Annotated in this window: 51 protein-coding genes (1 of these 51 only partly in view); 23 read left to right on the top strand and 28 right to left on the bottom strand. The window is 71.7% G+C overall.

Annotation, left to right across the window (positions count from 1 at the left end):
- The 3 genes from KUF83_RS36530 to KUF83_RS36520 all read right to left on the bottom strand — a co-directional run.
- Positions 1–1294, bottom strand: partial view of a HAMP domain-containing sensor histidine kinase gene (locus tag KUF83_RS36530; RefSeq protein ID WP_217459355.1) — the 5' portion only. It extends 158 nt beyond the left edge of the window; the window shows 1294 of its 1452 coding nt (coding positions 1–1294); its start codon is at positions 1292–1294; its stop codon lies off the left edge, out of view.
- Positions 1291–1983 carry a response regulator transcription factor gene (locus tag KUF83_RS36525; protein ID WP_308403303.1) on the bottom strand — a complete coding sequence of 231 codons (693 nt, stop codon included), beginning with the start codon at positions 1981–1983 and terminating at the stop codon, positions 1291–1293. Before KUF83_RS36525 ends, KUF83_RS36530 begins: the two co-directional genes overlap by 4 nt.
- Before the next feature lie 427 nt (positions 1984–2410).
- Positions 2411–2785 carry a cupin domain-containing protein gene (locus KUF83_RS36520; protein WP_217459420.1) on the bottom strand — a complete coding sequence of 125 codons (375 nt, stop codon included), beginning with the start codon at positions 2783–2785 and terminating at the stop codon, positions 2411–2413.
- Positions 2786–2877: 92 nt separating this feature from the next.
- On the opposite strand from KUF83_RS36520, the gene KUF83_RS36515 reads away from it, so the two are divergent.
- Together KUF83_RS36515 and KUF83_RS36510 are read left to right on the top strand one after the other, a co-directional pair.
- On the top strand, positions 2878–3324 hold the full coding sequence (locus tag KUF83_RS36515) for a MarR family winged helix-turn-helix transcriptional regulator (protein ID WP_217459353.1): 447 nt from the start codon (positions 2878–2880) through the stop codon (positions 3322–3324).
- Between the two features lie 170 nt (positions 3325–3494).
- Complete coding sequence (locus KUF83_RS36510; protein ID WP_217459352.1) at positions 3495–4370, top strand: triacylglycerol lipase; 876 nt, start codon at positions 3495–3497, stop codon at positions 4368–4370.
- Between the two features lie 127 nt (positions 4371–4497).
- Here KUF83_RS36510 and KUF83_RS36505 read toward each other — a convergent pair whose 3' ends face one another.
- Positions 4498–5535: a lytic polysaccharide monooxygenase gene (locus KUF83_RS36505; RefSeq protein WP_217459351.1), complete on the bottom strand. Its 1038-nt coding sequence runs from the start codon at positions 5533–5535 to the stop codon at positions 4498–4500.
- A gap of 168 nt (positions 5536–5703) precedes the next feature.
- Here KUF83_RS36505 and KUF83_RS36500 point away from each other — a divergent pair, with 168 nt between their 5' ends.
- A complete protein-coding gene (locus KUF83_RS36500; RefSeq protein WP_217459350.1) occupies positions 5704–6177 on the top strand; it encodes an N-acetyltransferase in 474 nt (157 codons plus the stop codon).
- Between the two features lie 94 nt (positions 6178–6271).
- Here the strand turns inward: KUF83_RS36500 and KUF83_RS42705 are convergent, their stop codons facing one another.
- Positions 6272–6406 (bottom strand): hypothetical protein, encoded by a 135-nt coding sequence (locus tag KUF83_RS42705; protein ID WP_269248334.1) that lies wholly within the window; start codon positions 6404–6406, stop codon positions 6272–6274.
- Between the two features lie 207 nt (positions 6407–6613).
- Here KUF83_RS42705 and KUF83_RS36495 point away from each other — a divergent pair, with 207 nt between their 5' ends.
- Entirely contained in the window at positions 6614–7228 is a 615-nt protein-coding gene (locus KUF83_RS36495; protein WP_217459349.1) for a bifunctional 2-polyprenyl-6-hydroxyphenol methylase/3-demethylubiquinol 3-O-methyltransferase UbiG, read from the top strand.
- 76 nt (positions 7229–7304) lie between these two features.
- Here the strand turns inward: KUF83_RS36495 and KUF83_RS36490 are convergent, their stop codons facing one another.
- Positions 7305–7823 (bottom strand): DUF402 domain-containing protein, encoded by a 519-nt coding sequence (locus KUF83_RS36490; RefSeq protein WP_217459348.1) that lies wholly within the window; start codon positions 7821–7823, stop codon positions 7305–7307.
- The gene (locus KUF83_RS36485; protein ID WP_217459347.1) at positions 7804–8724 is read right to left on the bottom strand and encodes a GNAT family N-acetyltransferase; all 921 of its coding nucleotides are present in this window, start codon (positions 8722–8724) and stop codon (positions 7804–7806) included. Before KUF83_RS36485 ends, KUF83_RS36490 begins: the two co-directional genes overlap by 20 nt.
- Before the next feature lie 71 nt (positions 8725–8795).
- Here KUF83_RS36485 and KUF83_RS36480 point away from each other — a divergent pair, with 71 nt between their 5' ends.
- On the top strand, positions 8796–9170 hold the full coding sequence (locus tag KUF83_RS36480) for a GntR family transcriptional regulator (protein WP_217459346.1): 375 nt from the start codon (positions 8796–8798) through the stop codon (positions 9168–9170).
- 97 nt (positions 9171–9267) lie between these two features.
- On the opposite strand, the gene KUF83_RS36475 is transcribed toward KUF83_RS36480, so the two are convergent.
- Positions 9268–10362 (bottom strand): DUF5925 domain-containing protein, encoded by a 1095-nt coding sequence (locus KUF83_RS36475; protein WP_217459345.1) that lies wholly within the window; start codon positions 10360–10362, stop codon positions 9268–9270.
- A gap of 166 nt (positions 10363–10528) precedes the next feature.
- Between KUF83_RS36475 and KUF83_RS36470 the strand changes: the two genes are divergently transcribed.
- Positions 10529–11950: a xylan 1,4-beta-xylosidase gene (locus tag KUF83_RS36470; protein WP_217459344.1), complete on the top strand. Its 1422-nt coding sequence runs from the start codon at positions 10529–10531 to the stop codon at positions 11948–11950.
- 126 nt (positions 11951–12076) lie between these two features.
- On the opposite strand, the gene KUF83_RS36465 is transcribed toward KUF83_RS36470, so the two are convergent.
- From KUF83_RS36465 to KUF83_RS36435, 7 genes are all read right to left on the bottom strand, one after another.
- Positions 12077–16012, bottom strand: a complete 3936-nt coding sequence (locus tag KUF83_RS36465) for a lipopolysaccharide biosynthesis protein (protein WP_217459343.1) — start codon at positions 16010–16012, stop codon at positions 12077–12079.
- Positions 16005–16814: a polysaccharide deacetylase family protein gene (locus KUF83_RS36460; RefSeq protein ID WP_217459342.1), complete on the bottom strand. Its 810-nt coding sequence runs from the start codon at positions 16812–16814 to the stop codon at positions 16005–16007. The genes KUF83_RS36465 and KUF83_RS36460 overlap by 8 nt, the downstream gene beginning before the upstream one ends.
- 3 nt (positions 16815–16817) lie before the next feature.
- Positions 16818–17807, bottom strand: coding sequence for a glycosyltransferase family 2 protein (locus tag KUF83_RS36455; RefSeq protein WP_217459341.1), 990 nt, complete (start codon positions 17805–17807; stop codon positions 16818–16820).
- On the bottom strand, positions 17804–18622 hold the full coding sequence (locus tag KUF83_RS36450; RefSeq protein WP_217459340.1) for a glycosyltransferase family 2 protein: 819 nt from the start codon (positions 18620–18622) through the stop codon (positions 17804–17806). The genes KUF83_RS36455 and KUF83_RS36450 overlap by 4 nt, the downstream gene beginning before the upstream one ends.
- A 340-nt stretch (positions 18623–18962) precedes the next feature.
- On the bottom strand, positions 18963–20084 hold the full coding sequence (locus KUF83_RS36445; RefSeq protein WP_217459339.1) for a GNAT family N-acetyltransferase: 1122 nt from the start codon (positions 20082–20084) through the stop codon (positions 18963–18965).
- Position 20085: 1 nt separating this feature from the next.
- Positions 20086–20412, bottom strand: coding sequence for a hypothetical protein (locus tag KUF83_RS42295; protein ID WP_308403301.1), 327 nt, complete (start codon positions 20410–20412; stop codon positions 20086–20088).
- A gap of 294 nt (positions 20413–20706) precedes the next feature.
- On the bottom strand, positions 20707–21915 hold the full coding sequence (locus tag KUF83_RS36435; RefSeq protein WP_217459337.1) for a S8 family peptidase: 1209 nt from the start codon (positions 21913–21915) through the stop codon (positions 20707–20709).
- A 315-nt stretch (positions 21916–22230) separates the two neighbouring features.
- Between KUF83_RS36435 and KUF83_RS36430 the strand changes: the two genes are divergently transcribed.
- Positions 22231–23040 carry an SGNH/GDSL hydrolase family protein gene (locus KUF83_RS36430; RefSeq protein WP_217459336.1) on the top strand — a complete coding sequence of 270 codons (810 nt, stop codon included), beginning with the start codon at positions 22231–22233 and terminating at the stop codon, positions 23038–23040.
- On the opposite strand, the gene KUF83_RS36425 is transcribed toward KUF83_RS36430, so the two are convergent.
- From KUF83_RS36425 to KUF83_RS36410, 4 genes are all read right to left on the bottom strand, one after another.
- Positions 23024–24703: a serine/threonine-protein kinase gene (locus KUF83_RS36425; protein ID WP_217459335.1), complete on the bottom strand. Its 1680-nt coding sequence runs from the start codon at positions 24701–24703 to the stop codon at positions 23024–23026. The two genes, KUF83_RS36430 and KUF83_RS36425, sit on opposite strands and share 17 nt — an antisense overlap.
- Before the next feature lie 44 nt (positions 24704–24747).
- Positions 24748–26514 (bottom strand): sulfite exporter TauE/SafE family protein, encoded by a 1767-nt coding sequence (locus KUF83_RS36420; protein WP_217459334.1) that lies wholly within the window; start codon positions 26512–26514, stop codon positions 24748–24750.
- A complete protein-coding gene (locus tag KUF83_RS36415; protein WP_217459333.1) occupies positions 26511–27986 on the bottom strand; it encodes a lipopolysaccharide assembly protein LapB in 1476 nt (491 codons plus the stop codon). Before KUF83_RS36415 ends, KUF83_RS36420 begins: the two co-directional genes overlap by 4 nt.
- A 122-nt stretch (positions 27987–28108) precedes the next feature.
- Positions 28109–29650: a DUF4331 domain-containing protein gene (locus KUF83_RS36410; protein WP_217459332.1), complete on the bottom strand. Its 1542-nt coding sequence runs from the start codon at positions 29648–29650 to the stop codon at positions 28109–28111.
- Between the two features lie 257 nt (positions 29651–29907).
- Between KUF83_RS36410 and KUF83_RS36405 the strand changes: the two genes are divergently transcribed.
- From KUF83_RS36405 to KUF83_RS36395, 3 genes are all read left to right on the top strand, one after another.
- A complete protein-coding gene (locus KUF83_RS36405; RefSeq protein WP_217459331.1) occupies positions 29908–30450 on the top strand; it encodes a sigma-70 family RNA polymerase sigma factor in 543 nt (180 codons plus the stop codon).
- Positions 30450–31253 (top strand): anti-sigma factor domain-containing protein, encoded by an 804-nt coding sequence (locus KUF83_RS36400; RefSeq protein ID WP_217459419.1) that lies wholly within the window; start codon positions 30450–30452, stop codon positions 31251–31253. Before KUF83_RS36405 ends, KUF83_RS36400 begins: the two co-directional genes overlap by 1 nt.
- A 115-nt stretch (positions 31254–31368) precedes the next feature.
- Positions 31369–31638: a hypothetical protein gene (locus KUF83_RS36395; protein WP_200399247.1), complete on the top strand. Its 270-nt coding sequence runs from the start codon at positions 31369–31371 to the stop codon at positions 31636–31638.
- A 56-nt stretch (positions 31639–31694) separates the two neighbouring features.
- Here KUF83_RS36395 and KUF83_RS36390 read toward each other — a convergent pair whose 3' ends face one another.
- From KUF83_RS36390 to KUF83_RS36380, 3 genes are read right to left on the bottom strand one after another with little or no spacing between them, the layout of a single operon-like run.
- Positions 31695–32903, bottom strand: coding sequence for a CaiB/BaiF CoA transferase family protein (locus tag KUF83_RS36390; RefSeq protein ID WP_374106234.1), 1209 nt, complete (start codon positions 32901–32903; stop codon positions 31695–31697).
- Positions 32904–32949: 46 nt separating this feature from the next.
- Complete coding sequence (locus tag KUF83_RS36385; RefSeq protein WP_217459329.1) at positions 32950–33732, bottom strand: ABC transporter permease; 783 nt, start codon at positions 33730–33732, stop codon at positions 32950–32952.
- On the bottom strand, positions 33729–34697 hold the full coding sequence (locus tag KUF83_RS36380) for an ATP-binding cassette domain-containing protein (RefSeq protein ID WP_217459328.1): 969 nt from the start codon (positions 34695–34697) through the stop codon (positions 33729–33731). Before KUF83_RS36380 ends, KUF83_RS36385 begins: the two co-directional genes overlap by 4 nt.
- Before the next feature lie 84 nt (positions 34698–34781).
- Here KUF83_RS36380 and KUF83_RS36375 point away from each other — a divergent pair, with 84 nt between their 5' ends.
- Positions 34782–35495 carry a TetR/AcrR family transcriptional regulator C-terminal domain-containing protein gene (locus KUF83_RS36375; RefSeq protein ID WP_217459327.1) on the top strand — a complete coding sequence of 238 codons (714 nt, stop codon included), beginning with the start codon at positions 34782–34784 and terminating at the stop codon, positions 35493–35495.
- A 338-nt stretch (positions 35496–35833) separates the two neighbouring features.
- Here KUF83_RS36375 and KUF83_RS36370 read toward each other — a convergent pair whose 3' ends face one another.
- From KUF83_RS36370 to hmgA, 3 genes are all read right to left on the bottom strand, one after another.
- Positions 35834–37033, bottom strand: a complete 1200-nt coding sequence (locus KUF83_RS36370; RefSeq protein WP_217459326.1) for a type ISP restriction/modification enzyme — start codon at positions 37031–37033, stop codon at positions 35834–35836.
- 50 nt (positions 37034–37083) lie between these two features.
- Positions 37084–37833 (bottom strand): GntR family transcriptional regulator, encoded by a 750-nt coding sequence (locus tag KUF83_RS36365; protein ID WP_217459325.1) that lies wholly within the window; start codon positions 37831–37833, stop codon positions 37084–37086.
- A gap of 63 nt (positions 37834–37896) precedes the next feature.
- A complete protein-coding gene (gene hmgA, locus KUF83_RS36360; RefSeq protein ID WP_217459324.1) occupies positions 37897–39273 on the bottom strand; it encodes a homogentisate 1,2-dioxygenase in 1377 nt (458 codons plus the stop codon).
- Positions 39274–39446: 173 nt separating this feature from the next.
- On the opposite strand from hmgA, the gene KUF83_RS36355 reads away from it, so the two are divergent.
- The 9 genes from KUF83_RS36355 to KUF83_RS36315 all read left to right on the top strand — a co-directional run bounded on the left by KUF83_RS36355 (position 39447) and on the right by KUF83_RS36315 (position 50909).
- Entirely contained in the window at positions 39447–40229 is a 783-nt protein-coding gene (locus tag KUF83_RS36355) for a nuclear transport factor 2 family protein (RefSeq protein ID WP_308403300.1), read from the top strand.
- Positions 40226–40846: a TetR/AcrR family transcriptional regulator gene (locus tag KUF83_RS36350; protein ID WP_217459323.1), complete on the top strand. Its 621-nt coding sequence runs from the start codon at positions 40226–40228 to the stop codon at positions 40844–40846. Before KUF83_RS36355 ends, KUF83_RS36350 begins: the two co-directional genes overlap by 4 nt.
- A gap of 186 nt (positions 40847–41032) precedes the next feature.
- Positions 41033–43288 (top strand): molybdopterin oxidoreductase family protein, encoded by a 2256-nt coding sequence (locus KUF83_RS36345; protein WP_217459322.1) that lies wholly within the window; start codon positions 41033–41035, stop codon positions 43286–43288.
- Between the two features lie 122 nt (positions 43289–43410).
- The gene (locus tag KUF83_RS36340; RefSeq protein WP_217459321.1) at positions 43411–44889 is read left to right on the top strand and encodes a CitMHS family transporter; all 1479 of its coding nucleotides are present in this window, start codon (positions 43411–43413) and stop codon (positions 44887–44889) included.
- A 97-nt stretch (positions 44890–44986) separates the two neighbouring features.
- A complete protein-coding gene (locus KUF83_RS36335) occupies positions 44987–46222 on the top strand; it encodes an MFS transporter (RefSeq protein ID WP_217459418.1) in 1236 nt (411 codons plus the stop codon).
- Between the two features lie 201 nt (positions 46223–46423).
- Positions 46424–47770: an ABC transporter ATP-binding protein gene (locus KUF83_RS36330; RefSeq protein ID WP_217459320.1), complete on the top strand. Its 1347-nt coding sequence runs from the start codon at positions 46424–46426 to the stop codon at positions 47768–47770.
- 20 nt (positions 47771–47790) lie between these two features.
- Entirely contained in the window at positions 47791–48252 is a 462-nt protein-coding gene (locus tag KUF83_RS36325; RefSeq protein ID WP_217459319.1) for a DUF3574 domain-containing protein, read from the top strand.
- Positions 48253–48400: 148 nt separating this feature from the next.
- Complete coding sequence (locus KUF83_RS36320) at positions 48401–49789, top strand: aldehyde dehydrogenase family protein (protein ID WP_217459318.1); 1389 nt, start codon at positions 48401–48403, stop codon at positions 49787–49789.
- 13 nt (positions 49790–49802) lie between these two features.
- Positions 49803–50909, top strand: a complete 1107-nt coding sequence (locus KUF83_RS36315) for a Zn-dependent alcohol dehydrogenase (RefSeq protein ID WP_217459317.1) — start codon at positions 49803–49805, stop codon at positions 50907–50909.
- 7 nt (positions 50910–50916) lie between these two features.
- On the opposite strand, the gene KUF83_RS36310 is transcribed toward KUF83_RS36315, so the two are convergent.
- From KUF83_RS36310 to KUF83_RS36300, 3 genes are all read right to left on the bottom strand, one after another.
- A complete protein-coding gene (locus KUF83_RS36310; protein WP_217459417.1) occupies positions 50917–51915 on the bottom strand; it encodes a DMT family transporter in 999 nt (332 codons plus the stop codon).
- A gap of 142 nt (positions 51916–52057) precedes the next feature.
- A complete protein-coding gene (locus KUF83_RS36305; RefSeq protein ID WP_217459316.1) occupies positions 52058–52792 on the bottom strand; it encodes a helix-turn-helix transcriptional regulator in 735 nt (244 codons plus the stop codon).
- Between the two features lie 280 nt (positions 52793–53072).
- The gene (locus tag KUF83_RS36300; RefSeq protein ID WP_217459315.1) at positions 53073–53708 is read right to left on the bottom strand and encodes a TetR/AcrR family transcriptional regulator; all 636 of its coding nucleotides are present in this window, start codon (positions 53706–53708) and stop codon (positions 53073–53075) included.
- A gap of 103 nt (positions 53709–53811) precedes the next feature.
- Here KUF83_RS36300 and KUF83_RS36295 point away from each other — a divergent pair, with 103 nt between their 5' ends.
- The 3 genes from KUF83_RS36295 to KUF83_RS36285 all read left to right on the top strand — a co-directional run bounded on the left by KUF83_RS36295 (position 53812) and on the right by KUF83_RS36285 (position 56057).
- Complete coding sequence (locus KUF83_RS36295) at positions 53812–54963, top strand: acyl-CoA dehydrogenase family protein (RefSeq protein ID WP_217459314.1); 1152 nt, start codon at positions 53812–53814, stop codon at positions 54961–54963.
- 60 nt (positions 54964–55023) lie between these two features.
- Positions 55024–55311, top strand: coding sequence for a YiaA/YiaB family inner membrane protein (locus tag KUF83_RS36290; RefSeq protein WP_217459313.1), 288 nt, complete (start codon positions 55024–55026; stop codon positions 55309–55311).
- Between the two features lie 119 nt (positions 55312–55430).
- The gene (locus tag KUF83_RS36285; protein ID WP_217459312.1) at positions 55431–56057 is read left to right on the top strand and encodes a TetR/AcrR family transcriptional regulator; all 627 of its coding nucleotides are present in this window, start codon (positions 55431–55433) and stop codon (positions 56055–56057) included.
- Positions 56058–56100: the final 43 nt, after the last annotated feature.

Below are 56100 nucleotides of genomic sequence, written 5' to 3'. Positions count from 1 at the left end.
GCCCCAGACCGGATCCCGGCAACGCCCGGGCGCTGTCGGCACGGTAGAACCGGTCGAACACCCGCGGTACGTCGGCGGCATCGATGCCCGGCCCGCCGTCGTCGACCTCGAGCACCGCCGACGCGCCCTCGGCACGGAGCCGGACCTGGACCGGCTGGTCCGCGGGGGACCACTTGCCGGCGTTGTCGATGAGGTTGAGCACCGCCCGCTGGAGCGCAGCGGGACGCCCGCTCACCCATATCGAGGTCACGTCGAGCGCGACCTCGATGTCGGGCATGCGGGAACGCGCCCGGATCGCGGCGGCCTCCACCACGTCGGCGAGGTCGAGCAGCTCGGTGCTCTCGTCGCTGACGTCACCGCGCGCCAGGTCGGTCAGCTCGGCGGCAAGGGTGCTCAACTCGGCCACCTGGGCGCCGAGATCGTTGAGCAGCCGGGTCCGGCTCTCCGCCGGCAGCGCGCTGTCCAGGGTGCCGCGCCGATCGAGCCGGATCAGCAGCTCGACGTTGAGGCGCACGCTGGTGAGCGGGGTCTTGAGCTCGTGGGCGGCGTCCTCGGCGAGCAGCCGCTGGGCCCGCCGGGAGTCCCGGAGCGCGGCCAGCATGTCGTTGATCGACTGGATCAGCCGCCGGATCTCACCACCGCCCTCGTCCGGGATGTCGGCGTCGAGATCCCGGGTGTGCGCGACACGTACCGCGGCGGCGGTCAGCCGGTCGATCGGTGCCAGTCCGGTCCGCGCCACGGTCCGCCCGACAAGGGCGCCCCCGACCACGCAGAACAGCCCGATCAGCAGCATGCCGAACCCGAACCTGTTGATCGGGCTGTCGTCGGCGAGCTGGGCCACCTGGACCGCGCCGTCGCCCGCCCGCAGCGTGTGGATGACGTAGCCGTCCTCGTCGCTGTCGTTCGACTCCATCAGGTCGGCCGACGCGCCCTGCGCCACGCGCCCGGCGTCCTCGCTGACCGGGGGCAGGGCGGGTTGGCCGGCCGGCGTCCGGACCGAGCCGTCGGGCAGGATGACCCGCACCAGCCGACCGGATCCGGGATACGGCGGTAGCTGGACCTGCGCCAGACCGGCGCGCTCCGCGTTCGTCGCCAGGACACGGGAGTCGGCGCGCAGCTGACTCTCGGCGGTCTTCTGCAGCTCCCAGCCCATCAGCTCGCTGGCCACCTGGAAGGCCACGAACACGCTGACCACGATGGCAGTCGCCGCGATCACCGTCAGCCTGGTCCGCAGGGATCGCCGGCGCCACCATCGGGTCAGCCGGCGCGGTTCCCGGCCTGCGCGTCTGCTCACGGAGGAGTCTCCCGCAACGTGTATCCCAGGCCGCGCAGCGTGTAGATCAATCGCGGCTCCCCCTCGGCCTCCATCTTGCGGCGCAGGTAACTCACGTACACCTGGAGGTTGTTGGCGGTGGAGCTCATGCCGAAGCCCCAGATCGCCTCGAACAGCGCGTCACGGGTCACGACCCGGGTCGCGTTGCCCATGAGGACCTGCAGGAGGGAGAACTCGGTCCGGGTCAGGTGCAGCGACCGCCCGCCCCGCCACGCCTCGAACCTGTCGGGATCGAGCCGGACGTCGGCGAACGACAGGATCTGCGACTCCTCGTCGGTCGGCGTGTGCCGGCGCAGCAGGGCCCGCACCCGGGCCAGTAGCTCCTCGGTGGCGAACGGCTTGGGCAGGTAGTCGTCGGCGCCCGCGTCCAGCCCCGCGACCCGGTCGGAGACCTGGTCGCGGGCGGTCAGCATCAGCACCGGCAGATCCCGACCCGCGGCCCGCAACCGCCGGCAGGTCTCCAATCCGCCGAGACGGGGCATCATCACGTCGAGGAGCAGCAGATCCAGCGTGTCACCGCCGGCCCCACCGACCCCGTCGAGCACGGCGAAACCGTTGGCGACGGTGCTGGTGTCGTAACCCTCGACCTGGAGCACCCGCTCCAGCGACTCACGGATGGACACGTCATCATCCGCGATCATGATCCGCACGCCGGCCCGCCCCCCTCCAGTCGATGTTTTTCCGCTCATTGTCTCCGAACAACCTGAGGCCGGCATTAGAGCGTCGCCGCTGTGGTGCCCGCGGACCGTGCTCCCGCGGATGCCTGAGATCGTGTTCCACGTGGTGAGTCGGACGAGGCGCTTGTCGCAGCAGAGGGCGGCGGCAAGTCCGAGAAATGCCAGGTGGTTGCGGGCCGGCGCTCGTAGCGGGGACTGAGTCCGCGGCACGCGGGAGCTGGCGCAGCTGTGGTCGACGACGAGAACGCGTTGCTCAAACCGATCAGCGGTGTGCCGGAGTTGAGCGGCGGTGCCTGTCGGACTGCGAACAGGAAGATCGCCCGCTCGGCCGGTGCTACGGGGTGCGCCGGCGGCGTGACCGTTCCGCTCCCCGGACCCCTGTGGTGCGCCCCGCTTCAGGTCAGTTGGCCCACGGCGGGGTGATGACGGTGCCGTCGGCCAGTTCCGCCTGGAGGCCGATCGACGTGGTGACCCAGGAGACCGCTGTCTCCTGCGTCGGGTTCTCCACGGTGAGGGTCGCGCCGGGGTTGACGATCACGGTGTCGCCCGCGGAGATCCGCTCGGTGCGGCCGTCGAGCGTCATCAGCAGTTCCCCGGAGAGGAGATGGAAGATCTCCTCCCGGTTGACGGTGTGCGCGGGCGCCTTGGTGCCGGCGGGGATCTCGCCCCGCCAGGCGCACAGTTCCTTGCTCCCGCTGAGGGGAGTGGCGTACGAGACGAAACGGGCTCCGTGGATCTCGTGGACCACGGCTTCGGACGAGCGGACGACGGGCACGGCTGCCTCCCGGCAATTGGTCAAGTTGCTTGTCTATATGTATCGATGGTCAAGCAACTTGACCGATCCGTCAAGGGTGTTTCAATGCATGCGTGCAGAACTCCGAGGCCATGGCCCTGTCCGCCGCCCTGCTCGCCACCGCCGGTGAGCTCACGCAGCGCATCCATGACGGCGTCGTCGCCCGTGGATTCGAGGGGCTGCGGCCCGCGCACGGGTTCGCCTTCGCCCGGATCGCGTCCGGCGGAGCGACGGCCACCGAACTGGCCGCCCACCTGGGCGTGACCAAGCAGGCAGCGAGTCAACTTGTCGACGAGGTGGTCCGCAAGGGGTACGCGGAGCGGCGACCGCACCCCGACGACGCACGGGCCCGGCTCGTCGTACTGACCGAGCGGGGCCGGGAGTGCACGCGGGCGGCGGAGGAGGCGGCCGCCGAGGCGGTACGGCCCTGGGTCGAACTGCTTGGCGAGGGTGAAGTCCGGGCGTTGCGTGACCTTTTGCTGCGCATTGCGCCCTACGGTCCCATCAGGCCCGCCTGGTGACGGTTCAACGGCACGTGTCAGCACTCCCGGTTATCACTGGAAGTTTTTACTGACGCGTAACTTCACACTTTTACTACTCACTCGTAACTTGAAAAAAGAACAGCATCCTCGTGATCCGGATCACAGGGCGTACGCCTCGTCACTCCCTTGAGCCGCAAGGAGATCACCCGATGCTGCCCTGGAAGCACCTGCTCAGACCCCTGGCCGCACTGCTGCTGACCGCCGCGGTCGCGATCGTCCCCGCCACAGCCGCCACAGCCGCCACCGACCGGGCCGAAGCCGCGACCAGCAGGGGCTGGAACGACTACTCCTGCACACCGTCCGCCGCCCACCCGCGCCCCGTCGTCCTCGTCCACGGCACCTTCGCCAACTCCGTGGACAACTGGCTGGGCCTCGCCCCCTACCTGGTGAACCGCGACTACTGCGTCTACGCCCTCGACTACGGGCAACTGCCGGGCGTGCCGTTCTTCCACGGTCTCGGCCCCATCGACAAGTCGGCGGAGCAGCTGAAGACCTTCGTCGACAAGGTGCTCGCCGCGACCGGAGCCGCCGAGGCGGACCTCGTCGGCCACTCGCAGGGCGGCATGATGCCCCGCCACTACCTGAAGTTCCTCGGCGGAGCCGCCAAGGTGAACGCCCTCGTCGGCATCGCCCCCGACAACCACGGCACCACCCTGAACGGACTGACCAACCTGCTTCCGTACTTCCCCGGCGCGGGCGACCTGCTCTCCAAGGCCACTCCGGCCCTCGCCGACCAGGTGGCCGGCTCCGCCTTCCTGACCAGGCTCAACGCCGGCGGCGACACCGTGCCGGGCGTCCGCTACACGGTCATCGCCACCAAGTACGACGAGGTCGTCACGCCGTACCGTTCGCAGTTCCTCGACGGTCCGGACGTACGCAACGTCCTGATCCAGAACCTGTGCGCGCTCGACCTCTCCGAGCACGCGGCACTCGGGCTCATCGACCGGATCGCCTTCCACGAGGTGGCGAACGCCCTGGATCCGGCGCACGCCACCCCGACGACCTGTCTGTCGGCGATCGGCTAGGGGTCCCCTGGCCCCGCGAGGGGAGCCGGGAGCCGGGAGACGCGCGGCGGACGTCGGCAGGGCCCACGGCTCCCGGGCGACGAAATCCCGTACGGCGCTCTCTGTGAAAGAGGTGCCGGGAAGGTGGCTAGCGGCCGCGCACGGCACGGCGACGGACCGAGGTGAACAACGCCGCGGCGCCGATCGCCAGGGCGGCCGCCCCGCCGACCGCGATGTACGTGGTCGAGGCGGAACCGCCGGTCTCGGCGAGGTTCTCCGAACCTCCGGCGGGTCCGGCACCGTTCGCGGAGCCGTCCGCCGCTTCACCGGCCCCTGCCGTCTCCTCGGCGCCGGCGCCGGCGCCCGTGCCGGAGTCCGAGTCCGATGTGGTGCCCGCGGCCGCCGTGGCCGTGGCCTGCGTCTTCGGGTCGTCGTCGCCGTGACCGCCGTGCTCCACGGACGACTCGTCGGTGCCGTCCGCGATCTCCTCGTCGGACGGCGCCGACGCGGTCGGGGCGGCAGAGGCCTCCGCACCCGCGCCGCCCTCGGAGAAGACGACGTCCGAGCAGGTGTAGAAGGCCTCGGGGGAGTCCGAGCGCTGCCAGACCGAGTAGACGAGATGACGGCCCGACCTGACCGGGACGACGGCGTCGAAGACGTAGTCGCCGTTCTCCATCCGCGGGTCGGTGACCTTGGCGAACGGCTTCGACTCCAGGTCCGACCACTTCAGCGGCTTCGTCGGGTCGTAGCCGTCCTTGGTGACGTACAGCTCGAACGAGCCCTTGTGCGGGGCGGTCCCCTTGTACCGGAAGGTGCGGTTGCCCGAGGTCAGCCGACTGGCCGGCCAGTCGGCGCGGGCCAGGTCGAGGCCCTTGTACTTGTCGTTGCCGGCGCTGCACAGCTTCCCGTCGGGGATGATCTCCTTCGACTTTCCGGCCGCGTTCGCGATGTTGACCCCGTTCCAGTCGTAGAGGGCCTGCGTGCCACTGGCCGCGACCGCCGCCTTGCAGGCGGCGGACTTCGGGCTCTCCGGGCCCTCCGCGTAGCAGGCCGCGACCCGGCTCACCGGGTCCGTCATCGAGCCGTGCGCGACGGCCGGGGCGGCGGCGAGGGCGGTCAGGGCGAGCGGGGCGACGCCGACCGCGACGACGGTGGCGAAGCGGGCGGCCTGATGGCGAGCGGGCATGGGGGAACTCCTCGAAACGGATCTGGGGGGTGCCTGTGATGCCTGGGGGCGATCAGCAAGCTAGCCCCTCGAAACCGGGAAATCCCCTGCTGGGAGCGGGTGGTGGCGATCCTTATGGTGCCGTTAAGGGAGTGCTGAGCCTGCGCTCAGGTAGGTACCGTTCCGGCCATGACAGACAGCTCGGAAGACCTGGAGATCCGCCCCGCCGTCGCCGCCGACGCGGCGGCGGTGAAAGCCGTGACCGATGCGGCGTATCACCACTACATCGAGCGCATCGGAGTCGTCCCGCAGCCCATGCGGGCGGACCACGCGGCCGACATCGGCCAGGGGCGGGTGTTCGTCACGGGGCGGCCCGTGACCGGGCTCGTGGTGATCCGCGTGATCCGCGCGCCCGAAGCCCATCTGTTCCTCGACAGCGTCGCCGTCCACCCGGACGCCCACGGACGGGGCGTGGGGCGGCGGCTCCTGACCTTCGTGGAGACGCGTGCGCGGGCGCTGGACCTGCCCGAGGTCCGGCTCCACACGAACGCGATGATGTGGGAGAACCAGCGGATCTACCAGAAGTACGGGTACGAACTCGTGGAACGCCGGACGGAAGGCCCCTACGACCGGCTGCACTACCGCAAGCGGCTCGCACCCTGACGACCACCGGAACGGTCGCCACCGCTGCCCGGCGCCGTTCAGGCCTGCCCGGCGCTGCGCGACGGCCGGCACCGACGGCTGCGCACCGGCTTGCTCAGCCGTCCGGCCACCAGGTGCGGTGGATGTCCTTCCGGACCTCCGGGCGCTCGGCGGGGCGCTGCTCTGCCTCCTCCCGCACACGACGGGACTCGGACTTCTTCAGGGGCTTCTGCACGGTGACGCGGCGCATGGGGGCCTCCTTGCGACTACCGGGTTCCGCGTTTTCACGGAGGTAGACCATTTCCGGGAGAGTGACTCATCGGTGGCCGCTTGTCAGTGGCGACTGTCACGTTTCACCTGTGAGTCCGCATGCCGGACATCCTGTCGGTCGGGGAGGGACACGGGGCCCGAACCGGCCGTCGGACCCGTTGTCAGTGGCGGGTGTCACTGTGGGCACATGACGAGTGACAGCACAGGTGCGCAGAGGCCCGGAGTCGACTGGGACGCCGAGTCCGCCGGTTTCGACGACGAGCCGGACCACGGACTGCGCGATCCCGTCGTGCGTGAGGCATGGGCGGCCAGGCTGCGCGGCTGGCTGCCGCGCGGCCCGGCCGACGTGCTCGATCTGGGGTGCGGCACCGGCAGCCTGTCACTCCTTGCGTCCGAGGCGCGGCACCGGGTCACGGGGGTCGACCTCTCGCCGCGCATGGTCGAGCGGGCGCGCGCCAAACTGGCCGGGCGGGACGCCGCGTTCCTGGTCGGTGACGCGGCCGCCCCGCCCGTCGGGGAGCAGCGGTTCGACGTCGTCCTCGTCCGGCACGTGCTGTGGACGCTGTCCGATCCCGGCCGTGTCCTGCGGCACTGGCGCGGGTTGCTGCGCCCCGGTGGACGACTCGTTCTCATAGAGGGCCTCTGGGGGACGGTGAGCCCGGTCGGCATGTCCGCCGACACCCTGGCCGCCCTGCTGGCGCCCCTCGCGGCGGACGTGCGGGTGGAGCGGCTGTCGGACGACCCCCTGCTGTGGGGCAGGGAGGTCGAGGACGAGCGCTACGCACTGATCGCCGTGCCGTGAGAAGCGGCGCCAACGGGGGCGGGCGGGAGGGCGGAAGGAGAGGGCGGAAGGGGAGAAGCAGGGGCGCGCCCCGCGGTCAGGCCAGCAGCGACTCGAAACCGCCTTCACGGGCCACGAGTTCGAGCTCGTCCAGGGCGGACCGGGCGGCGGAAGCGGCCCGCGGGTCGGTGGTCTCCAGACCGCTCGCCGCGAACTCGTCCTCGTCCAGGCGCAGTACGGTCCTGCCGTCGGCGGAGCGCCACAGGTCCAGGTCGAGGTCCTCGCAGACCACTTCACCCTCGGAGACGGTGGCCGGGCGGGTGATGTCGCAGTACCAGCCCTTCACCGCGCCCTCGGCGTTGCGGACCTCCTTCACCGCGTACCAGCGGTCGCGCCAGTAGTGCTCGGTGAAGACGTCGCCCGGCTCGAAGCGTACGAAGCCGAAGTCGCGGACGCCTTCGCCCGCCCAGGCGGCGCGGACGACGACGTGTGTCCCGTCGTCGTGGAGCAGGACGGCCGGGTAGCGGATCTTCGTGCGGCCCGCCTTGACCAGGACGACGTCCAGGACCTCTGTGACACCGGACCGGCCTGACGGATCAGCCGAGTTGACGGACATGGTGCACCTCCGTGGCGCAGATCTCGTAACCGAACCACTTGTTGATCGCCAGCATCGGCTCGTTGCCCGAGTCGTTGCCCGTGAACGCCTCCGTGAAGCCGACGGCGCGGGCGCGGTGCAGCGAGTCGTTCTTGGCCAGCTTGGCGAGGCCCCGTCCGCGGTGGGCGCGGGCCGTGCCCGTCATCACGGTGCCGTAGCGGGTGCCGCCGTCGGTGCGAGCGGCACTGAACGCGGCAGGGCGGCCGTCGACGACCGCGACGGAGGTCAGTTCATGGCTGAGGAGGGGGTGGTGCCAGGTCTCCTTGAGCCATGCCTCGTAGTCGGTGAACTCGTGGGCGATGTCGCTCGGTTCGTCCAGGAGCGTCTGCGCGTCCAGCTCGAAGAGGGGACGCGGGTCGTCGGCGAAGTCCGCGGCCGTGCGCAGTTCGACATCCGCGGGTGTGGGCCGACGCGGTGGCAGGGAGCCGTTCGCCAGGTCGAGACGGAGGAAGTGCGCGGAGCGGCTCGCGCGGTAGCCGCGCCGCTCCGCGAAATCACGGTTCGCGGGCTCGTCGAGGACCCAGGCGAAGAGCTTCGTCGCGGACACCTCGGCGAGACGCTCCTCGGCGGTCCGCACGAGCAGGGAGCCCGCGCCACGGCCCCGGCGCTCCGGATGCACGTACACGTTCAGATAGCCCTGGCCCGGCTGCGGACTGTCGTACGCGATGCCCGTCTGGGCCGTGCCGATGACCTCGCCGTCCTCCTCGGCGACCAGCGGCCGGACATGGGCGTCGGGATGGGCGTGCGTGACGTCGTAGGCGACGGACTGCGGGGTGGAGAGCATGAAGGGAAGCGCCAGCCGCCGGACGCGGGAGAAGCTCTCGGCGTCCCGGGGGCGGAAGTCGCGGACGATCACAGTCATGGAATCGCACGCTACGCGCGGGGTGCTGCGGGACGCCTCTCATTTTCGGGCCGGTGCGGGACAATCACCGGGTGACATTGAAGATCGACATCGATGACGGTGCGGGAGTCGCGCCCTACGAGCAGGTACGCGCCCAGATTTCCGGGCAGGCCCGGGCGGGGACCCTGCCGGTGGGGTACCGGCTCCCCACGGTGCGGGGCCTCGCCGAGTCGCTCGGCCTCGCGGCCAACACGGTCGCCAAGGCCTACAGGGCGCTGGAGTCGGACGGAGTGATCGAGACGCGGGGGCGCAACGGCACGTTCGTCGCCGCCGTGGGCGCGGCCACGGAGCGGGAGGCCGCGGCGGCCGCGCAGGCGTACGCCGGGCGGGTCCACCGCCTCGGCCTCGGCCAGGACGCCGCGCTCGCCGCGGTCCGCGACGCCCTGCGGGCGGCCTACGAGGAATAGGAGAACAGAGGAACGGGGGCCAGGGGAGCAGGGGCCAGGGGAGCGGTTCGGCTTTCCGTGGCCCGGTCCGGCCTCGCAGCGGCTCGGCTCGCCGTGGTTACAGGTACAGCCCCGCGTCCGCGCCCTCCCGGGCCCCGGGCACCGACGTCGGCGTCGTCCCCCTGCGCAGCGCGTACAGCTCGGCCAGGGTCGCGCCGTCGCGGCCCAGACCCTCCTCCGTGCCCAGCCAGGCCTCGGACTCGCCGCGGGTGAGCGGGCCGACCTCGATGCGGGCGAGGCAGCGGCCCGGGCGGACCACCGCGGGGTGCAGACGCTCCAGGTCCTCGTTGGTCGTGACGCCCACCAGGACGTTGCGCCCCTGGCCCAGCAGCCCGTCCGTGAGGTTGAGCAGGCGCGAGAGGGCCTGCCCGGCCGTGTGCTTGGCCTCGCCGCGGATCAGCTCGTCGCAGTCCTCCAGGAGGAGCAGTCGCCAACGGCCCTTGCCTGCCCCGTCCTCCTCGCCGATCGCGATGTCCATCAGGTAGCCGACGTCGGAGAACAGGCGCTCCGGGTCCAGGACGCAGTCCACCTGGCACCAGTCCCGCCACGAGCGCGCCAGCGTACGGAGCGCCGACGTCTTGCCCGTGCCCGGCGGACCGTGCAACAGCAGCAGACGTCCCGCGATGTCCTCGGGCGTCGTCTTCATCAGGCCGTCCATGGCGTCCGCGACCGGCGCGGTGTAGTTGGCGCGCACCTCCTCCCACGTGCCCGCCGAGATCTGCCGGGTCGTGCGGTGCGGTCCGCGACGCGGCGACACGTACCAGAACCCCATGGTCACGTTCTCCGGCTGCGGTTCGGGCTCGTCGGCCGCCCCGTCCGTGGCCTGGCCGAGGACCTTCTCCGCGAGCTCCTCGCTGGTCGCGGTGACCGTCACGTCGGCGCCGCGGTTCCAGCGCGACACCAGCACCGTCCAACCGTCGCCCTCCGCGAGGGTCGCGCTGCGGTCGTCGTCACGGGCGGTCCGCAACACGCGGGCGTCCGGCGGGAGAAGAGAGACTCCGGACCGTACGCGGTCGATGTTCGCCGCGTGCGAGTGCGGTTGCTCGCCCGTCGCGAAGCGGCCGAGGAACAGCGCGTCGACGACGTCCGACGGTGAGTCGCTGTCGTCGACGTTGAGCCGGATCGGCAGAGCGTCGTGTGGGTTCGCAGACATGCCGCCATGATCCGTCACGCGGACGTCCCGTGCATCCGGTTTCCGCGTTGCTTCCCCCTGTGCCGGCTCTGCCCCGAGCTCCCGGTGTATCCCCTCCGTCCTGTTACAGGGCTGTGGAGTACGGAACCTGTTCCCCCGTGGACGCACGCGGATACTGTTGCCCTTGATGGGACGTCATGGGTGGAATTCGGATGCTCGGCGGTGGCGCTTCACCGCTCTGCTCGGCGTGGGCGTGGCCGCTCTGGCCCTCGTCCTGACCCTGATCCACACACTGCCCGGGGACGCGGGGAGCGAGGCGGGCACGACCCCCGACGGCGACAAGGTCCACGGCACGCCCGCCGTTCCCCCGGGGGCGGCGGAACCTGCGGTGGGCTGGGGCTTCACCCACACCCAGTTCAGCGCCGACGAGGGCAGCGCGGCCGCCACGAAGCGGGTGGAGCGGTACCTCGGCGAGCGGCCCCCGCCGCAGATCCAGCACATCATGGGCTGGGGCGCGGACAACCCCGAGCCGGTCAAGGGGCGCTACGACTTCGAGGACATGGACCGCCGGATCGACTTCGTCCGGGAGACGGGCGGCACTCCGGTCGTCACGCTGTGCTGCGCACCGGACTGGATGAAGGGCGGCGAGTCAGGCTCCGACAGAACCGACTGGAGCCAGGAGGCGCTGGAGACGGCCCCGGACCCCGCCCACTACAAGGACTACGCAGCGCTCGCCGCGACCGTCGCCAAGCGCTACCCGGACGTACGCCACTTCATCGTGTGGAACGAGTTCAAGGGTTTCTGGAACGACGCCGAGGCCCGCTGGGACTACGAGGGCTACACCGAGCTCTACAACCTCGTCTACAAGGCGCTCAAGAAGGTCGACGAGGACATCGCGGTCGGCGGGCCCTACCTGGTGATGGACAGTCTCGACCCACGTCAGCAGGAGAACGCCTCGTCGGAGCTGAAGGGCAGTTGGGGCACGATGGACCAGCGGGTCCTCGACGCCTTCGACCACTGGAACAAGCACAAGGCCGGTGCGGACTTCGTCGTCGTCGACGGGTCCAGCTACACCAAGGACGACGACCTGCTGCCGGACGAGTTCGGCGCGACCGCCAAGTTCACGGCGGTGAGCCGCTGGGTCCGGGAGCGGACCGGTGACCTTCCCCTGTGGTGGGCCGAGTACTACGTGGAGCCCGCGGACGGCGACGACATCCGCGACGGCTGGTCCGAGCCGCACCGCGTCGCCGTACACGCCTCGGGCCTGATCGCCATGGCCCGCGGTGGCACGACCTCCGCCTTCTACTGGAACCCCGAGACGGAGAAGGGCGCCACCTGCGCCGGCTGCCTGTGGACCCCGACCGATCGGGCCTCCGGCGGGAAGCCCCTGCCGATGCTCGACCTGCTCTCCCGGTTCGGCGAGGAGTTCCCGCCCGGTACGGAGTACGAGCAGGTCTCCGTCGCCGGGGCGGACCGGGCCGATGTGCGGGTTCTCGCCGACGGCAAGGCTGTTCTCGTGGTGAACACCCTCGACCGGAAGATCAGCGCGAAGGTGGACGGGAAGCGGTTCGAGATGGGCGCGTACGGGGTGACGTGGCTTCGCCGTTAGGGCTCGCCACGGGGTGCTCCGCAGGTGGGGCGTCGGTTCGGGTGCGGGTTCGTCGGGGCTGGTCGCGCAGTTCCCCGCGCCCCTGCGGGGCGGCCCCGCAGGGCCGCCACCTCAGGGGCGCCCCGCTCAGGCCATCGTCAGGAATCTCTGCACCAGGGACGCCAGCAGGACCGCCAGCAGGGGCAGGGAGAACCAGAAACTGTTCTGCAGCCACTGCAGTTGCCGCACACCCGGCCGGACGGCCACCCGTACCACCTCGCGTGCCGTGAGCAGCACGATCAGGGCGATCGCCGCGAGCCCGCCGACGACCGACCACGGTGTCCAGGTCACCTGGGGCCCGACCGGCCCGGGATCGGCCTTCGCGACCTTGCCGTCGGGCTGTTCCCGGAGGGAGTACATGGTCACGTCGTCGTTGACGAAGACCTTGCGGAGCTCCTGCCGGGCGTCGAGGTTGCGGACGAGCCGCTGCTCCCACGTCCTGGAATAGCCGACGTCCAGCTGCAGATAGGTCACCTGGCTGCGGTTGACCATCAGGTACGAGTTCGGGCCCGCGTCCTTGAGCGCCTTGACCAGGCTCGACACCAGCACGGGATCGGCGGGCGCGAGCGTCGGCACGTACTCCACCCTCTCCATGTCGCGTGCGCCCCACGGCATCGACGGCGTCACGTTGTTCACCGTGTCGTCGCTGAGCCACAGCAGCCGTGCGGTCGGCCTGTCGTGGGCGTACACGTACTCCATGGCGGCGACCTCGCCCGGCCTGATCCGCTCGAACGGCTCGTTGCCCCAGCGGGCCACCAGGAAGCCGCCCATCAGGACGAGGCCCGCCATCAGGGCGGCGAGCGGTGCGAGGCTCACCCGGTCCTTGTCCCGCTCCTTGGCGGTGACACCGGTCCGCGGGAAGAGCGCGAGCCCGGCGAGCAGGGCCGCGCCCGGCAGAGCGAACATGAAGACGCGCAGCGCCATCTCGCCGCCGTACGACTGCATGCCGAAGCCGAGGAACGGGACGAAGGTGAGGACGAGCAGCGACCTCTCGCGGTACTTGTGGTCGCGCCGCCGCCACCAGCCCCAGCAGGCCAGCGCCATCACGCCACCGGCCAGCGCCACGCGTGAGTAGAGGACGAGTTTGTGGTTCGAACTGCCCTCGCCGATACGGCCGGAGACCGACGAGGACACGTTCCCGCCGACGCCGCCGACCCCGCCGAACAACTCGTCGAAGTGCCCCGACCAGTACGGCTCCGCGAGGAAACCGATCCACACCGAGACCATGACGGCGAACAGGATGGGCAGGCCCCGCAGTTCGGAGCGGCCGACCAGGACGAGGACCGCGAGGACACCCAGCATCACGAACGGCGTCAGCTGGTGGGCCGGCACGGATGCCGTGAACAGACCGATCAACACCATGAGCAGCACGGCCCGCTGGCGCCGGTCGGTCGGCTCGACCTCCAGCTCGCCGGGCCGCACCTTCGTCCACAGCACCCGCGGCGCCCGGAACCACACGAGCAGGATCGCCACGAAGACGAGATAGAGGAGGTACGTGAAGCCCTGCGGCGAGAAGTAGTCCTGGCCGACCCAGCCGCTGAGCACGAAGATCCAGATGCCGGTCCACTTGGCGCGCCAGTTCGCGCGCATATGGCGGACGAGCAGGAACAGCGGTGCCAGATAGAGGAGTTGCATGGCCGTCGGCCACCAGCGGATGACCTCGGTGAGGTCGTCGACCCCGCAGGCTCTGGCGACGAACGCGGCTCCCGCGAAGAAGCCCGGCCAGCTCCAGCGCGCGTCCAGGTCGGGCACGGCCGAACCGGTCCGGTCGATGTAGTCGATGAAGCCGAGGTGCTGCCAGGCCGTCGCGAAGCGCGGTTCGGTCTCGATCACGGCGGGCAGCGCGTGCAGCGACACCACGGTGGCCAGCAGGGTGACCAGGAGCAGGCCCTTGCGCTCGCGGCCCAGCCACAGCAGCGAGGCGAACACCGTGGCCAGCAGGCCGGCGCCGACCAGCGTCGGCGTCGGCAGGACGGAGATCAGGCCGAGCCCGCCCATCCGGTCGAGATCGCGCTCCCCGAGGCCCGACACGGGCACCCAGTACAGGACGAGCGCGGCCGTCAGCAGGCAGCCGAGCAGCACCCCGAGCCGGGTCGGCCGCAGCCGCTCCCACCCCGACACCGGCGCCGCAGGTCCGGGCCCGTCCTCCTCCCGCACGGTCCCGGTCTCCCGCACAGTCCCCGTCTCCCGCACGAAGCCGGACGCGCCCGGCCTGCCGGGTCCGCCTCCTTCGCGTGTCCCCTCCGGCTCCTCGGCGCTCGCGTCGGCCGACGGCCCGAACGGGGCGTCCACCTCGACCTCGGAGGGGCCGAGGGAGGTCTCCGAGCCGGGTTCCCGTTCCTCGACGGGCAGGCCCACCTCCACGCGCGGCGGCGGCAGGGGGAGGGGCGCCTTGAGCGCCCAGGTCGGCCGGTGGTCCGGCCGCGGCGCCGCCGGGCGGGCGGGCCGTTCGACCGCGGGCGTCCCGGTGGGCGGTGTCCCCGGACCTGGCCGCACGTCCGGCCGTCGCTCCAGGTGGTCGAAGTCGAGCTGCACGCCGAGCGCCAGGGTGTCCGTGTCGAGCCGCTGCGCCCAGGCCGGGCCCCGCCCCTTCCTCGGCTCGGCCTGCTTCGGCGCGGGCACGTCACGGGTGCCCAGGTCGGCCAGGTCGCCGTCGGGCGCCGCGCCCCGGGGAACGTCCTCCGGGGGAGCGGTCCTGAGGATCCGGTACAGCCTGGGAGCGGCGAGCGCCACGATCACCGCGAGGCTGCAGATCTCCGCCACGCCCGCGCCGGTCAGTCCCATGCGGGGCAGCAGGACGAGCGTGAGTCCGAGTACCAGCGCGCACAACAGGCCCTGCAGCCAGGCGAGTCCGGCCGTGCGGCTCTGGGCGCGCAGCACCGCGAAGTACGTCTCCATGACGACCCGCAGCACCGCGCCGACCGCGAACCAGCGCAGCAGCGGCGTCGCCGCGTCCGCGTACCCCTGGCCGAACACACCGAGGATCCAGGGCGCCCCGAAGAACAGCACCCCGGCCACCGGCAGCATGATCCGCGCCATCCGGCGCAGCGCCGCCCGGGTGTTCGAGGCGAGCCGCGCCGGGTCGTGCGAGCCCTCGACGGTCAGCGAGGCACCCATGTTGATGGCGAGCAGGTTGACCGTGCCGCCAATGGTGGTGGTGATGTAGAAGTACGCGTTGTCGGCGGAGCTGACCTGCGCGGCGACGATCACCGGGACGAGATAGACGACGGCGAGCGAGAACAGCGAGCCGGTGTAGTCGCCCGCGAGGAACCGCCCGATCTCCCTCGTGCCGGGCGGCTCCGCGTCGTCCGCCGTCGCCTTCACATGCCGGGGCACCAGGCGCCGGAAGACCAGCCAGCCCAGCGGCAGCACGGACACCGCGATGGCCGCGACCCACGACACGAAGACGCCCATGGTGGGGATCGCCGCGGCGAACAGGACGAGCAGGACGAGCTTGACCGCCGAGAACACGGTGTTGCCGACGGGCACCCACAGCGCGCTGCGCAGCCCGGTCAGCACCCCGTCCTGGAGCGTCAGCACCGACCAGGCGACGACCGCGAGGACGAATCCGGCGCCGACGAGCGGGTCGCGCAGGAAGCCGTACGACGGTCCCCAGAAGCCGAGCGTGAGCAGGAAGGCGCCCGCGGCCACCGCCACGATCACCGAACTGCCCGCGTACGTACGGAAGATGAGCCGCCCGGTGCCGCGCCCGGCCACCGGGATGAACCGGGCGAGGGCCCCCGTGAGCGTCACCGCGGTGAGGCCCGCGAGGAGCTTCATCGCGGCGATGGCGGCGGAGCCCTGGCCGACCGCGGACTCGGAGTAGTAGCGGGCGGCGGCGAGCCAGTAGCCGAGCCCGAGGACGGCGGAGATACCGGTGTTGAGCATCAGGGCGTAGGCGTTCCGGAACAGCGGACTGCCGCCGGACGACGTGCCCAGCCGGGGCAGGCGGAGGCGGCGCCCGGACCGCTCGGGTGCCTCGGGCGTGGGAGTCCCGGCCTCTGCCGTGGTCGTGTCAGACACGGGAACGGATGGCCTTCCGGCGAACCTGGCGTGCTCTGCGGACCATGGAGTACCCCTTGGTGAGGGCACGGTCCCTGGCGAAGGTACGGGCGATCGCACGGCCCTCGACGAGCCGCTCGAACTCCTCGATCCCGGTGCTGCGGCGCACGGTGACCCGCCGCAGCGCGTACGGCCCCTGGCGGCGGCGCGCCAGGCCGTTGCCGACCGCGAGCGACTGGGCGAAGCCCGCCTCGCGCACGGCTTCCCGCACCCGGCGGCTTGAGTAGCCGTAGGGGTACGCGAACGACGCGGGGCGCACGCCCAGTTCACCGGCGATGATCTCGCGGCAGCGCAGCAGCTCGAACCGCAGCGATGCGTCGGTCAGCTGGTCCAGTTGCGGATGGGTGTGGCTGTGGCCGCCGATCTCGACGTCCGCGCCCGCGAGTTCGCGGACCTGGTCCCAGTCGAGCATCTCGTCGAGGCCGCCCCCGGTGTCGTACGCGCCGCGCAGCCAGCCCGTCGACACGAAGAGCGTGGCCGCGAAGCCGTGCTTGGCGAGCACGGGCAGGGCGTGCCGGTGCACGCCCTCGTAGCCGTCGTCGAAGGTGACCAGTACGGGGCGCTCCGGCAGCGGGCCGGAGGAACGCCAGCTCCGGGCGAGATCCGCGGTGCCGATGGGCGTGAACCCCGAGCCGCTCAGCAGCGCCATCTGCGCGGAGAACGCCTCGGGGGTCACCGAGAGCGCGCGGGTGGCGTCGTTCGGGGCCTCGGACACCGCGTGGTACATCAGGATCGGCACGCGTGGCTCGCGTGGTCCGCTCATCGGTCAGCCCCCTTCGGTCCGCACGACCGGGACCACCGCGAACGCGGCCCCACCCCTGCGTGCCCGGACGCTCCCGAGTACGTACCCGCCCGCCGCCGTCACCACTCCGGCGACGATGGCGGCGGCCCGGCCGGCGCCGCCGGGGCGGGCGAGCAGGGCGTCGCGCAGTCCGCGCGCGACACCGGCGGGCAGCACACGCGTGGTGTAGCGGCGCTCCGACTCGAGTCCCTTGCCGGCTCCGACGCTCCGGGCGACCAGGGCCTTCGACAGACCCTCGGCGTACGTGCGCGAACGGAAGTAGGCGAAGTGCTCGCGCGCCTCGGGCACCCGGTGGTGGATCACCGCCCGGTCGTCGATCAGCAGGACCGCGTCCGGCCGGGCGCGGGTGAGGCGGATGCACAGTTCCGTCTCCTCGCAGCCCAGCGGCCGCTTGTCGCCGTCGCGTCCGATGCCGGTGGCGAAGCCGCCCGCCGCGTCGAAGGCGGTCCGCCGGAACGAGGCGTTGCCGCCGAGCACGTTGCGCACCCGGACGAGACCGGGCGGCAGGCCCTTGTACGTGCAGCCCACGACCCAGTCGAACTCCTCGGGGAACCAGACGGGCCGGCGGCCCGACGCCCAGATCGGCACCGTGCGGCCGCCGACGGCCATCACCAGCGGGTCCTCGTACGCCTCGGCGAAGTGGAGGAGCCAGTCGCGCTCGGCCACCGCGTCGTCGTCGAGGAAGGCGACGACCTCGCCGTGCGAGGCGGCGATGCCGGTGTTGCGGCCCGCGGACAGGCCCCGGGGGCCGGCGTTGGCGAGCACCCGCACCTCCCCGGTCTCCTTGTACTCCTTCGACAGGCGGTCCAGGAGCGCCTGGTTGTGGTCCACGACCAGCAGTGTCTCCAGCGCGGGCCGGGACTGCGCCCGCACCGAGGCGACCGCCGCGAGGATGTCCTCCCAGCGGTCCTCGGTGTAGACGCAGACCACCACGGAGATGTCAGGGTTTCTCAAGACACCTCTCCTGTACGGGTGTTGAGCCCCGTGGCGTGCGGACGGCGGCGCAGTGACCGCCGGTTGGAGCGCTCCTTGAGGATCACCCGGAGCACCCGCAGACCGTCCCGCACGGCCCGCAGGTTGCTCGCGCCGTGGATCCGCACGTACTCGTGACTCGGGATCTCCTGGACCTTCAGGCCCGCCTTGACCACCCGGATGTTCATCAGGGTCTCCACCTCGAAGCCCGTGCAGTCGAGGTCGATCTTGTCGAGGCAGTGCCGCCAGAAGGCGTTGTAGCCGTAGCAGAGGTCGGTGTAGCGCGCGCCGAACTTGCGGTTGACGACGGTGCACAGCGCCCAGTTGCCGAGCTTGCGGATCGGTGTCATGTCGTCCGTGCCGCCGCCGTTGGCGAACCGTGAGCCCTTGGCGAAGTCCGCGCCGGAGACCAGCGCGGAGACGTAGCTGACGATCTCGTGACCGTCGGCCGAGCCGTCCGCGTCGACCATGACGATGATGTCACCGGTGCAGGCCGCGAAGCCGGTGATCAGGGCGTCTCCCTTGCCCTTGCCGACCTGCTCGACGACCTTGACGTCGGGCCACAGCTCGCGGGCGACCTGGACGGTGTCGTCGGTGGAGTTGCCGTCGACGAGAACCACTTCGTGGATCCAGCCCGGCAGTGTCTTGAAGACGTACGGAAGGTTCTCCGCCTCGTTCATGGCGGGAATCACGACGCTCACCGGAGGCGCTATGGCCAGGTGAGTCGATATGGGCCGGTACCTGCCGGCTGTGAGCGGATCTTCGTCCGACACAGCCGGGCGCACAAAAGAACTCATGGAGTCTGGTCCCTCTCGTCCGGTGGACCGCCCGCCCCACGGGCGGTCCGGTGTGTTGTCCGGTTCGAAAGGGGGGTTTCTCACTTACGGCATGCCGAAATGGATCTCCGTCCACGCCGGGTGAGCTGGCAGAACTGGCCGACTGTCCGGGTCGGTCGCGCGGCACGACTCGGCACACATGCGGTCACCGAGCACGGCACCCCCCTACCGCGCCCCGCGTCGGGCCCTCGTCGCGATCTCGAGCCCTCCCCTAGATCGCATGTGCACTGATGGACCGATGCGGGTGGATGTAAGACGGTATTGATGATTGAGACGGTATGGCAAGACCTGGAACGAGGCCTCACGTTTTTGTTGGTTTGGCTGTTACCTGACCACTCGAGCGGATTTTTCCCATCCGTTTGAGCATTTTGTCGGCCGGCTCGAACAACTCCGGCCGCGCCAGCACCGCGTTGCGCAGTGCCCGGACAGGGGCGCGTCGCGCCCGGTGCCCGAGCGCCACGGGATGGCGGCGCGCAACCCACCCCTCGGACACGGTGAGTTCCCGTGTCTTGAGGGAGTCCTTGTATTCCTTCTGTCCCCGGCCGAGGTCCAGATGGGCGATGCCCTCGGCGGCGGCCGCCTCGGCCATCCGCAGATGCAGGACCAGGCCCGGGGAGTACTTCGAGAACGCCGGGTCGTACGCGGGGAACCAGCAGGCCAGCACACGCTCGGAGCGCAGTCCGAAGTGCGCGGCGATCGGCCTGTCGCCCGCGTAGAGCACCGACAGGAGTCCGGCGAACGACTCGGAACGGCTGTGGAAGAGCTGATGGGCGAGCCGCGTGATCCAGTCCTGTGCGAAGCGGTCGCTGCGCCCGGTCCTGCGGTACTGCGCCGACTTCCAGTGCATCAGCGTGCGCAGTGCTCCGGGATCGCGCTCGTCGTGCACATGGCGCAGTTCGCCGTGGTCGCGCCCCAGCTTGCGCGCCTTGGCGAGCGTGGTCCGGGTGAACTTCGGTGACCGGGCCCGCAGTTGTTCCAGATAGGTCTCGTATCCCTGGTCGATGTCGATGACCGGGGACGGAAAGACGCCGGAGGCTCCGGCCTCGAACGGCGTCTGCCCTCCCAGGAGGTGGTCGAACTCCCACACGGCGAGTCCGCAGGCTCGCAGCAGTTCCTGTGCGTCCCAGGTGAAGCCGGGGCGGTGGACCAGCCCCTGGCAGTCCGACACGCCCAGGCCGATGGCCCGGCCGACGCCGGCGGCGGTCGTCTGGAACGGGAAGAACGCCACGGGTTCGCCGTTCTCCCTGGCCACCGCGATCCGTACGCCGCGGCGGCAGCGGCCCACGGCGAGTGTGAACTCCGGCGACAGGAAGGGGTTCGCGAGGTCGGGTGCGCCGTGCAGATGCGCCTTGGACTGGAAGGCCGTCCACGCCGACCGGTCGGCGGAGGTCAGTTCGCCGGGACGGTACACGCTGATGTTCACGTCACGAAGCCCGTCTTCTCGCCGTACGGCCGCGCAGCCGCCGTACCAGGACCAGCAGAAGAATGAGGGAGCTGAGCGCGGCCACGGCCGTGATTCCGCCACGGACCGACCACTGGTGGACCGCGATCATGCCCTGGGCCACCAGCAGGTTGACCACTACCGCTGCTGACAGGGACGCCAGGACGCGGGCGAACGGTTCCAGCCCCCGCAGCGCGGTCGCTACGGCGGCGCCGGGCGCGCCCAGCAGGAAGAAGAGCGTGAACGGGGCGCGCAGGGGCGAGTCCACGTCGACGAGCGCCAGGACGGCGCCGACGCCGGCGACCGTCACCGCCGCGCCCGCGAGCAGAGGCAGCAGGTCCCTCCCCGGATCCTGCTCCCCGCGCCCGTCGCCGCCTGGCGGAGACGGGTCTGATGAAGATGACTTCGTACCTATGGTCTGCATTGGCGACTTTGCCCCCCGACGCGCCGGATGCCGGGCTTCAATGTGGCGCAGCGCCCTGGGGGGCGTCAAGAAGGGGGGCGGCCCGATGTCCGGCCGCGGAGGGCGGGGCCCCGCCCTCCGGAACGGGGACAGCACGGTTCCCCGCGCCCCGGACGGGGGACGCGGGGAACCGCGTACGTGTTACGGGACGATCTTCAGGAGGCGGTTCGGGGAGCCCGTGCCCGGGCTGGTCACCTTGCCGGTGGTGGAGCCGTTGATCAGGGCCGTGGCGACCTGGGCCGGGGTGGCCGAGGTGTGGCCCGCGAGGTACACGGCGGCCGCGCCCGCGACGTGCGGCGTGGCCATCGACGTACCGGAGATCGTGTTCGTCGCGGTGTCGCTGGTGTACCAGCCGGCCGTGATCGACGAACCGGGCGCGAAGATGTCCAGGACCGAGCCGTAGTTGGAGTAGCTGGCCCGCGCGTCCGTGTTGGTGGTGGCGCCGACGGTGATCGCCGAGGCGACACGCGCCGGGGAGTACGAGGAGGCGTTGGCGTTGCTGTTGCCCGCCGCGACCGCGTAGGTCACGCCGCTCGCGATGGAGTTCGCCACCGCGTTGTCCAGCGTGGTGGAGGCGCCGCCGCCGAGCGACAGGTTGGCGACCGAGGGGCCGCTGTGGTTCGCGGTCACCCAGTTGATGCCGGCGATGACGCCCGCGGTGGTGCCGGAGCCCGCGTTGTCGAGCACACGGACCGCCACGATCTTCGCCTTCTTGGCGATGCCGTAGGTCGAGCCCGCGATGGTCGTGGCGACGTGCGTGCCGTGACCGTTGCCGTCCGAGGCGGTGGTGTCGCCGTCCACGGCGTCGTAGCCGTAGCTGGCCCGGCCGCTGATCTGGGCGTGGGTGATGCGGACGCCGGTGTCGATGACGTACGCCGTCACACCGCTGCCCGCCGAGTCCGGGTAGGTGTACGTGCCGGAGAGCGGCAGCGACGCCTGGTCGGAGCGGTCCAGTCCCCAGGGGGCGTTGGACTGGGTGGTGTCGGTCGCGTGCACCGTCTGGTTCTGCTCGACCACGGCCACCGACGGGTCGGCGGCGAGTCTCTTGGCCTCGGCCGCGGACAGGGTCGCCGTGTAGCCGTTCAGCGCGGCGCCGAACGTCTTCTTGACGGTGCCGCCGTACTCCTTGATCAGGCTCTTGCCCTCGGCCGAGGAGGCCTTGAAGTCCGTGCCCTTCTTCAGCGTGACGATGTAGCTGTCCTTGACGGCGGTGGGGGAGCCCGCCGCCAGGACCCGGCCCTCGGCCGGTGCGGCCTGGGCGGGGAGCGCGGTGACGGCGCCGAGCAGGGCGGCGGTCGCCACGGAGGTTATCGCGGCGATCCGGATCTTCTTGCTACGCAGCTGTGCCATGCGAGGGAGTCCTCCTCATAGGCGGCGTGCGCCTGGATGAGGCGCACGTCTGTGGGGGGTGTGCGCGTGATCGCGCACACAACCAGGAGCGTTGCGTTCCGCTACCGGTTGAGACATCAGCGTGATCGATCTACGGGCGTAGCTCAAGGGAGTTGACGGTTTGTCACACCGCTGTCATGAACACGCAATCGAACGCGCGGTGAACGCCTCGCGGAGGTCCCGGTAGGTCCGGAAAAGTCTTGGCATGGACACTTCCTGTCAACACGCGTAGCTGGTACGAAAGTTATGGCAGAGATCCTGCTAAAGGGAGGTTCCATGAGACGTTCCCGACTTACGGCATACGTGACCTCGCTCCTCCTCGCCACCGCCTGCACCCTCACCGGGGCAATGACGGCGCAGGCGTCCCAGCAAGCCGCCGCCACGGGCTATGTGGCCCTCGGCGACTCCTACTCCTCCGGCCTCGGCGCGGGCAGCTACATCGGCTCCAGCGGCGACTGCAAGCGCAGCACGAAGGCCTACCCCTACCTCTGGGCGGCCGCCCATTCACCCTCGTCGTTCAGCTTCACGGCCTGCTCTGGCGCTCGTACGGGTGATGTTCTGGCGAACCAGCTCGGCCCGCTCGGCTCCGGAACGGGCCTCGTCTCGATCTCGATCGGCGGCAACGACGCGGGCTTCTCCGACGTCATGACGACCTGTGTCCTGCAGTCCGAGAGCGCCTGCGTGGCCCGCATCGACACGGCGAAGGCGTACGTCGACTCGACACTGCCCGGCAAGCTCGACTCGGTCTACTCGGCGATCAGCGCGAAGGCCCCGGCGGCCCACGTGGTCGTCCTCGGCTACCCCCGCTTCTACAAGCTGAGCGGCAGCTGCCTGACCGGTCTCTCCGAGAAGGAGCGGGCCGCCATCAACAACGCCGCCGACCACCTGGACAGCGCCATCGCCAAGCGTGCCGCCGACCACGGCTTCACCTTCGGTGACGTACGCCCCACGTTCACGGGCCACGAGATCTGCTCCGGCAGCGCCTGGCTGCACAGCGTCAAGTGGCTGAACATCAGCGAGTCCTACCACCCGACCGCGTCCGGCCAGTCGGGCGGCTACCTGCCCGTCCTCAACTCCGCGGCCTGACCGCTCCGTTCGGGGCCAGCGCCTGAGGAGAAGAGGAACCGGAGGCCCCGCCCGTCGGGGCCTCCGTCTCGCAGGTGACCGAGAAGGCAACCGAGTTCGACTTCCGCTGCTCCGGGCTGCGGACCTCCACCCCCACCTTGTTCTCGTACGTCCCGGACGCCTCGTACGTCGTCAGGACGACCGTGTTCTGTTTCGACTTCCCGCCGCCCTCGGCGAACGAGAGGGTCTTCCAGCTCGGGTCGGACACCTCGCCGGTCTCCGTCACCCAGCGGTACTCCACGTCCACCGGCACGACGCCGACCGTGAAGGTCGCCGTGAAGGTGGGAGCCTGCGCCTCGGGCGGCGGGCAGGCGCCGGTGTAGTCGGTGTGCGAACCCGAGACCGTCACCTTCACGGACTGGGTGGGCGCGGGCGTGGATTCCTTGCCGCCGGTGGTCGAGCCGCCGTCGTTCGTTCCGCTCGAACCGGAGCTCTCCGTCGTCGAGCCGCCGTCGGAGCCGCCCGTGCCGCTTCCGCCGTTGTCACCGCCGCCCGTCGATCCGCCGCTCGTCGACCCGCCGTTGGAGTCGCCGGCGCCGTTGTCCCCGTTGTCGCGGTTGACCAGCGCGTACGTGAGACCCGCGATCGCGAGCGCGAGAGCGGCCAGGCCCGCGATCACCGCGATCATGGCGCGCCGCGGACGGTCGGGCTCCGAGGTCGTGGTCGTCGCGGCCGGGGCGTGCTGCGGGGAGTGGGCGGCGGGCGAGTACGCGGGAACGGGGGCCGGTGAGGTCGTGGCCGGGTGCGGGAACGCCGCGGCCGTCGGCGCGTAGGACGTGGTGCCCGTACGGGAGGTGCCGCCCGCCGCGACGACACGGAGGTCCTGTTCGGCGTCCGCGGCCGGGATGCGCTCCGCCGGGTCCTTGCGCAGCAGACCCTCGATGACCGGGGCGAGCGGGCCCGCCCGGTGCGGAGTCGGCAGTTCCTCGTCGACGACCGCGCGCAGGGTGCTGAGCGGGGTGTTCTGGCGGAACGGCGAGTTGCCCTCGACCGCCGCGTAGAGGAGGACCCCGAGCGACCACAGGTCGGACTCGGGCCCCGGCGTACGGCCCAGCGCCCGCTCCGGTGCGAGGAACTCGGGCGAGCCGATCACCTCACCGGTCATGGTGAGCGCCGAACTGCCCTCGACCGTGGCGATACCGAAGTCGGTGAGGACCACCCGGCCGTCGTTCGACATCAGTACGTTGCCGGGCTTGACGTCCCGGTGCAGGACGCCCGCCTCGTGCGCGGCCCGCAGCGCGGCCAGCACCTCCGCACCGACGTGGGCGGCACGCTGCGGCGACAACGGGCCCTCGGCGTCCAGGAGGTCGGACAGCGCGATCCCGCGGATCAGCTCCATCACGATCCACGGACGGCCGTCCTCCGTCGCCACGTCGTAGACCGTCACCACGTTGCGGTTGGTGACCCGGGCCGCCGCCCATGCCTCGCGCTCCAGCCGGGCGTACATCCGCTCGACGTCAGGGCCCGGCAGCCCGCCCGGGGCGCGCACCTCCTTGACGGCGACCTCGCGGTGCAGCACCTCGTCGCGGGCGCGCCACACCGTCCCCATCCCGCCCTCGCCCAGCGGGGAGAGAAGCCGGTAGCGGCCCGCGATCACTCGTTCACTGCCCGGCTCTCCGGCCACGGGCGCCCCCCATCAGCAACCGCACGATTATGAACAAAAGTAGCTCAACCGAGCGCGGTTGCCGCCCCCTTGAACACCAATCCAGCCCCAAGGGCCACCACGACGAACGCGGATCCGATCGGCGTGGTCCGCCGGAGCAGGGCCGCGGTCCGGCCGCCCGACCAGCGGGCGCCGTTCTCGATGGCCTTGGAGACCCGGCTACCCACCTTGACCACGGCGAACCCGGCGGCCGTGAGGGTGAGTGCGAGTCCCGCCCCGAAGGCCAGCACGAGCAGCAGTCCGAACCACGCCTTGCCGAGCGCCGCCGCCCCGACGAGCACGACGACGGCGGACGGGCTGGGGACGAGGCCGCCGGCGAAGCCGAGGAGAAGGGTGTCCTTGAGCCTGAGAGAAGAGGAGTGGGAGTGGGTGTGCGGATGGGGGTGGGTGTGCGGGCGGTGGTGTCCGTCGTCGTGGGTGTGGGGAGCGTCGTGGCCGTGGACGGGGGAGTCCGTGTGGGGAGCGTCGTGGGTGTGTGAGCCGGTGTGGGCGTGCGTCCGCTCGTCACCGTGTTCGTGGCCGTCCCCGTGCGCGTGGGCCCCCTTGGGGCCGTCCCCGTGGCCCTGCGCGTGCGCCAGAGCGAGCACAGGGCTGGGGCTGTGGGCGTGCGAGTGCCCCTGGGCATGACTGTGGGAATGACCGTGCGGCCCGTGGGAGTGGCTGTGCCCGTGGCCGTGGGAGTGGCTGTGCCCGTGGTCGCGCCGGAGCCAGGCCCGTCGTACGAGGACCGCGCCGGCCACCGTGACGATGACACCGCTCGTCACGCCCAGCCAGGCGATCACCGAGGGCGCGGCGGCCGAACCGGCCGTCACGAGGACGCCGAGGGCGACCACACCGAGTGTGTGGGTGACGGTGACGGACATGGCGAGCGGCATGACGTCGCGCATGGTGGCATTGCCGCGGGCCGCGGCTGTGGCGGCCATGATGGTCTTGCCGTGGCCCGGCGCCAGGGCGTGCATCGCGCCGAGCAGCACGGCGATGCCCAGGGCCAGTGCGGCGAAGCCCAGCGTCAGGTCCTGGCGGGACACCAGATCGTCCAGCGCCCGTGTGAAGCGGTCGGCGCCGCGCGGCAGGATGGAGGAGGCGGGAGCGTCGGAACTCTCCTCGACGAGCGCGGGACCGCCGGGGCGGACGCGCAGCGAAGCCGTCGCCGTGTCCGCCGGTGACGACAGCAACTCCTCCGGATACGCGGTCAGTTCACCCGAGATGGACTTCGTCGGTACGTCCGAGGAGGTGAGCGTCGTCCGGTCGCCGCGGGCCGTGACCTCACGCCATCCGGGGCCGTCGTCCACGGAGGCACGGAAGCGCACGGACGTGCTCGCCTTCGGCAGTGCGGCGGACCAACGGCACTCCACCCGCAGGGTCTTGAGTCCCGCCTGTCCGGGCCGCACCCGGGCACGGCTCTCGCCGACGGTCAGCGCGCGGGCCTTGCCGTCGACGCTCACCCGGCTCTTCCCCGCCGCCGTCTCGCACCGCTCGCGGGCCCAACCCGCCATGCCCGCCTTGTCGATGTCGGGCTGGGCCTGGGTCGCCGGGATCTCCGCCAGGTCCTCCACATGGAGAACCCGCAGCTTCCCGGGAGCGACGACCAGACCGTCGTACCGGTTGACGGTGAAGTTCCCGAGCGGATGCGCCGCGGCCGTCCCGGCGGGAACCAGCACGAGCGCGCAGGCCGCCACGAGAACGGCCACGCAGGACGCGTACGCCCGGCGGCGCAGGGATGCCGTCCGGGCGAGCCGGGACCGGAGGCCGCCCGCGGCGGAGGCGTTCATTCGGCACCGTCCAGCGCCGTCAGTGTCTTCTTGGCCGCCTTCGCGCCGACCGGGGAGAAGCCGGGGTTCAGCTTCAGGGCCGACGACAGGCTGGCGCGGGCCTCCTTCTTGTGACCCGTGGCGCGTTCGATCACGCCGCGGTGGTAGAGGAAGGTGGCGTCGCGGTAGCCGGTCGCGGTGGCGCGCCGGGCGTAGCGGAGGGCCTCGTCGTCACGGCCGTTGACGTGCAGGGCCCACGCCAGGGCGTCCGCGGTGTGGACGGTGTGCCGGCGCTCCCACTCGGCGCGGGCGGCGCGCAGGGCGGCCTTGCGGTCGCCGTGGTCCGCCGCCGCGAGGGCCGTGTCGAGATCGGCGTTGACGCCGTTCGCCCGGGCCAGCGCCGTCCAGGCGTTCACCAGGGCGTACTGGTCGCGGGCCTTCGCCCGGTCCTGCTCGCCGTCGCGCGCCTCGTACAGCTCGCCCAGCACGACCAGCGGGCCCGGCAGCGGGAAGCGGGCCACGACGTCCTCCATGCCGCGGATCGCCGCCGCCCGGTCGCCGCTCGCGGCCTGCGCCCGGGCGCGGCCCTCCAGCGCCGGAAGGTACACCTTGTCGGCGCGCAGAGCCTGCGCGTAGTACTTCAGCGCCGACCCGTACTCGCCCTCGCGCCAGGCGAGTTGGCCGAGCGACGTGGCCACGTACGCGACGTCGCCGGGAGCCGACGCACTGGAGAGTGCCTGCTTCAGGACCCGCCGTGCCGTGGCGACGTCACCGCGCAGCTCCCGCACATAGGCGTAGCGGGTGAAGACGGGGATGCCCGGGCGGCGGGTGTCGGCCTGGTCGGCGGCCCTGGACGCGTCCTCGTAGCGGCCGAGTTCGACGAGGGCGTCGATACGGGTTGACAGCGCCCGCTCGTTGTAGGCGTTCTCGTCCAGGGCCTTCTCCGCGTACCGCAGCGCGCCCGGGAAGTCGTGGCGGGCCGCGGCCAGTGCCGAACGGCCCGCGAGCGCCGGGTCGTTGCCGGGGCGCAGCTCGAGTGAGCGCTTCAGCGCGCGCTCCGCCTGCGGGTAGCGGGACGGGTCGCCGTTGGTGCGGGCCTGCTCGATGTACGCGACACCCAGCGTGGACCAGCCGTTGTAGTCCTTGGGCTGTGCCTTGAGATGGGTCTGCAGGGCGGAGATGCCGGAGGCCAGGCTCCCCGTGGCCAGCAGCTCGGGCGCGAGACCCGGCGCGGACGACACCGTCCGCATGCCGTCGTCGTCCCTGCTGCCCAGCACCACGGCCCCCGCGGTCATCGCGACGGCGAGAGCGACGGCGCAGGCCGTGAGGTGCAGCACCCGAAGCCGCCCGGACCCCCGGCGCCCCTCGGGGGCGTCCTGCCCGGCCCCGGCCTCCTCGGGAGTCCCGGGTGCCTCGGCCGTCGCGCCGGCGTCCTCGCCGGCCTCGTCGGCGAGCTCCCTCTCCTGCGCGTCGTCGTTCCTACGCGGGGACATGCCCTCTCCTCAATCACCTTGGTGGAAGCGGTGGTTCACGTACGTGGTTCACGTACGGGGCGGCGCGGCCCGTGCGCCGTGGGGGACGGATACGCGCGGGCCGCGCCAGTCAGGGGTGCGCGTCAGTAGGCCCGACGGCGGCTGCGCCACCACAGGACACCCGTGCCGACGAGCAGGAACCCGGCCGCGCCCGACCCCGCCGAGACGGCGATCAGGGTGGTGTCGTCCATACCGGCGACACCGCCCGTGGAGCCCGCGGGCTGCAGCGCGTCACCGAGCTGGCTGCGCACGTCGTTCGTACCCGTCGTGCCCTTGGCGAGCGGGCCGCGCGAGCCGGAGGTCGGCAGCGCGACGTAGGGGAACGCCTTCTCGAACTTCTGGTCGTTCTTGTTGACCGCGTCACCCAAGTCGTTCTTGGCGCCCACGAGTTCGCCCTCGACGACCTGCAGTGCGATGTCCAGCACGTCGTCCTTCAGACGGCGGCCGTTCGGGAAGCCCGCGTTGTCGCCGTCCAGCACGCCCAGGCGCTTCTCCTTGGCGGCCGGCTCGATCGAGGTGTTCAGGCGCAGCATCTCCGAAGGCGTGACGTGCGGCGGCTGGTTGAGCTCCGGCACGCCCTTCAGGAACACGTCGACCAGGTCGTTCCTGGGCTCCTTGGGTGCCGGGATCTTGTAGATCGCCTCGATGAGCTTCGGCAGCTCGGGGTTGGTCACGTTCTCCAGGAAGTCCGCGTCGTCCTTGGGCTCGGACGCGTTGAACTTGTCCTTGTCCTTGATCGGGTTGACGACCTCGTTCACCAGCGGCATGCCGAGGCGCGAGACCTGCCGGTACTCGCCGCTCGCGCTCTTGCGCTGCGTCGTCGACCAGACACCGATGACCGGCTGCTCGGCCGACTCCCGGATCAGGTCGGTCGGCAGCTGCAGGGCGACGGAGTTGACGTTGTATTCCTTGAGCGTGTCGTTGCCGACCTCGGACAGGTTGCCGCCGTACAGCAGGTCGAAGACACGCAGGTCGAGGAAGAACGGGTCGTCGGCCTGACCGGCGAACGTCGTCGCCCCGCCCGGGAGTTCGTGCACGGCCTGCTGGCGGAGCTTGGCGTAGTCCGGCATGGACGCCTTGCCGACGTTCGACGGCGCGACCGGCACGTCGTCCGCGTACGTCGTCTTCTTGACCAGGTGCTCGCCCTCGAGCTGCAGCAGCTCGATGTCATAGGTCTGCGTGATGTTGAGGTCCGGGTCGTCGAGGCTCTCCACCGGACCCGTGTTGTACAGGAAGGTCTTGTCGTTCTTGACGTGCGTCTCGAACGTGTAGCGGAAGACCAGATCGCCCTGTGCGTCGCCGTTGCTGTCGATGTGCAGGTCGTACTGGGCGTCCTCGGCGAAGGTGAAGAAGTTCGGCCCTCCGGCCGGTTCCTCGAACGGGATCCAGTTCGCGACCAGCGTGGTCGTGTCCGGTTTGTCGGGGCTTACGAAGGCGTACACGTCCGTGTTGTCGAACTGCGGCTGCCCCGAGATGAGCGGAGCCTCCCGGTGGCTGGAGGCGCTCGCCGTACCCGGTTGGAGCGCGGTCACGCCGACGGCCGCGAGCCCGCCGGTGGCCAGCGCACCGCAGACAAGGGTCGCAAGGCTCCTGCGTCCCACGAACCCGCTGGTGAAAGGTGTCATGCCGTCCGTCCTCTGTCCCAAAACTGTGTCCCGGCGGTGATGTCCGCGGAAGCGACCTCTCGAGTGGTCCGCTCACGCGCTCGTGCCGCGTCGGTCGGTGTTGCCTGATGCACGCCATTCGGAGCGGGTGGGCGGAAGGATTGGTTCGGGATTCACCCGCGTTTTCAAGCTGTTGATCCGTAACCCCATCCGAAGGCGTTCCTGCGCCGAATACGTGAGGATGAGTCAGGCCGTTCAAGGCCGAGAGGGGGAAACGGGTGGAGGCGGACGAACTTCTGGTGCTCGTGGCCGGAGGCGACCAGAAGGCCTTCGAGGATCTGTACGCCCTCGTGTCCGGGCCGGTGTTCGGGCTGGTACGCCGGGTGGTGCGGGACCCGGCCCAGTCGGAGGAGGTGGCGCAGGAGGTACTCCTCGAGCTCTGGCGCTCCGCCGGGCGCTACGATCCCGGCCGTGGCAGCGCACTCGCCTGGGTCCTGACGCTCGCGCACCGCAGGGCGGTCGACCGGGTCCGCAGTGCCCGCGCCGCCGGGGAGCGCGAACTGCGCATGGCCCGGCGGGCGAACGGCCCCGCGTTCGACCAGGTCGCCGAGGAGGTCGAGGCCGGCCTCGAACGCGAATGGGTGCGCCGCTGCCTGGACCGGCTCACCGCCTTACAACGACAGTCCGTCACACTCGCCTACTACGACGGCTACACGTACCGTGAAGTGGCCGAACGGCTCTCCCTGCCGCTCGGCACGGTCAAGACGCGAATGCGCGACGGACTCACGCGGTTGCGCGACTGCCTGGGAGGTGTCGCATGATCACCCTCTTCCGGCGGAGCGAACTGCACTCGCTGGCCGCCCCGTACGCCCTCGACGCCCTGGAACCCCACGAGCACAAACGGTTCGAGAAGCACCTGAGGCGATGCGACAGCTGCGCCGCCGAGGTGCGCGCCCTGCGCGAGGACGCGGTCCGTCTCGCCTGGTCCACAGCTGCCCCGCCGCCCGCCGCGATGCGCGACCGGGTCCTCATGGCCGTCCGCACGACACCCCAGGAACACGTCGCGGGGCAGGCGCCCCCGGTGCGCACCGCACAGCCGCTGCCGGGCATGCGGACCGTGCCGCCGTCGCGCGCCCGTCGCTCCGGCTTCTCGCCGTTCTTCGTGCCGCTCGCCTCCACGACGGCGGCCGCCGCACTCGTCGTCGCCGCGCTCTTCGGCATGCAGGCGTCCCGTACGCAGGATCAGCTGGACCAGGAGCGGGCACAGGCGAGTGACATCGCACACGTTCTCGCCGCGCCGGACGCCCGGGCGGGCGCCGGACGGGACGCGAACGGTCACGGCATCGGCGTCGTCGCCTCCGCGTCGCAGCGCACGGCGGTGGTGACGTCGGCCGGCCTCGGCACGCCTTCGAACCAGAGGGTTCACCAGTTGTGGCTCATGAGACCAGAGGGGAAACCGCGTTCTCTGGGGCTCCTCGACGGCGACACGCCCTTGATTGCCACCGGACTCAACACGGACGCGACCTCACTCGCTGTCACCGTCGAGCCGCCGGGCGGCTCTCCGCAGCCCACAACCGCACCGGTTGTCCAACTCGCCCTGGAATCGCTTGGATTCGGAGAGTAATCGTCAACGCCCTTAGTGGGTAGGTGAATCCCGTGCCCGGGATACACGAGTGTGATGAGGGAGCGATAGGGTTAACCTGCCCGGGCCGGGTGCCCTCGTATGGGTGGGGAGTGACATGGAACAGATAACAGTGCGTGGCAGGGCGCGAGTCCCTGCGATCACGTGCGGCAGCAGCGCGACCAGTTCGCGCCTCGACCGTCATCTTTCGGTGATGGGTGGCCCCGCCATCCCTCAGCGCGAAGCGGCCGAGGCGACGGACCTGATGCGCGAGCTCACCGCACGTGACACCGCGCACGACCGCACCGGCAGGGGCGCGCGAGTGAGGCGGGTCTCGCTCTTCGCACCGCTGCGCCGGCTGCGCCGTTCCCTGTTCGGCGGCCGCTGACAGGCGGCCCCGGTCGCTGAAGGGCGGCCGAACCCGAGCAGGACCCCGACCCGTGCTCAGGCGGCCACACCGTCCCGGCGCAGTGCTGCGATCTCATCGTCCGTCATCCCCACGGCACGCAGCAGCGCCCCGGTGTGCTCCCCGAGCGCGGGTACGGGCCCCATTTTCGCCGCGTCCCCGCCCGGCAGCGTGATCGGCGGCAACAGCGCCCTCAGTGGCCCGACCGGCGACCCCACCTCCCGCCAGCGGTCCCTCGCCGCCAGCTGCGGATGTTCCGCCACTTCCGTCACGTCCCGCAGTCGTGCGCAGGCGATCCCGGCCGCCTCCAGGCGTGCCACGGCCTCGTCCGTGTCGAGACCCGCCAGTGCCCGGCCGACCGACTCGTCGGTGTGCTCCCGGTGTTCGACCCGTGCCGCGTTCGTCGCGTACGCCGGATCGTGCGCCAACTCCGGCCGCTTGAGCACCTGTTCGGCCAGCCGCCGCCACTCCCGGTCGTTCTGCACCGACAGCAGCACCCGCCCGCCGTCCGCCGTCGGATAGGCGTCGTACGGGGCGATGACGGCGTGCGCGAGACCCGTGCGCGCCGGAGGAGTGCCGCCGTGCATCGCGTGGTGCAGCGGATGCCCCATCCACTCGGCCAGCGCCTCCAGCATCGACACCTCCACCGGCCCGCCGCGCCCCGTCGTGCCGCGCCGCACCAGGGCCGCCAGCACCCCCGAGAACGCGTACATGGCGGCCGCGATGTCGGCCGCCGGGATCCCCGCCTTCACCGGCTGCCCGGCCGTCCCCGTCACGGACACCAGCCCCGCCTCGCACTGCACGAGCATGTCGTACGCGCGCTTGCCGGCGTACGGCCCCGAGGCCCCGTAGCCCGAGATGTCCACGGCGATCAGCCGCGGGTCGGCCGCGCACAGCGTCGCCGCGTCCAGGCCGAGCCGTGCGGCGGCGCCCTGGGCGAGGTTCTGCACGAAGACGTCGGCGCCCGCCACGAGGCGGCGCACCACGTCGAGGCCGCGCGGGTCCTTGAGGTCGAGGGCGACGGACTCCTTGCCGCGGTTGCACCACACGAAGTGCGAGGCGAGACCGGCGGCCGCGGTGTCGTAGCCGCGCGCGAAGTCGCCGCCGTCGAGGCGCTCGACCTTGATGACGCGGGCCCCGAGGTCGGCGAGTTGCCGGGTGGCGAAGGGCGCGGCGACGGCCTGCTCGACAGCGACGACGGTGATGCCCTCAAGGGGCAGGGGAAGCGGCTCCATGCGGGGGATCATGTCCCGTGCCCAGGGGCTTTGTCATGCAGGGAGCCCGGTCCTCGGCTCAGCGGCGGCCGTGCGCGTACCGGCGGACGGCGAGCGGCATGAACACCGCGATGAGGACCGCGCACCAGGCCAGCGAACCCGCGACGGGGTGCGTCACCGGCCAGGCTCCGTCGGACGGCACCGGCGCGTTCCCGAACAGGTCCCGCAGGGCCGTGGACACCGCGCTGATCGGGTTCCACTCGGCGAGCGTGCGCAGCCAGTGGGGCAGGTTGTCCGTCGGGATGTACGCGTTCGACAGCAGCGGCAGGATGAACGTCGCGCCGCCGAGCTGACCGGCCGCCTCCTCGCTCTGCGAGACGAGCCCCAGCAGGATCCCGATCCACGTGGTCGCGAACCGGAAGAGCAGCAGCAGCCCCACGGCACCCGCCGCGGCCGGCGCGGAACCCTCCACGCGCCACCCCACCGCGAGCCCCACGAGCAGGAACGGCACCAGGCCCGCGGCCGTGACGACCAGGTCGGCGGCCGCCTGCCCGAGCGGTACCGCGGCCCTGCTCATCGGCAGCGTACGGAAGCGGTCCGTGACGCCCCGGTGCGAGTCCTGCGCCGCCTGGAACATGCCGGTCATGATGCCGTTGGCGGCTGTCGCGACCAGCAACCCCGGTACCAGGAAGGCCCGGTACTCCTCGCCGGGCATCGCCAGCGCGCTGCCGAAGACGTAGCCGAAGAACAGCAGCATGGTGATCGGCATGGTCTGGGTGAGGATCAGCAGGCCCGGGTTGTGCCGGATCCGCCGCAGCTGGCGCCCCAGCATCGCCGTTCCGTCGTACGCCAACGTGCTCATGTCACGAGCTCCTTGTAGTCGGTCCGGCTCGCGGTCACGTTCTCGGTGAGGCGGAGGAAGACGTCGTCGAGCGTCGGCGGGCGCAGGCTCACGTCGAGCAACGGCACTCCGGCGGCGTCGAGTTCGCGCACGAGCCGGGGGAGGGTGAGCGTCTGGTCGGTGGTGACCACGCCGACGGCCCGCCGCTCCTGGTCGAAGTCCGGTGCGGAGCCGGACAGTTGGTCGAGCACGGCCGCCGCGCCGGCCATCGCGTCCGGGTGGGCGACGACCGCCTCCGCGTACGAGCCGATGAGCGCCTTGAGTTCCGCGGGCGTTCCCGAGTGCGCGGCCCGGCCCCGGTCCACGAGCACGATGTCGTCGGCGAGCTGGTCCGCCTCCTCCAGGTACTGGGTGGTGAGCAGGACGGTCGTGCCCTCGGACTTCAGGGCCCGCACGGTCTCCCAGATCTGGTTGCGGCTGTGCGGGTCGAGGCCCGTCGTCGGCTCGTCGAGGAACAGCACCGCGGGCCGGGTGATCAGGCTCGCGGCCAGGTCCAGGCGGCGTCGCATGCCGCCGGAGTAGGTCGAGGCGGGGCGGTGGGCCGCGTCGGTGAGCTCGAAGCGGTCGAGCAGTTCCTCGGCCCGGGCGGCCGCCCTCGGCAGGCGACGGAGCTTCGCGAACAGCCGCAGGTTCTCCCGGCCCGTGAGGTCGCCGTCGACCGAGGCGTACTGCCCGGCGACGCCGATCGCGCGGCGCACGGCGTCCGGTTCGCGGACGAGATCGTGCCCCGCGACCCGGGCGGAACCGGCGTCGGGCCGCAGCAGGGTGGTGAGGAGCCGGACCGCCGTTGTCTTGCCCGCGCCGTTGGGGCCCAGCAGCCCGCAGACGGTTCCCTCGGCCACCGCGAGATCCAGCCCCCGAAGGGCGTGGACCTCCCCGAAGCGCTTCTCCAGACCCTCACTAAGTACGCCGTACGTAGTAGTCATGGGTTGACCATAGCGCATTACGTACGCTGTACGTAACTAGGATGGTGGTGACAGGTTTCTCCGACGGCAGGGCTGGCGACACCGATGGCAGGACGTGCCGACGTACCCGAAGTGATCTGGGCCCGACCCGAGCGCACGGGGCGCGGACCGCGGCCCGCGTTCAGCCGGGCCGACGTCGCGGCCGCCGCGGTGCGGATCGCGGACGCGCAGGGGCTGGACGCCGTCTCGATGCGGCATGTCGCGGCCGAGCTGGGCTGCGGCACGATGTCGCTCTACAACTACGTGCCGCGCAAGGAGGACCTGCACGAGCTGATGGTCGACGCCGTCAGCGCCGAGCACGAGCTGTGGGAGCCCGCGGGGGACTGGCGTGCCGACATGCTCCGGGTCGCCCGTCAGACGCGCGCGCTCATGCACCGGCATCCCTGGCTGCCGGCCCTGATGTCGCCGGTGTACGGCTTCAGCCCCAGCGCCCTGCGTTATCTGGAGCACTGCCTGGCCTGCCTGGACTCCTTCGAGGGGACGTACGGCACGAAGTTCGAGCTGATCGCGATGCTCAACGGGGTCGTGACGACGTACGTCGGCAACGAGCTGGCCACGGCGGAGCGGGTGCGGGCGTTGCCGTGGTCCGAGGAGCAGGAGAACGCTGTGCGCGGGGCCTATCTGGGCGGGCAGGTCGCCACCGGGGCGTATCCGCGGATGGCGGCGGCGTTCATGGAGGCCGCGGGGCCGATCGATCTGGAGGCGGTGTTCGAGCGGGCGTTGGTTCGGGTGCTGGACGGGTTCGACCCGGTGCGGTGAGTTTTTGGCCGGGTGAGGGGGTGGGTGGAGCGGTGGTGGTTCGGCTGCGGGTGGGTGGGGGCTGGTCGCGCAGTTCCCCGCGCCCCTTGAAGGATTGCGCCGTTCCCCGCGCCCCCGAAAAAGATTGCGCCGTTCCCCGCGCCCCCGAAAGAGATTGCGCCGTTCCCCGCGCCCCTAAAAGACTGCGCAGTTCCCCGCGCCCCTAAAGCAACGGGCTGCGCCGTTGCCCGCGCGCTTGGCCGGGGTTGCCAGTGCCCCAGTGCCCCAGTGCCCCAGTTGCCCCCGTGGGCTCGCGTCCCCGTGGGCTCCCGTTCTCGTCCCCGTGTTCCCGTGTTGTGTCAGAGCAGGGTGAACTGGCCCTCCGGGCCCTCTTCGTGGTGGTCCAGGACCGAGGCCGGTCTGCGGGACGTGTCCGAGGGGGGCAGGATGCCCGTCTTTCGCAGGTCGGTCGCGGTGATGGGGGTGCCTGGCGTCAACTCGGCTTGCTGGGGGCGTAGTTCGGCGAGCAGGGACAGGACCGTGATGACTTCCAGCAGCTCGGACGTCCAGGCCTGGGGCCAGGTCGCCGGGCGGATCGCCTCCAGTGTGCCGGGCTCCGGCACGCTGGTCCGGCCGGCGAACCACTGGTCCAGGACGCGCACGCCACCGACCTCGAAGTCCCAGGCGGCGGGCGGTACGGGGGAGATGCGGCCCTCGTCGAGGTGGAGGGTCTCCTCGTCGCGGTCGTAGCGGAGTTCGACGGGCCGGGAGGGGAGCGGGGCCCGTACGTACGGACGGCGGCCACCGGGGAGCCTGGGGCGCTCGCCGTCGCGGCGCATCAGCCACAGCATGCGGTGGCCCAACCCGGTCCCGTGCGACCAGAGTTCCGGATCGGCGGTGAGCGGGACGGCGCACCCGCGGGGGCCGGGGCGGGCGACCGCGACCGTCCAGGCGAGGACGTCGAGGGGGGTGGGGGAGTGGTCGAGCCGCTCGGCCAGGAGGTCCAGCAGCCCCGGCGCCAGGTTGGGTTCACGGCCGCCGGGGCGCCGGTACAGGGGGCGGACCCGGCCGGGCCGGGCGACAGGCAGGGACTTCGGCTGCGGCGGGACCACCGGAAGGACCGACGCGATCAGGAGGGGCGGCGCGTCGGGGGCGGGGGTCTGCTCCACGGCGAACAGCTGCTCCTCGTCCGCCACGCGCCACAACTCCGGCCGCGCCGCGTCGATCAGCCGGTGGTCGGGGATCAGCCACTGTTCGTCGAACGGCCCGTGCAGGACCCGGACGGGCTCCGCGCACCGGCCGGACGCCCGCGCCAGCCGCCCCGTCCCGGAGGGCCGGCCGGGCAACTGCCCCACCGCCGAGTGCAGGGTCCGCGCGCGGGTGACGCCGAACAGCGCCTCGCGGTCGGGTCCCTCCGCCTTCACGAGGGCGTCCCACCGCGCCTTCAGGGACGCCGCGTCGGGCCCCGTCGGCCACGCCCGGCCCAGCCGGGGCGGTGCGACGGACCACGGCATGAGGTCCGCGAGCAGCGGCGCGTCGTCGTGCGTCACGCTCGGCATCGTACGACGTGCGTCATGAGCGGCGACTCCGTCCCGTCCGTCCCGCACGGTCAGTGGGCGTCGAGGGTGACCGTGAACGAGAAACGGTCGCCCCGGTAGTGGATACGGGCCACGTCCAGCGCCCGGCCGTCCTCGCCGTGCACGATGCCCGTGTAGTGCAGGATCGGGCTCAGCAGCGGGACGTTGAGCAGCCGCGCGGTCTCCGGGTCGGCGAGGCGCGCCTCGACGGTGTCGGTGATCTGCCCGATCCGCGCCCCCGCGACATCCCGCAGCACCTTCGTCATGGGCCAGCGGACCAGGTCCTCGGGGTCGATCAGCGCCGCCAGTTCGGGCCGGACGTAGTTGCGCGCGTGGTTGGTCGGCTCCCCGGTCTTCTCGTCGCTGCGCAGCCGGTGGTACGTGGCCACCTCCGCCAGGTCCGGGAAGTGCTCGGAGAGCTCGGCCGACACGGGCTCGCTTCCGTGGTCCAGCAGCTCCGTCGTCATGCCCGACTGCTGGGCCACGATCGCGTCGACCGAGCCGAGCAGCCGGACCGGGGCGCCCCGGGTGGCGCTCGGCTCGATGAACGTGCCGCGCCGGCGGTGGCGGGTGATGAGCCCCTCGTCCTCCAGTTCCTTGAGCGCCTGCCGCATGGTCAGCACGCTCACCCCGTAGTGCTCCGCCAGCTGTTCCTCGGTGGGCAGGCGCAGCGGATCCTGCGGCGACCGGCCGAGTATCGAGGCGCGCAGGGACTGCGACACCTGATACCAGAGCGGCAGCTTGCGGTTCAGGACGATCGAATCCGGGGCGAAGGAGGTCACGAGGGTATCCGTACCGTTCGTGGGCGTTCGGTGCAACGGGCGGTCATGGGCGGCCGCCGGCCGTCACGTCCGGCCGTCCGGCCGGAAGTGGCGCTGCAGACCCTGCCACACGTCGTCGTACCCGCGCTGCAGATGCTCCGCCCGGGCGGCCTGTGCGGTCGCGGTGACCGGCCAGCGCGTCTCGAACATGAAGGCCAGACCGTCGTCCACCTTCTGCGGCCGCAGCTCGGCGGCGCTCGCCCGGTCGAACGTCTCCCGGTCGGGACCGTGCGCCGACATCATGTTGTGCAGCGAACCCCCGCCCGGCACGAAGCCCTCCGCCTTCGCGTCGTACGCGCCCTCGACGAGCCCCATGTACTCGCTCATCACGTTCCGGTGGAAGTAGGGCGGCCGGAAGGTGTCCTCTCCCACCAGCCAGCGCGGCGCGAACACCACGAAGTCGACCCCGGCCAGACCCGGTGTGTCGGACGGCGACGTCAGCACGGTGAAGATCGACGGGTCGGGATGGTCGTAGCTGATGGTGCCGATCACATTGAAGAGGCGCAGATCGTAGGCGTACGGCACATGGTTGCCGTGCCAGGCGACGACGTCCAGCGGCGAGTGGTCGTACATCGCCGTCCAGAGGTTGCCGCAGAACTTGTTGACCACCTCCACCGGTCCCGCCGTCTCCGTGTCGTCCTCGTACGCGGCGACCGGGGCCCGGAAGTCCCGGGGGCTCGCGAGGCCGTTGGCGCCGATCGGGCCGAGGTCGGGGAGCTGGAAGGGTGCCCCGTAGTTCTCGCACACATAGCCCCGGGCGGACGGACTGCGCCTGCCGTCGGCCGCGGTGTCGAGCAGCTCCACACGGAAGCGCACCCCACGAGGAATCAACGCCACGTGTCCCGGCTCCACATGCAGCAGGCCGAACTCGGTGCGCAGCAGCAGCCCGCCCCGCTCCGGCACGATCAGCAGCTCGCCGTCCGCGTCGCTGAACACCCGCTCCATGGAGACGTCGGCGTGATAGAGGTGCACCGCCATGCCGGTGCGCTGGGTGGCGTCGCCGTTGCCGCCGAGGGTCCACAGGCCCGCCAGGAAGTCGGTGCCCGGGGCGGGCTCCGGCAACGGGTTCCAGCGCAGCCGGTTGGGGTCCGGCACCGTCTCCGTGAAGGGAGCCGTGCGCAGCGTGCCGTTGTCGGTGCGGGTGAACGCGGGGTGCGCGGCCGACGGACGGATCCGGTACAGCCACGAGCGGCGGTTGTGCGCCCGCGGCTCCGTGAACGCCGAGCCGCTCAGCTGCTCCGCGTACAGCCCGAGCGGGACCCGCTGCGGCGAGTTGCGGCCGAGCGGAAGCGCACCCGGCACCGCCTCGGAACTGTGCTCGTTGCCGAACCCCGAGAGATACGTCAGCGCCTCGGCGGTCTTCCGCAGTGCCTCGGCGCCGTTGCGCGCGTCCCCGCTCATGATCGCTCCCTCGTTCCCGATTCCTATGTATCACCGTAGGATTCGCGGAATCGGTGCGCAAGGGGGAATCCGGCGCCCGGAGGAGGCCGGATTCCCCCGACGGGACCGTGGTAGTACCCAGAACCCGACTCAAGGGGGATTCGGCTCTCGGAGAGGTGTTCTAATCTCCCGGGATGTCGTGGACGCGTGTACTACTCACCGCGCTCGCGGTCTGTTCCCTGCTCGGCGCTCTGCTCGTCGGAGCGACCGGCTGTGGATCCGGCGACGCGCAGGAGGACGACGACGAGGTGAGGCCCTCACCGGTGGGCGAGGTGCTGGAGGACACGGACGAGGAGGGGCGGCACTACCGTGAGGTCGACGAGAAGAGTGCGCCCCGGGTCGACGTCGAGATACAGCCCGCCGACGACGACGGCTGGGACGTCCGGCTGACCGTCCGTGACTTCAGCTTCTCGCCCGCCGGTACGCGCGGGGCGGCCGAGCAGGGCCGCGGCTACGCCCTGCTCCGGCTGGACGGCCGCCCCCTGTCCCAGCTCCGCGGCCCGGTCCACCATCTCTCCGGCGGGGTCGTCTCGCGCGGCACCCACCAGGTGACCGTGCGCCTGCACGCCGATGACGACACGGTGTGGGCCGTCGACGGAGAGCCCGTCGGCAGCACCGCGGACATCACGGTGTCCGACCCGGGCCCCACGCACGAGGGGCGGACGACGGCCGGCCCGCCCGCACGGCCCTCCACGGCCACCGGCCCGCAGCCCTCGCCACCGGCGGCCACCGGTTCGGGGCTCTCGGGTTCGGAGGTCGCCGGGCCCCCGGCCTCCGTGACCACCGGACCGGCACCCGCGAGGCACGGTCCGGACGCCGGACGGCGAGCGGCCCGCACACCGAAGGATGAGTGGTACGGACACCGACCTCGTACCCGAGGGCAAGGTTCACCGGACCCCGGCGGAAAGGCATCATGAAGCCCGTGCCCCACGCGACCTCGCTGCGCCGCGCGCCCGTCCAGCGCCGGAGCGCCGAAAGACTCACCCGTATCCTCGACGCCTGCGCCGACCTCCTGGACGAGGTCGGCTACGACGCCCTGAGCACCCGCGCGGTCGCCCTGCGCGCCGGTGTGCCCATAGGCTCCGTCTACCGGTTCTTCGGCAACAAGCGGGCCATGGCCGACGCGCTGGCCCAGCGCAACCTCGACGTCTACACCGAGCGCGTCACCCGTCGTCTCCAGGAGACCGGTGAGGGGGCCGGCTGGCGCGCGGCCATGGACGCGGTCCTCGACGAGTACCTCGCCATGAAGCGCACGGCGCCCGGGTTCTCGCTCGTCGACTTCGGCAATCAGATCCCCGTCGGCACCCGTGACGCCGAACCCAACACGCGCGTCGCCGACCGCCTCACCGACATGCTCTCCGTCTACCTCGGCCGCGCCCCCGACGACGACCTCCGCCGCACCTTCCTCATCGCCGTCGAAGCGGCCGACACCCTCGTCCAGCTCGCCTTCCGCCTCAGCCCGGAGGGCGACGAGCGGGTCGTCGAGGAGACCCGGGAGCTGCTCCGGGCGTACCTCTCGCGGTCGCTCGACTGATCCGCACGACGTACGGGCGGCAGTAGGGCTCGGGGGTGGGCGGAGAGGGCGGAGGCCTTCGCGGTCCGAGCGGCCCGCGAATTTCCGACGTGACCCCCGTCGGCCCCTCCCCACCGTTCATACCGGTCGGTATGCTCGGTCGGGTCAGTGCGTCACCGTCGCCGCCACCCCCTCCGGGAGGACCCTGTGTCCAGCACCACCGACTCCCGCACAGCCCTGCGCATCTGCCCGCTCTGCGAGGCCACCTGCGGGCTGACGCTCACCATCGAGGGGACCAGGGTGACGAGCGCGCGCGGAGACCGCGACGACGTGTTCAGCCAGGGGTTCATCTGCCCGAAGGGCGCCTCGTTCGGGGCCGCCGACGGTGATCCGGACCGACTGCGCACCCCGCTCGTACGCACGGACGGCGAACTGCGCGAGGCCACCTGGGAGGAGGCCTTCGACGCGGTCGCCGCCGGACTGCGGCCGGTCGTCGAACGGCATGGGCCGCACGCCGTCGGCGTTGTCCTCGGCAACCCGAACGTGCACACCATGGCAGGCGCCCTCTACCCGACCGTCCTGCTCGCCGGACTCGGCACCCACAGCCTCTTCACCGCGTCCACCGTCGACCAGATGCCCAAGCACGTCTCCAGCGGCCTCCTCTACGGAGACGCCAACGCGATCCCCGTACCCGACCTCGACCGCACCGACCACCTGCTGCTGATCGGCGCCAACCCCCTGGAGTCCAACGGCAGTCTGTGCACCGCGCCCGACTTCCCCGGGAAACTCAAGGCCCTCAAGGCGCGCGGCGGCACCCTCACGGTCATCGACCCCCGCCGCACCCGCACCGCGAGGCTCGCCGACCGGCACGTCGCCATCCGCCCCGGCACCGACGCGCTGCTCCTCGCGGCGATGGCGCACGTCCTCTTCGACGAGAAGCTCACCGACCTCGGCGACCTCCGCGACCTCGTGCAAGGACTCGACGAACTCGCCGAAGCCGTCCGGGACTTCACGCCCGAGGCCGCCGCCGGGGCCTGCGACGTCGACGCCGACACCATCCGGGCGCTCGCCCGCGAACTGGCCGCCGCGCCCACCGCCGCCGTCTACGGCCGCATCGGCAGCTGCACCGTCGAGCACGGCACCCTGGCCAGCTGGCTCGTCGACATCCTGAACATCGTCACCGGCAACCTCGACCGCCCCGGCGGCGCCCTCTTCCCGCAGGCCGCCACCGACCGGACACCCCGCCCCGCCGGACCCGGCCGCGGCTTCGCGCTCGGCCGCTGGCACAGCCGGGTCGGCCGCCACCCGGAGGCCAAGGGCGAACTGCCGATCGCCGCCCTCGCCGAGGAGATCGACACCCCGACCGCCGAGGGCGAGCCGGTCCGCGCCCTCATCGCCGTCGCCGCCAACCCCGTCCTGTCCACGCCCGACGGCGACCGCCTCGACAAGGCCCTCGACTCACTCGACTTCATGGTCAGCGTCGACCCGTACCTGAACGAGACCTCCCGCCACGCCCACGTCGTCCTGCCGCCGCCCCCGCCGTCGCAGAGTGCGCACCACGACTTCGCCTTCAACACGCTCGCCGTGCGCAACCAGGTCCGTTACACCCGGGCCGCGGTCCCCCTGGAAGCGGGCAGGATGGCCGAGACGGAGATCCTCGCCCGGCTCGTCCTCGCCGCGACCGGCATGCACGGCGCCGACCCCTCCGCCGTCGACGACCTGGTCATCGGCCAGACCCTCGGCAAGGCCGTCAAGGAACCCCACTCCCCGGCGCACGGCCGCGACCCCCAGGAACTCGCCGCCGCCCTCACCGGAGACACCGGCCCCGAGCGGCGCCTCGACATGATGCTGCGGCTCGGCCCGTACGGCGACGGCTTCGGCGTACGCCCCGAGGGCCTGACCCTGGAGAAGCTGCTCGACCAGCCCCACGGCATCGACCTCGGACCCCTCCAGCCGCGCCTCCCGCAGCCCCTCAAGACCCGCAGCGGGCTCGTGGAGCTCCTCCCGCGGCCGCTCGCCGACGATCTCCCGCGCCTGCGCGACGCGCTGCGCCGGCGCCCCGAGGGCCTCGTCCTCGTCGGCCGCCGCCACCTGCGCTCCAACAACAGCTGGATGCACAACATCCCCGCCCTCACCGGCGGCACCAACCGCTGCACCCTGCACATCCACCCCGAGGACGCCGAACGCCTCGGCGTCACCGACGGCGCCCCGGTGCGGGTGAAGGGCGCCGGGGGAGAGGTCGTGGCCCCCGCCGAGATCACCGACTCCGTACGACGCGGCGTCGTGAGCCTGCCGCACGGCTGGGGACACGACCGTCCCGGCACCCGGCTGACCCACGCCGCGACGGAACCCGGCGTCAACGTCAACCAGCTCCTGGACGGCAGCCTGCTCGACCCGCTGTCCGGCACGGCAGTGCTCAATGGCGTACCCATCGATATCGCGCCAACAGGCACAACGCTGTGACCAGGAGTTTTGCGCTTATTGCTCTCGTGTCAACATCTTGTTAAGACTTGCGGGCCCGCCCTAACGTCACTCGAACCGCCGGCCCTGGTGGGAGTTCAAGGGCGAACGTTAGGTATCCACTCATGCTGACCATCCTCGGCTTCACCATGATCGCGACCTTCCTGGTCCTGATCATGATGAAGAAGATGTCGCCGATCGCGGCGCTCGTACTGATCCCGGCACTCTTCTGCGTGTTCGTCGGAAAGGGCGCACACCTCGGCGACTACGTCATCGAAGGGGTGGGCAACCTCGCGCCCACCGCCGCGATGCTGATGTTCGCCATCGTGTACTTCGGCGTCATGATCGACGTCGGCCTCTTCGACCCGATCGTCCGAGGCATCCTCAAGTTCTGCAAGGCCGACCCGCTGCGCATCGTCGTCGGCACGGCCCTGCTCGCGGCGATCGTCTCGCTGGACGGCGACGGCTCGACCACCTTCATGATCACGGTCTCGGCGATGTACCCGCTGTACAAGCGCCTCAAGATGAGCCTCGTGGTGATGACCGGTGTCGCCGCCACCGCCAACGGCGTGATGAACACCCTGCCCTGGGGCGGCCCGACCGCACGCGCCGCCACCGCGCTCAAGCTCGACGCCGGTGACATCTTCGTCCCGATGATCCCGGCGCTCGCCGTCGGCCTGGTCGCCGTGATCGCCCTCTCGTACGTCCTCGGCCTGCGCGAGCGCAAGCGGCTCGGCGTGCTGAGCCTCGCCGACGTGCTGGAGAAGGAGAAGCAGGAGACCGAGACCCCCGGGGCGACCGAGGTCACCGAGACCGAGACGGTGCTCGTCGGCGCCGGCGCCACCGCCTCCGGCGGCCCGGGCGACGGCAAGGTGCGCTTCTCCAAGACCACGGGCGGCGCGGGCTCCGGCACCGACGCCACCGATGACGCCACCGATGACGAGGAGGAGGACGACGTCCGCCTCCAGGGCCTGGACCCGAACCGTCCGACCCTGCGTCCCAAGCTGTACTGGTTCAACGCGCTGCTCACGCTGACCCTCCTCACCGCCATGATCATGGAACTGCTGCCGATCCCGGTCCTGTTCCTGCTCGGCGCCGCGCTGGCCCTGTCGGTCAACTTCCCGCACATCCCCGACCAGAAGGCCCGGCTCGCCGCCCACGCCGACAACGTCCTCAACGTCTCCGGCATGGTCTTCGCCGCCGCCGTCTTCACCGGCGTCCTCCAGGGCACCGGCATGGTCGACTCCATGGCCAAGTGGCTCGTCGACGGCATCCCGGACGGCATGGGCCCGCACATGGCCATCGTCACCGGCGTCCTGAGCCTCCCGCTCACCTACTTCATGTCGAACGACGGCTTCTACTTCGGTGTCCTGCCGGTCCTCGCCGAGGCCGGTGCCGCGCACGGCGTCTCCCCGCTGGAGATCGCCCGCGCCTCCCTCGTCGGCCAGCCCCTGCACATGTCGAGCCCTCTGGTCCCGGCCGTGTACGTCCTCGTCGGCATGGCCAAGGTCGAGTTCGGCGACCACACCAAGTTCGTCGTCAAGTGGGCCGCGCTCACCTCGCTGGTGGTCCTCGGCGCCGGAATCCTGTTCGGCATCATCTGACCCCCGGCTCCCGGGAGTCCGACCGAACTCCCGGGGCCGGGCGTCCGGCCCAGAACACGGCCGGGAGGGCCGACTTGATCCGATGGGAAGCGTCACTGTGAGGCCCGGTGGGAACCGCGGCTGGCTGCTCCGCCTCGTCATCGCCTTCAGCTTCGCGCAGGGGGCGGTGTCGATGGCACGGCCCGCCGTCTCCTACCGGGCCCTCGCGCTGGGCGCCGACGAACGGGCGATCGGCGTGATCGCCGGGGTGTACGCCCTGCTGCCGCTCTTCGCCGCCGTACCGCTCGGACGGCGGACCGACCACGGCCGGTGCGCCCCGCTGCTCCCGGTGGGCGTCGTCCTCATCGCCGGCGGCTGCGCCCTCAGCGGCAAGGCCGACTCCCTCGCCGCCATGGCGGCCTGGAGCGGGGTGATGGGCCTCGGCCACCTCTCGTTCGTGATCGGTGCCCAGTCGCTCGTGGCCCGCCAGTCCGCGCCCCACGAACAGGACCGCAACTTCGGCCACTTCACCATCGGAGCCTCGCTCGGCCAGCTCGTCGGACCGATCGCCGCGGGCGCCCTCATCGGCGGCCCCGACATGGCGGGCACCAGCGCCCTCGCCCTGCTGGTCGCGGGCGCGGTCGCCGCGGTCTCGTTCGTCTCGCTGTGGCGCATAGAGCACCGTACGCAGCCCAAGTCCCGTACCGGACAGGGCGACCGCGTCCCCGTGCACCGCATCCTGCGCACCCGGGGCGTGCCCGCGGGCATCTTCATCAGCCTCGCCGTGCTCTCCGCGACGGACATCCTCACCGCGTACCTGCCGGTCGTCGGCGAGCACCGGGGCATCGCGCCCTCCGTGATCGGCCTGCTGCTCAGCCTGCGCGCGGCGGCGACCATCGCCTGCCGTCTGGTGATGACCCCGATGCTGCGGCTGCTGGGCCGGGCCGCGCTGCTCACCACGACCTGTCTGCTGGCCGCCGTGCTGTGTGCCGCGATCGCGCTGCCCGTGCCGGTCTGGGGCCTCGCCGTGATCCTCGCGCTGCTCGGCTTCTGCCTCGGCGTGGGCCAGCCCCTGTCGATGACCACGGTCGTCCAGGCCGCACCGGACGAGGCGCGCTCCACGGCCCTCGCCCTGCGGCTGACCGGCAACCGGCTCGGCCAGGTCGCCGCGCCCGCCGCCGCGGGCCTGATCGCCGGAGTGGCGGGCGTGGCCGCGCCGTTCGTGATGCTGGGAGCGCTGCTGGTGATCGCCTCGGGGCTGGGGCTGCGGCAGGGCCGTACCGGCGCCGCGGGGTCCGGGCCGACGGAGCGTACGAGGCGTACGCCATCCGCACCAGAGCGCGAGAGACGCTGAACAGGCGCTCTTCGCACGGGAGTTGCCGGAACGGCGGGTTTCGCGTGGGGCGCCGTACATCGGCCGTCCGATCCCGCCGTGAGTCTTCCCCGGGATGTGTGCGGTCCGTTAGCTTCCGTGACTCATAGGTCTCGTACGACCCGCGCGAGACCTCCGACCGCGGGGCGCCGGCGCCCTGTGAGCCCCCGGGGGTCACGTCCCATGCCACGTGCCGTCTCCCTGCACCAGGTCAGCAAGTCCTACACGCCCGGCGTGCGTGTGGTGGAGCGGCTGTCGCTCGACATCGCGCCGGGCGAGTTCCTGGTGCTGCTCGGGCCGTCCGGCTGCGGCAAGTCGACCGTGCTGAGGATGATCGCCGGACTGGAGGACCCCACCGAGGGAGAGGTACGCCTCGACGGGGCGTACGCCAACCATCTCCCGCCCTCCGAGCGGGACATGGCGATGGTCTTCCAGAACTTCGCGCTCTACCCGAGCATGACCAGCCGCGGGAACATCGGCTTCCCCCTCCGTATCGAGGCCCCCGGCCAGGACCCGCGCCCGCGCGTGGACGCCACGGCGCGCATGCTCGGCATCGAGGACCTTCTCGACCGCTTCCCCCATCAGCTCTCCGGCGGGGAACGCCAGCGCGTGGCGATGGGCCGGGCCATCGCCCGGCACCCCTCCGCCTTCCTGATGGACGAGCCGCTGGCCAACCTCGACGCCAAACTCCGCAACCACCTGCGGGCCGGGATAGCCAGGCTCACCCGGGAGCTGGGCGTCACCACCGTGTACGTCACCCACGACCAGACGGAGGCGATGTCCCTCGGTGACCGGGTCGTCGTCCTGCGCGGCGGTGTCCTCCAGCAGGTCGGCACCCCGCGCGAGGTCTACGCGCGGCCGGAGAACGTCTTCGTCGCCGCCTTCGTCGGCACGCCCAGGATCAACCTGCTCCGGGGTGTCGTCCTCGCCCCGCTCGACGGCGCCATGTCGATCGGCCTCGGCCGCCAGGCCCTCGTCCTGCCCGAACCCCTGTGCCTGGACCACCAGTTGCTCCGGGTGCAGCAGGGCCGCGAGGTCATCGTCGGCCTGCGCTCCGAGGCGGTACGGATCGCCCGGCGGGCGGAGGCCCGGCCCGGCGAGGTGGCGATCAGCGGGCTCGTCGAACATGTCGAGTTCCAGGGGCACGAGGCCCTCGTCCACTTCAACACCGGTTCGCGGCCCGCGCTCGTACCGGATCTGGAGGCGCCGCGACCGGTGGCCGGTCCGTCCCGCCGCCGCCGTCGGGAGGGCGGTGTCCTCGGCCGGCTGCGGGGCCGGGCGGACGTACTGCGGGCCGGGCCCGTGGTGGTCATGGACCACCCGGGCGACGCGGAGCCGGACCGGGCGGAACAGCAGTCGGCCGAGGGCCGGCCGCCGGGGGACCTCATCGTCCGTACGACACCCGACCACGCGCTTCGGCACGGGATGCAGGTCCCGCTTCTCGTGGACCTCGCCCATCTGTTTGTCTTCGACCAGCACGGCGTCCGCATCTGCCCGGCCCCGGCGCGCCTGCCGGACCTGGACGAGTGAGTCCCGCTAGGCATACGTCCATGATCACGAACATCACCCGAACCCGCCTCGCCGTCGCGACCGCCTCCGCCCTGCTGTTCGCCGGAGCCCCGGCCGCGTACGCCACGCTCACCGAGGACAAGCCCCGGGAAGCCGCCCCGGCCGTCAGGGGCGCGGCCTACGTCGAGACGCGTCTGTTCTTCGGCACCGAGCGCCCCGACGGGGGCCCGGCCGTCACCGACCGGCAGTTCATGGACTTCGTCGACCGGAAGGTCACCCCGGCCTTCCCGGACGGGCTCACCGTGCAGGACGGGCGCGGTCAGTGGCGGGACAGGAACGGCGTGGTCGAGCGCGAGCGGTCGTACGAGCTGATCCTGCTGTATCCGGCCGGGCGGGCCCGGGCGGCCGACCCGCGGATCGAGCGGATCCGCAACGCGTACGAGCGCGAGTTCGGCCAGGAGTCCGTGGCCAGGCTGGACGAACCGACACGCGCGGACTTCTGAGGTCCGGTTCCTCCCGGCCGGACCGGAGCCTGCGGCGTCCACCGCGGCGGCGCCCCTGGCGTGCAAAAACTAACACCGCTAGTTTGAGGTGTGGACGACGGCTAGGTTGGGGTGGCGGACGACGCCGCCCCACTCCCGGGAGGAACGCATGAAGGCACACGACGGCATGTACATCGACGGCGAATGGCGCCCGGCCGCTGGGGCGGACACGATCGCCGTCGTGAACCCGGCCGACGGGCAGGTCATCGGCCATGTCCCGGCGGGCACCGCCGAGGACGTCGACGCCGCCGTCCGGGCCGCCCGCGGCGCCTTCCCGGGCTGGGCCGCCACCCCGCCCGCCGAGCGCGCCGCGCGGATCGGCGCACTCCGGGACGTCCTCGTCGCCCGCAGGGACGAGATCGCCGGGACGGTCACCGCCGAGCTCGGATCGCCGCTGAAGTTCTCCCAGGCGGTACACGTGGGGGCGCCGGTCGCGGTCGCCGGTTCGTACGCCGAACTCGCCGCCTCGTACGCCTTCGAGGAGAAGGTCGGGAACTCGACCGTCTACCTGGAACCGGTCGGCGTCGTCGGAGCGATCACCCCCTGGAACTACCCGCTGCACCAGATCGTCGCCAAGGTCGCCCCGGCCCTCGCGGCGGGCTGCACGGTGGTGCTGAAGCCCGCCGAGGACACCCCGCTGACCGCGCAGCTCTTCGCGGAGGCGGTCCACGAGGCGGGTCTGCCGGCCGGTGTCTTCAACCTCGTCACCGGCCTCGGCCCGGTCGCGGGCCAGGCGCTCGCCGGGCACGAGGGCGTGGACCTCGTCTCCTTCACCGGCTCGACGGCCGTCGGCAGGCGGATCGGCGCGACGGCGGGCGCGGCCGTCAAGCGGGTCGCGCTGGAACTGGGCGGCAAGTCCGCCAACGTCATCCTGCCGAGCGCCGACCTGGCCAAGGCGGTGAACGTCGGCGTCGCCAACGTGATGTCCAACTCCGGCCAGACGTGCAGCGCCTGGACCCGCATGCTGGTGCACACCTCGCAGTACGACGAGGCGGTCTCCCTGGCCGCCGACGCCGCCGCGAAGTACGGCGAGCGCATCGGACCCGTCGTCAACGCCAAGCAGCAGCAGCGCGTGCGGGGTTACATCGAGAAGGGCGTCGCCGAGGGCGCACGCCTGGTCGCCGGCGGACCCGAAGCCCCCCAGGAACAGGGGTACTTCGTCAGCCCGACCGTCTTCGCGGACGTCACCCCGGAGATGACGATCGCCCAGGAGGAGATCTTCGGCCCGGTCCTGTCGGTCATCCGGTACGAGGACGAGGCGGACGCCCTGCGCATCGCCAACGGCACGGTGTACGGGCTCGCGGGCGCCGTCTGGGCCGGGGAGGAGGCGGAGGCGGTGGCCTTCGCGCGACGCCTGGACACCGGGCAGGTCGACATCAACGGCGGACGCTTCAACCCCCTCGCGCCCTTCGGCGGTTACAAGCAGTCGGGCGTCGGGCGCGAGCTGGGCTCGCACGGACTCTCCGAGTACCTCCAGACCAAGTCCCTCCAGTTCTAGGAGCGTTGTACGCATGGCCCGTAACACCGACACGGTTCGCGCCGCCGTCCTGCCCGCCGTCGGGGCCCCGCTGGAGGTCACCGGGATCGAACTGCCGGAGCCCGGCCCCGGGCAGGTGCGGGTGCGCCTCGCCGCCGCCGGGGTCTGTCACTCCGACCTGTCGCTGACCAACGGCACCATGCGGGTGCCGGTGCCCGCCGTCCTCGGGCACGAGGGGTCGGGGACCGTCGTCTCCGTCGGGCCCGGCGTCACGCACGTCGCCCCCGGGGACGGAGTCGTCCTCAACTGGGCTCCCTCCTGCGGAAGCTGTCACGCCTGCACACTGGGCGAGGTGTGGCTGTGCGCCAACGCGCTGGTGGGGGCCGGGAACGTGTACGCGCGGCGCACCTCCGACGGGACGGACCTGTACCCGGGCCTGAACGTCGCCGCGTTCGCGCAGGAAACGGTGGTGCCGGGCGCGTGCGTGCTGCCGGCGCCGGACGGGATCCCCCTGGCGGACGCCGCCCTGCTCGGCTGTGCCGTACTGACCGGCTACGGGGCGGTGCACCACTCGGCTCAGGTCCGCGCCGGTGAGACCGTGGCGGTCTTCGGCGTCGGCGGCGTGGGGCTCGCGGCTCTCCAGGCCGCCCGGATCGCCGGTGCCTCGACGATCGTGGCGGTCGACGTGTCACCGGAGAAGGAGGCCCTGGCGCGGGAGGCCGGAGCGACGGAGTACGTCGTCGCCTCGGACGCCACGGCGCGTGAGATCCGGGGGCTCACCGGCAAGCAGGGCGTGGACGTGGCCGTGGAGTGCGTGGGCCGTGCCGTCACGATCCGCGCCGCGTGGGAGTCCACACGTCGGGGCGGCCGGACCACGGTCGTCGGCATCGGCGGCAAGGACCAGCAGGTCTCCTTCAACGCGCTGGAGATCTTCCACTGGGGCCGCACGCTCTCCGGCTGCGTCTACGGCAACTCCGATCCCGCCCGTGACCTGCCGGTCCTCGCCGAGCACGTGCGGGCGGGACGGCTGGACCTGGGCGCCCTCGTCACGGAACGGATCGGCCTGGACGGCATCCCGTCGGCGTTCGAGAACATGCTGGCCGGCAAGGGCGGACGAGCGATGGTGATGTTCGCGGACTAGGGCTGCCCTAGGCCTTCCCGGACTGCGGCTCAGGGCGCGTTTCAGGGTGTGTCTCCGGGCCGGTCTCCGCAGCCGCGCCGACGGCCGTGGCGGGAGTGGCCGCCCCTGCCGTCGCCGCGCTCCGGGGCCCCGACCGCGACACCGCCACGCCCGCGAGACACACCAGCCCGCCGCCCAGAGTGATCCACCCCGGCACCTCGTCGAGCGCCGCCCAGGACATCAGCACCACCAGCGCGGGTACCGCGTACGTGGTGGCCCCCATCCGCCCGGCCGTCGTGCGGGCCAGCGCGAACGCCCAGGTGGTGAAGGCGAGAGCGGTCGGGAAGACGCCCAGGTACAGCATGTTGAGGGTCGCGGACAGCGGGGCGTCCCGGGCGTCGGAGACCAGCTGCCCGGCGAAGGGCAGGCAGGCCACCGCGCCGATCACACACCCGTACGTCGTCACCTGGAGCGCGGAACCGTGCCGCAGGGCCGGCTTCTGGGCGACCACACCGCCCGCGTACGCGACCGCGGCGAGCAGGCAGAGCAGCACGCCGACCACGGAGGCGCTGCCCTCGCCGGACATGGACAGTCCGACGACCGCCGCGCCCGCGAAGGAGACGGCCATCCCGGCGAGCAGCCGCTGCGGCAGCCCCTCCTTGAGCAGCCAGCCCGCGAGGAGGGCCATGATCAGCGGTCCGACGTTCACCACCAGGGCGGCGGTCCCGGCGTCGACCTTCTGCTCACCCCAGTTGAGCACCACCATGTACAGCCCGAACCAGAGCAGCCCGGACACCACGATGCCCGGCCAGGCGGCCCGCGCGGGCAGTCCCTCCCGGCGTATCAGGCAGATCACCCCGAGGACCAGCGCCCCGGCGAGCAGGCGTCCCAGAGCCAGCGCGCCGGGCGCGTAGGCCTCGCCCGCACTGCGGATGGACACGAAGGCGGAGGCCCACAGCAGCACGGTGACCGTGGCTGCCGCGGCGGCGAGCAGTTCGGTACGACGGGCGGGCGCAGCAGAGTTCATCACGGTCCAGAGGCTAGGCGGGAGGCGGTCGAAGGGCTCGCGATTTTCGGACGGGCTCTTTGCCAGGGCCTGGGTTCCGGGGTCCGGGTTCCGGCACCCGGCGTCGGCCGTTCGGCGACAGGGGGGCTACGGTCCCGGCGGGTCAGCGCAGCGCCTCCGGCCGGATCCCCAGCAGCTCCGCGAACATCCGCTCGCCCCGGTCCGTGACCTTCACGGCCCGTTCGGAGCCGATGCGTACGCACCACCCCGCGTCCAGGGCGTGCCGGCACAGCGCGGCTCCCGCGGTCCCCGCGAGATGAGGACGCCGTTCCGTCCAGTCCAGGCAGGCCCGGGCGAGCGGGCGCCGGCCGGTGCGTACGAGAGGGACGCCCAGGGTGTCGAACCAGCTCACCCCCTCGTCGGTGAGCGCGAACCCGGTGTCCTGGCGCAACAGGCCGAGCCCGGTGAGCGCGTCGGTGACCGCGATGCCGAGACGGCCGGCGAGATGGTCGTAGCAGGTACGGCCGCGAGCCATCGCACTGCCGGCGCCGGCCTCGCGCAGGGTGTGCGGCCGTGCGGCCGCCGTCGGCGTCACCTGCGCGGCGAGGTCCTCGACGAGCTGGGCGACCCGGGCGTCGGCCAGCCGTACGTACCGGTGGCGCCCCTGCCGCTCCTCGGTCAGCAGCCCGCCCGAGACCAGCTTTCCCAGGTGTTCGCTGGCCGTGGACGCGGCGACCCCCGCGTGCCGCGCCAGTTCCCCGGCGGTCCACGCCCGCCCGTCGAGCAGCACCAGCAGGAACGCGGCCCGCGTCTCGTCGGCGACCAGGGAGGCAAGGGCAGCGAGCCCCGCGGCGCCAGCGCGCGCGCCCCGCGCCCGCCCCGTGCGTGAGGAGGACATGACCCCAGCATGCACGCCCCACACTTCGCCGAACACCGAAAGATGCCCGGCGCCCCTCAAGGGCGCGGGGAACGCCGCGCTCAGCCCATAGGGCGCCGCAGCCGTGGAGCAACCGCACCACCGGAGCGCCTTTGAGGGGCGCGGGGAACTGCGCGCTCAGCCCCCACGGCCCGCAGCCGTCGTACGCCCGCACCACCGAAGCGCCGTCAAAGGGCGCGGGGAACGGCGCATAAGCCACGGCCCACCCCACCACCGCAGACCCCCACCACCACAGAACCCCCTACCCGCGGAGCGCCTCGTACTGCTGGGCCAAGCCGTCCAGCAACGCCCTGAGCCCCGTCTCGAACGCCCGCTCGTCGATCTTCTCCTGCTGCTCGGCAAGGAGATGGGCCTGCCCGAGATGCGGATAGTCGGCGGGATCGTACGCCGTCTCGTCGTCCACGAAGCCCCCGGCGAACGAACCGAGCGCGGACCCCATCACGAAGTACCGCATCAGCGCGCCGATGGACGTGGCCTGAGCCGGCGGCCACCCCGCCGCGACCATCGCACCGAAGACGGCGTCCGCGAGCCGCAGTCCGGCCGGGCGGCGGCCGGGCCCGCGGGCGAGCACCGGCACGATGTTCGGGTGGTCGCGCAGGGCCGCCCGGTAGGAGACGGCCCAGTCGTGCAGCGCGGTGCGCCAGTCCCGGCCGTCGTCGAACATCGACAGGTCGACCTGCGCGCTCACGGAGTCCGCGACGGCCTCCAGGATCTGGTCCTTCGTGCGGAAGTGGTTGTAGAGGGACGGCCCGCTCACTCCCAGTTCCGCCGCCAGCCGGCGGGTCGACACCGCGGCGAGGCCCTCGGCGTCCACCAGCGTCCGTGCCGCCCCGACGATGCGGTCGGTGCTGAGGAGGGGCTTGCGCGGTCGGGCCATGGCGCACATAGTAGGGCTGCGGAACAGAAACTAGCAGTGCTAATTTAAAGTCGCGGCTTTCACGCCACGGCCTTCACGTGGCCTTCGACCGGGAGGACTCGGCATGAACCTGGAGCTCAGCGAGGAGCAGACCGCCGTCCGACGGCTGGCCAGGGACTTCGTCGAGCGGGAGATCACCCCGAACGTGATCGCCTGGGACCGGGCGGAGGAGGTCGACCGCTCGCTCGTCAAGAAGCTCGGCGACGTCGGCTTCCTCGGCCTCACCGTCGACGAGGAGTACGGCGGCTCCGGCGGCGACCACCTCGCGTACTGCCTGGTGACGGGGGAGCTGGGTCGCGGCGACTCCTCGGTCCGCGGCATCGTCTCGGTCTCGCTCGGGCTCGTCGCCAAGACCGTCGCGTCCTGGGGGAGCGAGGAACAGAAGCGGCAGTGGCTGCCGGGCCTGACCTCCGGCGCGTACGTCGGCTGCTTCGGGCTCACGGAACCGGGCACCGGCTCCGACGCGGGCAGCCTCTCGACCAGGGCCCGGCGCGACGGCGACGAGTACGTGATCAACGGCAGCAAGATGTTCATCACCAACGGCACGTGGGCGGACGTCGTACTGCTCTTCGCCCGCTCGACCGACGCCCCCGGCCACAAGGGCGTCTCCGCCTTCCTCGTGCCGGCCGACACCCCCGGGCTGACCCGCCGTACCGTCCACGGCAAGCTCGGACTGCGGGGCCAGGCCACCGCCGAACTGACCCTGGAGGACGTGCGCGTACCGGCCTCGGCGATGCTCGGCCCCGAGGGGAAGGGCTTCACCGTCGCCATGTCCGCACTGGCCAAGGGCCGGATGTCGGTGGCGGCGGGCTGTGTGGGGATCGCCCAGGCCGCGCTGGAGGCCGCCGTGACGTACGCGACCGAGCGCGAGCAGTTCGGGAAGACCATCGCCCACCACCAGCTCGTCCAGGAACTGATCAGCGACATCGCCGTGGACGTGGACGCGGCACGGCTGCTCACCTGGCGTGTCGCCGATCTCGTCGACCGCGGCGAGCCGTTCGCCACGGAGTCCTCGAAGGCCAAGCTCTTCGCCTCGGAGGCCGCGGTGCGCGCCGCGAACAACGCGCTCCAGGTCTTCGGCGGCTACGGCTACATCGACGAGTACCCGGTCGGCAAGCTGCTGCGCGACGCCCGGGTCATGACGCTCTACGAGGGCACCAGCCAGATACAGAAGCTGGTCATCGGGCGGGCGCTGACCGGCGTGTCGGCTTTCTGAGTACGTCGACTGAGTACGCGGGCGGATGTGGCACCGGCCGCATCCGCCGACCCTGGTCGTATGAGTGACACACCGGTCAAGCAGCAGTCCACCGCCGCCTTCTACGGTCAGGCGGTCGTCTCCTTCGGCGTCGCGGCCGTCGCCACAGGCCTCGGCATCTTCCGGCTGGAGGCCGACACCTGGGTGCGCGCCTTCCTGGGAATCGCCGTGCTGTACCTCGTCACCTCGGCGTTCACCCTCGCCAAGGTGATCCGGGACCGGCAGGAGGCCGGGCACATTGTCAGCCGCGTCGACCAGGCCCGCCTGGAGAAGCTCCTTGCCGAGCACGACCCCTACGAGAAGCTGTGACCTCCGCCCGTCCACCAGGCCCCGGGGCCGCTTCCCACCGCTCTGAGCGGGCAGTCTAAGCGCTCGCTCAGTATCGGGGGTATGGTGTTCGTCCTGTCACTGGAAGGGGCGAACGAGCGATGAGTACGGCGGAGGAGACGGCCGGCGGCGAGATGCAGCCGTGGGCCGAGGTCACCCCTGACGCGGCCCGGCGGCTGCTCGTCGCCGCCGTGGAGGCCTTCGCCGAGCGCGGGTACCACGCGACGACGACCCGCGACATCGCGGGCCGGGCGGGGATGAGCCCGGCCGCGCTCTACATCCACTACAAGACGAAGGAAGAGCTGCTCCACCGGATCAGCAGGATCGGCCACGAGAAGGCCCTCGACATCCTGCGGACGGCGGCCGGCCGTCCCGGCAGCCCGGCCGAGCGGCTCGCCGACGCCGTGAGCTCCTTCGTCCGCTGGCACGCAGGCGGACGTACCACCGCGCGGGTCGTCCAGTACGAGCTGGACTCGCTCGGCGCGGACGCCCGCGCGGAGATCATCGCCCTGCGCCGCCAGGTCGACGCCGAGGTGCGCGGCATCATCCAGGACGGCGTGGCGGCCGGCGACTTCGACGTTCCCGACGTCCCGGGCACGACCCTCGCGGTCCTGTCCCTGTGCATCGACGTGGCCCGCTGGTTCAACGTGAACGGCTCGCGGACGCCGGAGGACGTGGGCACCCTGTACGCGGACCTGGTGCTGAGGATGGTCGGCGCAAGGAGCTAGTGCCGCGGCACCGGCACGCCCCCGTCCTCGAACCGGGCCACGG

The sequence above is a fragment of the Streptomyces sp. BV286 genome (genome assembly GCF_019090165.1).
Taxonomy (GTDB): domain Bacteria; phylum Actinomycetota; class Actinomycetes; order Streptomycetales; family Streptomycetaceae; genus Streptomyces.
The sequence above is the reverse complement of the archived record's forward strand: the minus strand, read 5'-3'. Positions and strand labels throughout refer to the sequence as shown.

Excerpts from the sequence above, each read along its gene's own strand:
- KUF83_RS36510 (WP_217459352.1), top strand. The coding sequence starts at position 3,495 with ATGCTGCCCTGGAAGCACCTGCTCAGACCCCTGGCCGCACTGCTGCTG.
- KUF83_RS36505 (WP_217459351.1), bottom strand. The coding sequence starts at position 5,535 with ATGCCCGCTCGCCATCAGGCCGCCCGCTTCGCCACCGTCGTCGCGGTC.
- KUF83_RS36500 (WP_217459350.1), top strand. The coding sequence starts at position 5,704 with ATGACAGACAGCTCGGAAGACCTGGAGATCCGCCCCGCCGTCGCCGCC.
- KUF83_RS42705 (WP_269248334.1), bottom strand. The coding sequence starts at position 6,406 with ATGCGCCGCGTCACCGTGCAGAAGCCCCTGAAGAAGTCCGAGTCCCGT.
- KUF83_RS36495 (WP_217459349.1), top strand. The coding sequence starts at position 6,614 with ATGACGAGTGACAGCACAGGTGCGCAGAGGCCCGGAGTCGACTGGGAC.
- KUF83_RS36490 (WP_217459348.1), bottom strand. The coding sequence starts at position 7,823 with ATGTCCGTCAACTCGGCTGATCCGTCAGGCCGGTCCGGTGTCACAGAG.
- KUF83_RS36485 (WP_217459347.1), bottom strand. The coding sequence starts at position 8,724 with ATGACTGTGATCGTCCGCGACTTCCGCCCCCGGGACGCCGAGAGCTTC.
- KUF83_RS36475 (WP_217459345.1), bottom strand. The coding sequence starts at position 10,362 with ATGTCTGCGAACCCACACGACGCTCTGCCGATCCGGCTCAACGTCGAC.
- KUF83_RS36470 (WP_217459344.1), top strand. The coding sequence starts at position 10,529 with ATGGGACGTCATGGGTGGAATTCGGATGCTCGGCGGTGGCGCTTCACC.
- KUF83_RS36460 (WP_217459342.1), bottom strand. The coding sequence starts at position 16,814 with ATGAGCGGACCACGCGAGCCACGCGTGCCGATCCTGATGTACCACGCG.
- KUF83_RS36450 (WP_217459340.1), bottom strand. The coding sequence starts at position 18,622 with ATGAGTTCTTTTGTGCGCCCGGCTGTGTCGGACGAAGATCCGCTCACA.
- KUF83_RS36435 (WP_217459337.1), bottom strand. The coding sequence starts at position 21,915 with ATGGCACAGCTGCGTAGCAAGAAGATCCGGATCGCCGCGATAACCTCC.
- KUF83_RS36430 (WP_217459336.1), top strand. The coding sequence starts at position 22,231 with ATGAGACGTTCCCGACTTACGGCATACGTGACCTCGCTCCTCCTCGCC.
- KUF83_RS36420 (WP_217459334.1), bottom strand. The coding sequence starts at position 26,514 with ATGAACGCCTCCGCCGCGGGCGGCCTCCGGTCCCGGCTCGCCCGGACG.
- KUF83_RS36415 (WP_217459333.1), bottom strand. The coding sequence starts at position 27,986 with ATGTCCCCGCGTAGGAACGACGACGCGCAGGAGAGGGAGCTCGCCGAC.
- KUF83_RS36410 (WP_217459332.1), bottom strand. The coding sequence starts at position 29,650 with ATGACACCTTTCACCAGCGGGTTCGTGGGACGCAGGAGCCTTGCGACC.
- KUF83_RS36395 (WP_200399247.1), top strand. The coding sequence starts at position 31,369 with ATGGAACAGATAACAGTGCGTGGCAGGGCGCGAGTCCCTGCGATCACG.
- KUF83_RS36390 (WP_374106234.1), bottom strand. The coding sequence starts at position 32,903 with ATGATCCCCCGCATGGAGCCGCTTCCCCTGCCCCTTGAGGGCATCACC.
- KUF83_RS36385 (WP_217459329.1), bottom strand. The coding sequence starts at position 33,732 with ATGAGCACGTTGGCGTACGACGGAACGGCGATGCTGGGGCGCCAGCTG.
- KUF83_RS36380 (WP_217459328.1), bottom strand. The coding sequence starts at position 34,697 with ATGACTACTACGTACGGCGTACTTAGTGAGGGTCTGGAGAAGCGCTTC.
- KUF83_RS36375 (WP_217459327.1), top strand. The coding sequence starts at position 34,782 with ATGGCAGGACGTGCCGACGTACCCGAAGTGATCTGGGCCCGACCCGAG.
- KUF83_RS36370 (WP_217459326.1), bottom strand. The coding sequence starts at position 37,033 with ATGCCGAGCGTGACGCACGACGACGCGCCGCTGCTCGCGGACCTCATG.
- hmgA (WP_217459324.1), bottom strand. The coding sequence starts at position 39,273 with ATGAGCGGGGACGCGCGCAACGGCGCCGAGGCACTGCGGAAGACCGCC.
- KUF83_RS36355 (WP_308403300.1), top strand. The coding sequence starts at position 39,447 with ATGTCGTGGACGCGTGTACTACTCACCGCGCTCGCGGTCTGTTCCCTG.
- KUF83_RS36350 (WP_217459323.1), top strand. The coding sequence starts at position 40,226 with ATGAAGCCCGTGCCCCACGCGACCTCGCTGCGCCGCGCGCCCGTCCAG.
- KUF83_RS36340 (WP_217459321.1), top strand. The coding sequence starts at position 43,411 with ATGCTGACCATCCTCGGCTTCACCATGATCGCGACCTTCCTGGTCCTG.
- KUF83_RS36330 (WP_217459320.1), top strand. The coding sequence starts at position 46,424 with ATGCCACGTGCCGTCTCCCTGCACCAGGTCAGCAAGTCCTACACGCCC.
- KUF83_RS36325 (WP_217459319.1), top strand. The coding sequence starts at position 47,791 with ATGATCACGAACATCACCCGAACCCGCCTCGCCGTCGCGACCGCCTCC.
- KUF83_RS36320 (WP_217459318.1), top strand. The coding sequence starts at position 48,401 with ATGAAGGCACACGACGGCATGTACATCGACGGCGAATGGCGCCCGGCC.
- KUF83_RS36315 (WP_217459317.1), top strand. The coding sequence starts at position 49,803 with ATGGCCCGTAACACCGACACGGTTCGCGCCGCCGTCCTGCCCGCCGTC.
- KUF83_RS36310 (WP_217459417.1), bottom strand. The coding sequence starts at position 51,915 with ATGAACTCTGCTGCGCCCGCCCGTCGTACCGAACTGCTCGCCGCCGCG.
- KUF83_RS36305 (WP_217459316.1), bottom strand. The coding sequence starts at position 52,792 with ATGTCCTCCTCACGCACGGGGCGGGCGCGGGGCGCGCGCGCTGGCGCC.
- KUF83_RS36300 (WP_217459315.1), bottom strand. The coding sequence starts at position 53,708 with ATGGCCCGACCGCGCAAGCCCCTCCTCAGCACCGACCGCATCGTCGGG.
- KUF83_RS36295 (WP_217459314.1), top strand. The coding sequence starts at position 53,812 with ATGAACCTGGAGCTCAGCGAGGAGCAGACCGCCGTCCGACGGCTGGCC.
- KUF83_RS36290 (WP_217459313.1), top strand. The coding sequence starts at position 55,024 with ATGAGTGACACACCGGTCAAGCAGCAGTCCACCGCCGCCTTCTACGGT.
- KUF83_RS36285 (WP_217459312.1), top strand. The coding sequence starts at position 55,431 with ATGAGTACGGCGGAGGAGACGGCCGGCGGCGAGATGCAGCCGTGGGCC.